This is a genomic window from Arthrobacter sp. R4-81, from assembly GCF_054792365.1.
Map to the genome: position 1 here is coordinate 3,150,718 of NZ_CP096445.1, position 54,792 is coordinate 3,205,509.

At 63.0% G+C, this 54,792-nt stretch carries 57 protein-coding genes, 3 tRNA genes and 1 riboswitch (2 of these 61 cut by a window edge); of the genes, 18 read left to right on the top strand and 42 right to left on the bottom strand.

Annotated elements, in window-relative coordinates; all coding sequences use genetic code 11:
* Positions 1-358, top strand: the end of a protein-coding gene (locus M1E05_RS14655) for a D-2-hydroxyacid dehydrogenase family protein (protein WP_461163356.1). It extends 602 nt beyond the left edge of the window; the window shows 358 of its 960 coding nt (coding positions 603-960); its start codon lies off the left edge, out of view; it ends in the stop codon at positions 356-358.
* 2 nt (positions 359-360) lie between these two features.
* Here M1E05_RS14655 and M1E05_RS14660 read toward each other — a convergent pair whose 3' ends face one another.
* Genes M1E05_RS14660 through M1E05_RS14700 form a run of 9 tightly spaced genes read right to left on the bottom strand, consistent with a single transcriptional unit; the run spans position 361 to position 9,016 of the window.
* Positions 361-726: a hypothetical protein gene (locus M1E05_RS14660; RefSeq protein ID WP_461163357.1), complete on the bottom strand. Its 366-nt coding sequence runs from the start codon at positions 724-726 to the stop codon at positions 361-363.
* A complete protein-coding gene (locus tag M1E05_RS14665; protein WP_461163358.1) occupies positions 699-959 on the bottom strand; it encodes a hypothetical protein in 261 nt (86 codons plus the stop codon). Before M1E05_RS14665 ends, M1E05_RS14660 begins: the two co-directional genes overlap by 28 nt.
* Positions 960-1,006: 47 nt before the next feature.
* Positions 1,007-1,858 carry an HpcH/HpaI aldolase/citrate lyase family protein gene (locus M1E05_RS14670; RefSeq protein ID WP_458113795.1) on the bottom strand — a complete coding sequence of 284 codons (852 nt, stop codon included), beginning with the start codon at positions 1,856-1,858 and terminating at the stop codon, positions 1,007-1,009.
* Between the two features lie 4 nt (positions 1,859-1,862).
* Positions 1,863-2,411, bottom strand: coding sequence for a MaoC family dehydratase (locus M1E05_RS14675; RefSeq protein ID WP_458113794.1), 549 nt, complete (start codon positions 2,409-2,411; stop codon positions 1,863-1,865).
* Positions 2,408-3,142, bottom strand: a complete 735-nt coding sequence (locus tag M1E05_RS14680) for a CoA transferase subunit B (protein WP_458113793.1) — start codon at positions 3,140-3,142, stop codon at positions 2,408-2,410. The genes M1E05_RS14675 and M1E05_RS14680 overlap by 4 nt, the downstream gene beginning before the upstream one ends.
* A gap of 2 nt (positions 3,143-3,144) precedes the next feature.
* A complete protein-coding gene (locus M1E05_RS14685) occupies positions 3,145-3,930 on the bottom strand; it encodes a CoA transferase subunit A (protein WP_461163359.1) in 786 nt (261 codons plus the stop codon).
* 11 nt (positions 3,931-3,941) lie between these two features.
* Entirely contained in the window at positions 3,942-5,114 is a 1,173-nt protein-coding gene (locus M1E05_RS14690) for an acyl-CoA dehydrogenase family protein (protein WP_458113791.1), read from the bottom strand.
* Positions 5,115-5,131: 17 nt separating this feature from the next.
* Positions 5,132-7,405 (bottom strand): ATP-binding protein, encoded by a 2,274-nt coding sequence (locus M1E05_RS14695; protein ID WP_461163360.1) that lies wholly within the window; start codon positions 7,403-7,405, stop codon positions 5,132-5,134.
* 3 nt (positions 7,406-7,408) lie between these two features.
* A complete protein-coding gene (locus M1E05_RS14700; protein WP_458113789.1) occupies positions 7,409-9,016 on the bottom strand; it encodes a carboxyl transferase domain-containing protein in 1,608 nt (535 codons plus the stop codon).
* A 174-nt stretch (positions 9,017-9,190) separates the two neighbouring features.
* Here M1E05_RS14700 and M1E05_RS14705 point away from each other — a divergent pair, with 174 nt between their 5' ends.
* Positions 9,191-9,895: an SACE_7040 family transcriptional regulator gene (locus tag M1E05_RS14705; RefSeq protein WP_461165256.1), complete on the top strand. Its 705-nt coding sequence runs from the start codon at positions 9,191-9,193 to the stop codon at positions 9,893-9,895.
* Here M1E05_RS14705 and M1E05_RS14710 read toward each other — a convergent pair.
* From M1E05_RS14710 to pdhA, 3 genes are read right to left on the bottom strand one after another with little or no spacing between them, the layout of a single operon-like run.
* Positions 9,885-11,324, bottom strand: a complete 1,440-nt coding sequence (locus M1E05_RS14710; protein WP_461163361.1) for a dihydrolipoamide acetyltransferase family protein — start codon at positions 11,322-11,324, stop codon at positions 9,885-9,887. The two genes, M1E05_RS14705 and M1E05_RS14710, sit on opposite strands and share 11 nt — an antisense overlap.
* Before the next feature lie 8 nt (positions 11,325-11,332).
* The gene (locus M1E05_RS14715) at positions 11,333-12,343 is read right to left on the bottom strand and encodes an alpha-ketoacid dehydrogenase subunit beta (protein WP_461163362.1); all 1,011 of its coding nucleotides are present in this window, start codon (positions 12,341-12,343) and stop codon (positions 11,333-11,335) included.
* The gene (pdhA, locus tag M1E05_RS14720; RefSeq protein ID WP_461165257.1) at positions 12,343-13,521 is read right to left on the bottom strand and encodes a pyruvate dehydrogenase (acetyl-transferring) E1 component subunit alpha; all 1,179 of its coding nucleotides are present in this window, start codon (positions 13,519-13,521) and stop codon (positions 12,343-12,345) included. The genes M1E05_RS14715 and pdhA overlap by 1 nt, the downstream gene beginning before the upstream one ends.
* A 196-nt stretch (positions 13,522-13,717) precedes the next feature.
* On the opposite strand from pdhA, the gene M1E05_RS14725 reads away from it, so the two are divergent.
* Together M1E05_RS14725 and M1E05_RS14730 are read left to right on the top strand one after the other, a co-directional pair.
* Positions 13,718-14,194 carry an Lrp/AsnC family transcriptional regulator gene (locus M1E05_RS14725; protein WP_461163363.1) on the top strand — a complete coding sequence of 159 codons (477 nt, stop codon included), beginning with the start codon at positions 13,718-13,720 and terminating at the stop codon, positions 14,192-14,194.
* A 497-nt stretch (positions 14,195-14,691) separates the two neighbouring features.
* Positions 14,692-15,072: a hypothetical protein gene (locus M1E05_RS14730; protein ID WP_461163364.1), complete on the top strand. Its 381-nt coding sequence runs from the start codon at positions 14,692-14,694 to the stop codon at positions 15,070-15,072.
* Between the two features lie 106 nt (positions 15,073-15,178).
* Here the strand turns inward: M1E05_RS14730 and M1E05_RS14735 are convergent, their stop codons facing one another.
* Positions 15,179-16,795 carry a solute symporter family protein gene (locus M1E05_RS14735; protein ID WP_461163365.1) on the bottom strand — a complete coding sequence of 539 codons (1,617 nt, stop codon included), beginning with the start codon at positions 16,793-16,795 and terminating at the stop codon, positions 15,179-15,181.
* Positions 16,792-17,172, bottom strand: a complete 381-nt coding sequence (locus M1E05_RS14740) for a DUF485 domain-containing protein (RefSeq protein WP_461165258.1) — start codon at positions 17,170-17,172, stop codon at positions 16,792-16,794. The genes M1E05_RS14735 and M1E05_RS14740 overlap by 4 nt, the downstream gene beginning before the upstream one ends.
* 165 nt (positions 17,173-17,337) lie before the next feature.
* Here M1E05_RS14740 and M1E05_RS14745 point away from each other — a divergent pair, with 165 nt between their 5' ends.
* From M1E05_RS14745 to M1E05_RS14760, 4 genes are all read left to right on the top strand, one after another.
* Positions 17,338-18,588: a sensor histidine kinase gene (locus M1E05_RS14745; protein WP_461163366.1), complete on the top strand. Its 1,251-nt coding sequence runs from the start codon at positions 17,338-17,340 to the stop codon at positions 18,586-18,588.
* Between the two features lie 90 nt (positions 18,589-18,678).
* Positions 18,679-19,398, top strand: coding sequence for a LytR/AlgR family response regulator transcription factor (locus tag M1E05_RS14750; RefSeq protein WP_458113783.1), 720 nt, complete (start codon positions 18,679-18,681; stop codon positions 19,396-19,398).
* Positions 19,395-19,748: a DUF485 domain-containing protein gene (locus M1E05_RS14755; RefSeq protein ID WP_458113782.1), complete on the top strand. Its 354-nt coding sequence runs from the start codon at positions 19,395-19,397 to the stop codon at positions 19,746-19,748. Before M1E05_RS14750 ends, M1E05_RS14755 begins: the two co-directional genes overlap by 4 nt.
* Before the next feature lie 4 nt (positions 19,749-19,752).
* Positions 19,753-21,264 (top strand): sodium/solute symporter, encoded by a 1,512-nt coding sequence (locus tag M1E05_RS14760; protein ID WP_461163367.1) that lies wholly within the window; start codon positions 19,753-19,755, stop codon positions 21,262-21,264.
* Here the strand turns inward: M1E05_RS14760 and M1E05_RS14765 are convergent.
* The 6 genes from M1E05_RS14765 to rpsB form a co-directional block, all read right to left on the bottom strand.
* On the bottom strand, positions 21,261-21,833 hold the full coding sequence (locus tag M1E05_RS14765; RefSeq protein WP_461165259.1) for a DivIVA domain-containing protein: 573 nt from the start codon (positions 21,831-21,833) through the stop codon (positions 21,261-21,263). The genes M1E05_RS14760 and M1E05_RS14765 overlap by 4 nt on opposite strands.
* Positions 21,834-21,924: 91 nt before the next feature.
* On the bottom strand, positions 21,925-22,845 hold the full coding sequence (locus M1E05_RS14770; protein ID WP_461163368.1) for a phosphatidate cytidylyltransferase: 921 nt from the start codon (positions 22,843-22,845) through the stop codon (positions 21,925-21,927).
* Positions 22,845-23,402 carry a ribosome recycling factor gene (gene frr, locus M1E05_RS14775; protein WP_247044156.1) on the bottom strand — a complete coding sequence of 186 codons (558 nt, stop codon included), beginning with the start codon at positions 23,400-23,402 and terminating at the stop codon, positions 22,845-22,847. Before frr ends, M1E05_RS14770 begins: the two co-directional genes overlap by 1 nt.
* 115 nt (positions 23,403-23,517) lie before the next feature.
* A complete protein-coding gene (gene pyrH, locus M1E05_RS14780) occupies positions 23,518-24,255 on the bottom strand; it encodes a UMP kinase (RefSeq protein WP_458113779.1) in 738 nt (245 codons plus the stop codon).
* A 149-nt stretch (positions 24,256-24,404) separates the two neighbouring features.
* Complete coding sequence (gene tsf, locus M1E05_RS14785; protein ID WP_461163369.1) at positions 24,405-25,241, bottom strand: translation elongation factor Ts; 837 nt, start codon at positions 25,239-25,241, stop codon at positions 24,405-24,407.
* A gap of 133 nt (positions 25,242-25,374) precedes the next feature.
* Positions 25,375-26,250: a 30S ribosomal protein S2 gene (gene rpsB, locus M1E05_RS14790; protein ID WP_458113777.1), complete on the bottom strand. Its 876-nt coding sequence runs from the start codon at positions 26,248-26,250 to the stop codon at positions 25,375-25,377.
* A 465-nt stretch (positions 26,251-26,715) separates the two neighbouring features.
* On the opposite strand from rpsB, the gene M1E05_RS14795 reads away from it, so the two are divergent.
* Positions 26,716-27,222: a murein hydrolase activator EnvC family protein gene (locus tag M1E05_RS14795; protein WP_461163370.1), complete on the top strand. Its 507-nt coding sequence runs from the start codon at positions 26,716-26,718 to the stop codon at positions 27,220-27,222.
* Positions 27,223-27,234: 12 nt separating this feature from the next.
* Here M1E05_RS14795 and M1E05_RS14800 read toward each other — a convergent pair whose 3' ends face one another.
* From M1E05_RS14800 to M1E05_RS14825, 6 genes are all read right to left on the bottom strand, one after another.
* Positions 27,235-28,425: an acyl-CoA dehydrogenase family protein gene (locus M1E05_RS14800; protein ID WP_461163371.1), complete on the bottom strand. Its 1,191-nt coding sequence runs from the start codon at positions 28,423-28,425 to the stop codon at positions 27,235-27,237.
* 185 nt (positions 28,426-28,610) lie between these two features.
* Positions 28,611-28,684, bottom strand: a tRNA-Ile gene (locus tag M1E05_RS14805).
* Between the two features lie 109 nt (positions 28,685-28,793).
* Complete coding sequence (locus M1E05_RS14810; RefSeq protein WP_458114453.1) at positions 28,794-30,002, bottom strand: glycosyltransferase; 1,209 nt, start codon at positions 30,000-30,002, stop codon at positions 28,794-28,796.
* 114 nt (positions 30,003-30,116) lie between these two features.
* Positions 30,117-31,022: a DMT family transporter gene (locus M1E05_RS14815; protein ID WP_458113774.1), complete on the bottom strand. Its 906-nt coding sequence runs from the start codon at positions 31,020-31,022 to the stop codon at positions 30,117-30,119.
* Positions 31,022-31,645: a CDP-alcohol phosphatidyltransferase family protein gene (locus M1E05_RS14820; protein ID WP_458113773.1), complete on the bottom strand. Its 624-nt coding sequence runs from the start codon at positions 31,643-31,645 to the stop codon at positions 31,022-31,024. The genes M1E05_RS14815 and M1E05_RS14820 overlap by 1 nt, the downstream gene beginning before the upstream one ends.
* Before the next feature lie 54 nt (positions 31,646-31,699).
* Positions 31,700-32,557, bottom strand: a complete 858-nt coding sequence (locus M1E05_RS14825; RefSeq protein ID WP_461163372.1) for a phage holin family protein — start codon at positions 32,555-32,557, stop codon at positions 31,700-31,702.
* 179 nt (positions 32,558-32,736) lie between these two features.
* Between M1E05_RS14825 and M1E05_RS14830 the strand changes: the two genes are divergently transcribed.
* Genes M1E05_RS14830 through M1E05_RS14840 form a run of 3 tightly spaced genes read left to right on the top strand, consistent with a single transcriptional unit; the run spans position 32,737 to position 34,608 of the window.
* Positions 32,737-33,963, top strand: a complete 1,227-nt coding sequence (locus M1E05_RS14830; RefSeq protein ID WP_461163373.1) for a multidrug effflux MFS transporter — start codon at positions 32,737-32,739, stop codon at positions 33,961-33,963.
* A 9-nt stretch (positions 33,964-33,972) separates the two neighbouring features.
* Positions 33,973-34,152, top strand: coding sequence for a hypothetical protein (locus tag M1E05_RS14835; protein WP_461163374.1), 180 nt, complete (start codon positions 33,973-33,975; stop codon positions 34,150-34,152).
* Between the two features lie 48 nt (positions 34,153-34,200).
* Positions 34,201-34,608, top strand: a complete 408-nt coding sequence (locus tag M1E05_RS14840; protein ID WP_247044175.1) for a hypothetical protein — start codon at positions 34,201-34,203, stop codon at positions 34,606-34,608.
* A 107-nt stretch (positions 34,609-34,715) separates the two neighbouring features.
* On the opposite strand, the gene M1E05_RS14845 is transcribed toward M1E05_RS14840, so the two are convergent.
* The 9 genes from M1E05_RS14845 to M1E05_RS14885 all read right to left on the bottom strand — a co-directional run bounded on the left by M1E05_RS14845 (position 34,716) and on the right by M1E05_RS14885 (position 44,775).
* Positions 34,716-34,788, bottom strand: a tRNA-Asn gene (locus M1E05_RS14845).
* A gap of 124 nt (positions 34,789-34,912) precedes the next feature.
* Positions 34,913-34,985: transfer RNA gene (locus tag M1E05_RS14850), tRNA-Asn, on the bottom strand.
* Between the two features lie 56 nt (positions 34,986-35,041).
* On the bottom strand, positions 35,042-36,913 hold the full coding sequence (gene dnaG / locus M1E05_RS14855) for a DNA primase (RefSeq protein WP_458113769.1): 1,872 nt from the start codon (positions 36,911-36,913) through the stop codon (positions 35,042-35,044).
* Between the two features lie 79 nt (positions 36,914-36,992).
* Entirely contained in the window at positions 36,993-38,282 is a 1,290-nt protein-coding gene (locus M1E05_RS14860) for a deoxyguanosinetriphosphate triphosphohydrolase (RefSeq protein WP_458113768.1), read from the bottom strand.
* Positions 38,275-39,453, bottom strand: coding sequence for a tRNA dihydrouridine synthase DusB (gene dusB, locus M1E05_RS14865; protein WP_461163375.1), 1,179 nt, complete (start codon positions 39,451-39,453; stop codon positions 38,275-38,277). Before dusB ends, M1E05_RS14860 begins: the two co-directional genes overlap by 8 nt.
* A gap of 86 nt (positions 39,454-39,539) precedes the next feature.
* Positions 39,540-41,093, bottom strand: a complete 1,554-nt coding sequence (locus M1E05_RS14870) for a YibE/F family protein (RefSeq protein ID WP_458113766.1) — start codon at positions 41,091-41,093, stop codon at positions 39,540-39,542.
* Positions 41,094-41,152: 59 nt separating this feature from the next.
* Positions 41,153-42,130, bottom strand: a complete 978-nt coding sequence (locus tag M1E05_RS14875; protein ID WP_461163376.1) for a GNAT family N-acetyltransferase — start codon at positions 42,128-42,130, stop codon at positions 41,153-41,155.
* 2 nt (positions 42,131-42,132) lie between these two features.
* Positions 42,133-43,518 carry a glycine--tRNA ligase gene (locus tag M1E05_RS14880; RefSeq protein WP_461163377.1) on the bottom strand — a complete coding sequence of 462 codons (1,386 nt, stop codon included), beginning with the start codon at positions 43,516-43,518 and terminating at the stop codon, positions 42,133-42,135.
* 243 nt (positions 43,519-43,761) lie between these two features.
* Positions 43,762-44,775, bottom strand: a complete 1,014-nt coding sequence (locus tag M1E05_RS14885; RefSeq protein ID WP_461163378.1) for a DMT family transporter — start codon at positions 44,773-44,775, stop codon at positions 43,762-43,764.
* A 33-nt stretch (positions 44,776-44,808) separates the two neighbouring features.
* Here M1E05_RS14885 and M1E05_RS14890 point away from each other — a divergent pair, with 33 nt between their 5' ends.
* Positions 44,809-45,045 (top strand): RNA-binding S4 domain-containing protein, encoded by a 237-nt coding sequence (locus M1E05_RS14890; protein WP_247044191.1) that lies wholly within the window; start codon positions 44,809-44,811, stop codon positions 45,043-45,045.
* Between the two features lie 68 nt (positions 45,046-45,113).
* Entirely contained in the window at positions 45,114-45,452 is a 339-nt protein-coding gene (locus tag M1E05_RS14895) for a YciI family protein (RefSeq protein ID WP_461163379.1), read from the top strand.
* Positions 45,453-45,459: 7 nt separating this feature from the next.
* Here M1E05_RS14895 and M1E05_RS14900 read toward each other — a convergent pair whose 3' ends face one another.
* Positions 45,460-46,110, bottom strand: a complete 651-nt coding sequence (locus tag M1E05_RS14900) for an alpha/beta hydrolase (protein WP_461163380.1) — start codon at positions 46,108-46,110, stop codon at positions 45,460-45,462.
* A 70-nt stretch (positions 46,111-46,180) separates the two neighbouring features.
* Between M1E05_RS14900 and M1E05_RS14905 the strand changes: the two genes are divergently transcribed.
* Positions 46,181-47,056, top strand: coding sequence for an SGNH/GDSL hydrolase family protein (locus M1E05_RS14905; protein WP_461163381.1), 876 nt, complete (start codon positions 46,181-46,183; stop codon positions 47,054-47,056).
* A 50-nt stretch (positions 47,057-47,106) separates the two neighbouring features.
* Positions 47,107-47,664 (top strand): hypothetical protein, encoded by a 558-nt coding sequence (locus M1E05_RS14910; RefSeq protein WP_461163382.1) that lies wholly within the window; start codon positions 47,107-47,109, stop codon positions 47,662-47,664.
* A 1-nt stretch (position 47,665) separates the two neighbouring features.
* On the opposite strand, the gene M1E05_RS14915 is transcribed toward M1E05_RS14910, so the two are convergent.
* The 4 genes from M1E05_RS14915 to metX form a co-directional block, all read right to left on the bottom strand.
* Positions 47,666-47,929, bottom strand: a complete 264-nt coding sequence (locus M1E05_RS14915; protein WP_461163383.1) for a DUF3072 domain-containing protein — start codon at positions 47,927-47,929, stop codon at positions 47,666-47,668.
* Positions 47,930-48,030: 101 nt separating this feature from the next.
* Entirely contained in the window at positions 48,031-49,149 is a 1,119-nt protein-coding gene (locus M1E05_RS14920) for a zinc-dependent alcohol dehydrogenase family protein (RefSeq protein ID WP_461163384.1), read from the bottom strand.
* 6 nt (positions 49,150-49,155) lie between these two features.
* Positions 49,156-50,538 carry an MFS transporter gene (locus tag M1E05_RS14925; RefSeq protein WP_461163385.1) on the bottom strand — a complete coding sequence of 461 codons (1,383 nt, stop codon included), beginning with the start codon at positions 50,536-50,538 and terminating at the stop codon, positions 49,156-49,158.
* A gap of 180 nt (positions 50,539-50,718) precedes the next feature.
* The gene (gene metX, locus M1E05_RS14930) at positions 50,719-51,897 is read right to left on the bottom strand and encodes a homoserine O-acetyltransferase MetX (RefSeq protein WP_461163386.1); all 1,179 of its coding nucleotides are present in this window, start codon (positions 51,895-51,897) and stop codon (positions 50,719-50,721) included.
* 12 nt (positions 51,898-51,909) lie between these two features.
* A riboswitch (SAM riboswitch) is annotated at positions 51,910-52,025 on the bottom strand.
* Between the two features lie 152 nt (positions 52,026-52,177).
* Here metX and M1E05_RS14935 point away from each other — a divergent pair.
* The gene (locus tag M1E05_RS14935; protein WP_458113754.1) at positions 52,178-52,816 is read left to right on the top strand and encodes a VOC family protein; all 639 of its coding nucleotides are present in this window, start codon (positions 52,178-52,180) and stop codon (positions 52,814-52,816) included.
* A 143-nt stretch (positions 52,817-52,959) separates the two neighbouring features.
* Here the strand turns inward: M1E05_RS14935 and M1E05_RS14940 are convergent, their stop codons facing one another.
* Complete coding sequence (locus tag M1E05_RS14940; protein ID WP_461163387.1) at positions 52,960-53,727, bottom strand: CPBP family intramembrane glutamic endopeptidase; 768 nt, start codon at positions 53,725-53,727, stop codon at positions 52,960-52,962.
* Between the two features lie 80 nt (positions 53,728-53,807).
* Here M1E05_RS14940 and M1E05_RS14945 point away from each other — a divergent pair, with 80 nt between their 5' ends.
* Positions 53,808-54,488 carry a histidine phosphatase family protein gene (locus M1E05_RS14945; RefSeq protein ID WP_309106976.1) on the top strand — a complete coding sequence of 227 codons (681 nt, stop codon included), beginning with the start codon at positions 53,808-53,810 and terminating at the stop codon, positions 54,486-54,488.
* A gap of 31 nt (positions 54,489-54,519) precedes the next feature.
* On the opposite strand, the gene hutI is transcribed toward M1E05_RS14945, so the two are convergent.
* Positions 54,520-54,792 carry the end of an imidazolonepropionase gene (gene hutI / locus M1E05_RS14950; protein WP_461163388.1) on the bottom strand. The gene runs 930 nt beyond the window's last position, so 273 of the gene's 1,203 nt are visible here — the last part of the coding sequence; the start codon falls outside the window, past its right edge; the stop codon is at positions 54,520-54,522.

Genomic DNA, 54,792 nt, shown 5'->3' on the forward strand with positions numbered 1-54,792 from the left:
GTCCGACGTCGTGAGCCTCCACCTGCGCCTCTCCGAACGGAGCGAGGGCATCGTGGGCGAACGGGAACTGCGTCTCCTCGGACCCGACGGCGTTCTCGTGAACACTTCGCGAGGCCCGCTGGTGGACCAGCAGGCCCTCCTCGATGCCCTTCACGCTGGGCACATCCGCGGAGCCGCGCTCGACGTCTATGATCAGGAGCCGCTTCTGCTTGGGCACCCGCTCCTCGATGCCCCGAGGACAGTTCTGACTCCCCATCTGGGCTACGTTACCCATGAGAGCTACAGGGCTTTCCTCGGTGGGGCGTTCGAGGATGTCAGGGCCTGGCTCGACGGCTCCCCGCTCCGGAGACTGGCTTAGGATCAGCGTCCACTAAGTGCCAGGTGGGCGAGTTCTGTTAGGCGCCAGTCGCGTGACTCTTCGTGCGCCGTGATGGTGATGACTGCGTTTTGGGCGTCATCGATGACCACATACTGCCCATATTTACCGTCGAGCCGCCAACAGTTGCCCGGCCCGTTCCATGCAGCGAGGCCGTAGCCTTCGGAAGGCGGGCTACCGCCGGTTTCGACCCACGAGCTGTGCATCCGGTCCACCCATCCTGGGTCGACGAGCTGCTTGCCTTCCCAGCGGCCGCGGTCGCGAAGCAGGCGGCCGATCCTTGAGAGCTCTTCTGTGCGCAGTTCCAGTCCGCTCCCGCCGACTATCCAACCCAGGGGCACCGGTGCCATTGCGGGTTGTGGATGCCCAGCGGGTCGAACAGGCGGGGCATGAGCCAGTCCCGTACATCGCCGGCTACGGCGCCGAGCATGCGCATTGCTACGTACGTGCTCGCATCGGTGTACTGGAATTTTGAACCAGGGCCGGAAGTTGGTCTTCTGAGCATCTCCTGGGCCAGGTCTGGCCAGGACACCGGTTGGTCGCCGAACCAGGGGAGCTCGTCTGGAACGTGCTCGACCTTCACTGACGCTCGTAAGCGGGCGTGAGTGTTGGCTTCCCGTCTTCCGCTCCTTAGCGGCCTGAGACGGGCCTGGTACCGGACCGGCGCACCATGGCTTCGGCATGCTTGAGAATGGGACCGTCGATCATCTTGCCCTTGAACTGAAAAACTCCCGACCCTGCGCTGGAGGCTGCTTCCAGCAGCTCGTTGGCCTCGGCGACCTCGGACTCGGAAGGCGCGTACGCATCCCGGACAACAGCCACCTGGTTGGGATGGATGCACGCTTTAGAACTGAAGCCGGACGCCACAGCATCGCGGCTTTCGGCAGCCAGGCCGTCGAGGTCGGGGATGTTCACGTACACGGAATCAATGGCTTCCTTGCCGTAGGCCCGGGCCGCCAGCAGCACAGCCGAACGGGAGTGCAGGGCCACGGCCCGGTAGCCGCCGTCGTCGTTCCTGCTTGAGGTTCCGCCCAGGGAGGCGAGCAGGTCCTCGGCACCCCACATGAGGCCCACCACGTTGGGTTCGGCAGCTATGGCGGGAGCGCTGATGATTCCGGCTGCGGTTTCGCAAAGCGCAATGACACTGAACCCTTCAAGTGCCCGGACCTGGGCCGCATTCTCGGTTTTCGCCAGCATGACTGTCCGGTAGGGCGTGTGGGCGAGGCAGTGCAGGTCCTTCTCAAACTCGTCCGTGCCCGCCGGGTTGAGGCGGACAATGGTCCGGGTGGGCTCGAGTTCCGGCACATCTCCCTTGGCGCCCAGCTGGGCGAGGATGGCGCCCCGGGCACGTTGTTTGTCTGCCGGCGCCACAGCATCCTCCAGGTCAAGGATGACGGCGTCGGCGCGTTCGGCCGCTTTCAGGTAGCGTTCCGGCCGGTCGGCAGGGCAGAACAGCAGGGCAGGACCCATCACAAACGTCATGAATTTATTGTCCCTCCACTTCGGTTCGCAGGCCTTCCTGGGCCTTGAGATGGGCGTCCCGTGTCCACATCAGGCAACTGCGCGTGGCCAGGGCAACCACCGTCCCGTCCTGGTTCCTGCCGGTGTGCTTCATTGTCACGATCCCCTGGCCGGGCCGGGAATCCGAAAGCCGCTTTCCGGTGATTAGAGTCTCCGTGTACAGGGTGTCGCCGTGATACAGGGGGTGCGGAAAGGAGACATCCGTCAGGCCCAGCTGGGCAATGATGGTGCCCTGGGTCAGCTGCGGTACCGATTGCCCCACCACCGTGGCGAGGGTGAACATCGAATTCATTAGCCGCTGCCCGAAGGGCTGCCCCGCGCTCCAGGCCGCGTCAAGGTGAAGCGCTTGCGTGTTCATCGTCATGGTGGTGAAGAGGACATTGTCAGTTTCGGTCACCGTGCGTCCCGGGCGGTGTGCATAGAGCACTCCGGTCTCCAGTTCGTCGTAGTACAGCCCGCGCTGTTCGATGATCCGCTGCCCGGGCAGTTCGGATTCCCTAAGGTCCTCCGTCATACCGTCAGTTCCCGGTCCTCTTCAAGGAGTTCGACGCCGGTGGCAGCGGCAACGTCCTCAACTGACACGTTGGGTGCCAGCTCGCGCAGGACCAGGCCGTCGGAGGTAACGTCAATGACGGCGAGGTCGGTGATGATCCTGTCCACGCACCCCTTGCCTGTCAGCGGCAGCGTGCATTGCTGGACAATTTTCGGCCGGCCGTTGCGGTCCACATGCTCCATCATCACGATCAGTCTTTTGGCGCCAAACACCAGGTCCATTGCCCCGCCCATGCCTTTGACCATCTTGCCGGGGATCATCCAGTTCGCCAGGTCGCCGTTGGCGGCCACCTCCATCGCGCCGAGCACGGCAACGTCCACGTGCCCTCCCCGGATCATTCCGAACGAGGTGGCCGAATCAAAGAATGCGGCGCCCGGATTTACGGTGACTGTTTCCTTGCCGGCGTTGATGAGGTCCGGGTCCACCTCGTCCTCGGCCGGATAGGGCCCCACGCCGAGGATTCCGTTTTCCGAATGGAGGACAACCTCCATTCCGGCAGGAATGTAGTTGGGAATCAGGGTGGGCATTCCGATGCCGAGGTTCACGTACTGCCCGTTGCGGAGTTCCTTTGCCACCCTTGCGGCCATTTCGTAGCGCGTCCAGCCCTTGCCGTCGGGGCTGGAGGCAGCAGCCCGGCGGTATTCGGGACGGACACCTTCCGGACGTGGCGCCTGGGAGCTGTTCGGATCCATGGCTATGCTCCTGCCTGGTTTGAAGTGGAAGACGCCGACGCTGCTGAGACGGTCTTCTTTTCGATCCGCTTCTCGACGGCGGGAGCCAGCACCACCCGCTGGACGAAGATGCCCGGGGTGTGGATGTTTTCGGGATTCAATTCGCCCGGTTCCACGAGTTCCTCAACCTCGGCGATGGTGATCCTCCCGGCCATGGCACACAGCGGATTGAAGTTCATCGCCGTTGCGTGGTACATGAGATTTCCATGCCGGTCCCCCTTCCAGGCGTGCACCAGCCCAAAGTCGGGAGTGAGGGACTCCTCCAGGACGTAGTCGGCACCGTTGAAGGTGCGCACTTCCTTCGGTTGAGACGCGATGGCTATGCTTCCATCGGCATCGTACTTCTGCGGCAGCCCGCCTTCGGACACCTGAGTGCCGACGCCCGCGCTCGTGAAGAAGGCGGGAATCCCAGCACCGCCCGCACGGAGCTTTTCCGCCAGGGTGCCCTGCGGGGTGAGGACCACCTCCAGTTCGCCTGAGAGGTACTGGCGGGCAAATTCCTTGTTCTCGCCGACGTAGGAGCTGACGGTCCGCCGGATCCTGCCGTCCTTCAGGAGAATGCCGAGGCCCCAGTCGTCAACCCCGCAGTTGTTGCTGACCGTTTCCAGGTCCCGGGTGCCGCGTTGGTGGAGGGCATCGATCAACGCCACCGGGATACCGCACAAGCCGAAACCTCCGACGGCGAGGGAGGCGCCGTCGGGGATATCGGCTACGGCCTCCTCTGCACTGGTAACAACCTTGTCAATCATCGTTGATCCTCTCAGGCCGGCTTCAATCCCAGTTCGCGGGCGATGAGCATCAGCTGAACCTCCGTGGTGCCCTCCCCGACTTCCAGGATCTTGGAGTCGCGGTAGTGGCGTGCCACGGTGAATTCGTTGATGAAGCCATAGCCGCCGAACACCTGGGTGGCATCCCGCGCGTTGTCCATGGCTGCCTCGCCTGCGACCATCTTAGCGATGGCGGCTTCGGTCTTGAACGGCTTCCCCGCCAGCATCCTCGCCGCAGCATCGTAGTAGGCCAACCGGGCAGTGTGCGCCCGTGCCTGCATGCGGGCGATCTTGAAGGCGATGGCCTGGTACTTGCCAATGTGGTGTCCAAAGGCACTGCGTTCCTTCGCGTATTTGACGGAGAGGTCCACACAGCCTTGGGCCGCTCCGGTGGCGAGGGCGGCGATGGCGATCCGGCCTTCGTCGAGAATGGACAGGAAGTTCGCGTAGCCCCGGCCCTGTTCTCCGAGGAGGTTTTCTTCCGGAACGTGGACGTCCTTAAGCGTTAAAGGGTGAGTGTCGGAGGCGTTCCAGCCCACCTTGTTGTACGCTTTCTCGGCCTTGAATCCGGGCGTACTGGTGGGCACCAGGATGGTGGAGATTTCCTTCTTGATGCTCCCGTCCTTGCGCTCGTGCCTGCCCGTGACGGCGGTGACGGTGACCAGCCGGGTGATGTCCGTGCCGGAGTTGGTGATGAATTCCTTGTTCCCGTTGATGATCCATTCGCCGCCCTCCAGCCTGGCGGTGGTCTTGGTTCCGCCGGCATCCGAGCCTGCTTCAGGCTCCGTGAGGCCGAATCCTGCGAGCGCCGTACCGGAAGCCAGCGCAGGGAGCCATTCCTTCTTCTGGGCATCGGTGCCGAACCTGTAGACAGGCATTGCGCCGAGTGAAACTCCTGCTTCGAGGGTGATGGCCACAGACTGATCTACCCGGCCCAGCTGTTCGAGGGCGATGGCAAGGGCAAAGTAGTCTCCGCCCATGCCACCGTATTCCTCCGGGAACGGCAGGCCGAAGAGTCCCATGTCGGCCATTTGGGACACCACTTCGTACGGGAAGCTGTGCTCTTCATCGTGTTTGGCCGAGACCGGGGCAACCACTTCGTCCGCAAATTCCCGGACAGTGTCGCTGAGGTCCTGGTATTCCTCACTGAGTTCAAAATCAGCCATGATGTGACTTCCTTGTCCTAACTCTGCTCTGTATCTGCGGCGCCCATGGCGATGGCAGCTTGTGTGGTTGATTCGGTGTCCGATACCTCTCCGGCGACTTCAGCGACCGGAGGATGGATGGTGGCCAGGACCTGCTCCGCTTTCACGAGATCGCCAGGGCTGACGCCGATATGCACTGTCCCCGCGGTGCTGGCGGTCAGCTGGTGTTCCATTTTCATGGCCTCAACAGCCAGCAGGACCTGTCCGGCGGCTACGGCTTCCCCGTCCTGGACAGAGACCGAGACCACTGTCCCGGGCATCGGCGAGCGGATTTCGGGATCGGCAACGCCGTCCACCCGCTGGATCGCAGCCAGGACCCTGGCCAGCCGGGATTCCCTCGTAAGGATTTCGAGCCGGCAAGACCAACCGTCGTGTCCCAGGAACAGGTCCCCGCTCGGCGACTTGGCCACGGAGTACTGCCTGCTCTCGCCGTCGAGGGTTATCGCGAGCTTCCCATCAGCGACGCCGTCCAGGGATGCCTCGTGTTCGGAGCCGTTCCCTGCCCGGACCGTCACGGAACCTCCGCTTGCAGAACCGAGGCGGAAAGTCACTACCTCCCCTGCTCCCCGTCCCAGGCTGACAACCCACGGAGCATGCCCGCCCAGCCGCCAGCCGCTGCGGGTGTTCCAGGGGCTGCCCGCCTTCCTTGCAGAAGCGGTTCGTTCCCGGGCCGTGCCGTCCGAAATCAGGTCTGGGACTGCGCCCTCCGAAACTAAGCTGCCCCGGCTCCCCTGCTCCAGAGCCTGCACGTAGAGTGCTGCGGCGATGAGTTCGGTGTCCCCGATCTGGCGGAAGGTGAGGTCCGGCATTTTCCGTTCGATCAGGGTGGTGTCCAGGCGTCCGGCCCGGACGTCGTGGTCATTGATCAGCAGTCGCAGATACTCAACGTTGGTCGCCACACCCAGGGCGGTATACCCGGACAAGGCCGCATCCAAGGCGTCCAGCGCTGCTTTCCGGTCGGTCCCCCACGCGATGACCTTGGAGATCATGGGGTCGTAATTTGAGCCAATCTCTAGCCCCTCGATCAGCGCGGAATCCACCCGAAGCTTCTGGCCGCTTCCCTGAATTGGTGCCGCCGACGGAAGCTCATCCAGCAGGAGCACCGTCCCGGTGGACGGCAGAAAGTTCCGTTGCGGGTCTTCGGCGTAAACCCGCGCTTCGACGGCGTGCCCGTTGAGGACGACGTCGTCCTGCGCCACGGTTAGCACCTCACCGGCGGCGATCCGCACCTGCCATTCCACCAGGTCGATACCCGTGACCATCTCGGTGACGGGGTGTTCCACCTGGAGCCTCGTGTTCATTTCCATAAAGAAGAACTCGTCAGGAGCGTCATCGGAAACCAGGAATTCAACCGTGCCTGCCCCGCTGTAGTTGACGCTGCGGGCAGCCTGGCACGCTGCCTCCCCTATCCGGGCCCGAACCATGGCGCCGGCGCCGAGTGATTCCAACAGCGGCGACGGCGCTTCCTCGATGACTTTCTGGTGCCGGCGCTGGAGCGAGCATTCGCGTTCACCAAGGTGGATCACGTTGCCATGGTTGTCAGCGAGCACCTGGACTTCGATGTGCCGCGGGTTCAGCACCAGCCGCTCCAGGAAGAGGGTGTCGTCGCCGAAAGCGCTGGCAGCCACCCGCCTTGCCGTAGCCAGGGTAGCGGCGAGTTCGTCCGGGCGCTCCACTGTGTGCATCCCCTTGCCGCCGCCCCCTGCCGACGGCTTGATCAGCAGCGGGAAGCCAACACCGGCCGCGGCTTCGATCAGGTCCTGGTTGGTGAGTCCGGGTTGGGCAATACCGGGGACCACCGGGACACCGTAGCCGGCCACATGGTTCTTCGAGCGGATCTTGTCGCCCATAATGTTCAGCGACTCGACGCCAGGACCGATGAACGTGATGCCCTCGGCCTCCAGGGCGCGGGCAAAGTCGGCGTTCTCACTCAGGAACCCGTAGCCGGGATGCACTGCCCGGGCGCCTGTTTCACGGCAGGCCCGGACAATGGCATCGATCTTCAGGTAACTCTCCGAGGCAGCGGCGGGGCCGATCCGGACGGCGGTGTCGGCTTCGCGCACGTGCCGGGCGCCGGCGTCGGCATCGCTGTACACGGCAACGGAGCGGATGCCCATGCTGCGGAGCGTCCGGATTACCCTGCAGGCGATCTCGCCGCGGTTTGCCACGAGGACTGTCGGGAACAGGGCATCCTTACCGAACAGGCCTTCGCTGTGGTCGTTGGCTCGCGTTCGGTCATCAATGGTGGTCATGGCTCACATCCGGAAGAGGCCGAAGGAGGTCTCCGGCAGCGGGGTGCGGGAGACGACGTCGAGCGCCAGCCCCAGAACGGTACGGGTATCGGCGGGGTCAATGACGCCGTCGTCCCACAGCCGGGCGGTGGAATAGTAGGGGCTCCCCTGGTCCTCATACTGCTGCCGGATAGGAGCCTTGAAGGCTTCCTCGTCCTCGGCGGACCATTCCTCGCCCAGCCCCTCGTACTGCTCACGCTTGACGGTGGCCAGGACGCTGGAGGCCTGGTTGCCGCCCATGACAGAAATGCGGCTGGCCGGCCACATCCACAGGAACCGGGGCGAATACGCACGGCCGCACATTGAGTAATTGCCGGCTCCGAAGGAACCGCCAATGACGACTGTCAGTTTAGGTACCCGGGCGGTGGCGACGGCGGTGACCATCTTTGCGCCGTTCTTTGCGATGCCGCCCTGTTCGGAATCCTTGCCGACCATAAAGCCGGAGATGTTCTGCAGGAAGATCAGTGGAATGCCCCGCTGATCACACAGTTCGATGAAATGCGCCCCCTTGAGCGAGGATTCGCTGAACAGCACACCGTTGTTGGCCACGATTCCCACCGGATGCCCGTGAAGGCGGGCGAACCCGGTCACCAGGGTGGCGCCGTAGTTTTTCTTGAACTCGTGGAAACGGCTGCCGTCCACCAGCCGGGCAATTACCTCGCGTACGTCGTACTGGGCGTTCACATCTGTGGGCACAGCACCGTAGATCTCTTCCGAATCCTCCACGGGTTCGACGGCGGCCAGCACCTCCCACGCGGGATCGGCAGGAGGCGGCAGGGTGGCAACGATGTCGCGGACAATCTGCAGCGCGTGCTCGTCATTCTCAGCCAGGTGGTCGGTGACCCCCGAGATTTTCGAGTGGATGTCTCCCCCGCCCAGTTCCTCTGCCGTGACGATTTCACCGATGGCAGCCTTCACCAGCGGCGGACCGCCCAGGAAGATGGTGCCCTGGTTGCGGACGATCACCGTTTCATCGCTCATGGCAGGAACATAGGCGCCGCCTGCCGTGCAGGAACCCATCACCGAAGCGATTTGCGGGATACCGGCTGCAGACATCCTGGCCTGATTGAAGAAGATCCGGCCAAAGTGTTCCTTGTCCGGGAACACCTCATCCTGCTTGGGGAGGAAGGCTCCGCCCGAGTCCACGAGGTAGATGCAGGGCAACCGGTTTTCCAAGGCAATCTCCTGGGCGCGGAGGTGCTTTTTCACTGTCATCGGATAGTAGGTTCCGCCCTTGACCGTGGCGTCATTGGAAATCACCAGGACGTGCCGGCCGTGGACCAGCCCGATGCCGGCAATGACGCCGGCCCCGGGGGAATCGTCCTGATACATTCCGTTGGCTGCCAACGGGGCGATTTCAAGAAATGGGCTGCCGTTATCCAGCAGCTGATCGATGCGCTCCCGCGGCAACAGCTTTCCCCGTGAAACATGGCGTTGGCGGGATTTCTCTGGGCCACCAAGCGCTGCAACGGCCAACCGTTTCCTGAGTTCACGGGCCAAGGCAAGCTGAGCCTCCCGATTGGCCGAGAAGGCGGCGCTTGCTGCGTCCACCTGGCTGGCGAGTGTCTCCATCGACTGCTTCCGTTCCCGGATGGCCTACGGGCATCCTGGCTATTTCGGTTAGTACCGCGTAACTCAAATTTAGGTTAGTCTCTATTAACTGTGATGTCCAACACGCTGAAGGTTGGCGAGGTGGGAACATCGCATGATTCAGGAGGTATCAGCCCGATGGCCCAGCGCAGCCCCATGACCGGCTCCAACTCATTGGCGGCCGCCCAGCGGTCAGCCGGCAAGGCCGGTACGGGGACCCAGCGCAGCCAGGCCAAGGAGAGCCGCCGTAAGGCTCTTTTGTCAGCGGCCGCCGCTTTGTTTGCCAGGGACGGCTTCAATAGTGTTTCGCTTGAGGACCTGGGGGCTGCTGCCGGTGTCAGCGGGCCTGCCGTCTACCGTCACTTCTCGGGCAAACAGGCTGTCTTGGGAGCGCTGTTGCTGACGGTCAGCGAGGACCTGCTGGAAGGCGGCCGGCGGGTTGTTGCGGATGCCTCCGACCCCCACGGTGCCCTCGCGGGACTGGTGGCATTCCAGGTGGATTTTGCCCTCAGCAACCCGGACGTCATTCGGGTCCAGGACCGGGATTTCAGCAACCTGGCGGAATCCGACCAGGCAAATGTACGCACCCTGCAGCGCAGCTATGTCGAATTGTGGGTGGATGTCCTCCTGCGGCTCCATGCAGGCGCCGAAGCCAGCGACCTTCGGATGCGCGCCCACGCCACGTTCGGGCTTATTAACTCCACACCACACTCAGTGCGCCACCATGGCCGCCGGATGGCTGCCGCGTCCGCCCGGCCTCTCCTGGAAAGCATGGCTATGGCCGCCTTGATGGTGCCGCCTGCCCCGGATCCGGAAGCTGAGCTAACCGGATCCGCCGGGCAGGAGGCACCTAGACCATAGCGAGCACGATGCCGGGATCCGACAGGATGGACCCGACGTCGGCCAGGAACCTGGAGCCCTGTTCCCCGTCCACGAGCCGGTGGTCAAACGACAGGCTTAAGGTCATCATCTGGCGAAGTGCCACCTCGCCCTGATATTCCCAAGGCATCCTCCGCACTGCCCCCATGGCAAGAATGGCCGCTTCGCCCGGGTTCAGGATCGGAGTTCCGGCGTCGATGCCGAACACTCCAATGTTGGTAATGGAGATGGTTCCACCGGAGAGGTCCGCTGGGCGGGTCTTTCCTTCCCGGGCCATATCCGTCAGCTCCGTCAGGGCTGCTGACAGCTCGGCCAGGGTCAGTGAATGCGCGTCCTTGATATTGGGCACGGTCAGGCCGCGGGGGGTTGCAGCGGCTATGCCAAGGTTGACGTAGTTGAATTGAACGATCTCCTGGGCATCCTCATCCCAGTGGGTGTTCAGGGACGGATTCCGTTTCAGGGCGATCAGGAGTGCCTTGGCCACAAGGGTCAGTGGAGTGAGCTTGTAGCCGGCAAAGGCACGGCTTTCCTTGAGCCTGGAGAGCAGCTCCATGGAGGGAGTGACGTCCACCGTAAGGAATTCCGTGGCATGCGGCGCGGTGAAGGCACTTGAAACCATGGCGGCGGCAGTGAATTTCCGGGCCCCCTTGATGGGGGTGCGTACCTCCCGTTCGCCGCCCTGCTCAGCGGCGCTTTCCCTGGCGTAGGACGCCGCGGACAAAGCATGGGCAGCAGCGGGCAGGTCTCCGCCGCCCACGAAGTTCCGGACGTCGTCTCTGGTGATCAGCCCTCCCGGGCCTGTCCCGGTGACCGATTCCAGCTCCACGCCCAGATCCTTCGCCAGCTTCCGTACAGGTGGAGTGGAGCGTGGCCGCTCTGTTGTGCTTTCAGCAGCCGCGGCGGGTGCGGGTTCAGCGGGAGCTGGCTCGTGGGCAGCCGGTCGCTGTGCAGGCGGCATCGGCGAGTCCACGAAAGGAGCCGCGTCCTTTACGGCGGCAAGATGGCCCCGCACCCGCCGAACAGGGCGTCCGGAACTTTCGACGACGGCGCCGTACCCCACCAGGTTCGGCTCCCGTTTAGCCGGAGCCGGCTGGGCAGACTCACTTGGTTGGCCGGATTCACCAGACGCTGAACTGCCTGAATCAACGGGGGCCGGCGTGCCGCCGACGTCGTTCGCGATTTCAAAGGAAACGATCGGCTTGCCGACTTCCACGACGGTCCCCGGCTGCTCATGCAGCGCGGTAACCACGCCGGCGAACGGTGAGGGAAGTTCGACGACGGCCTTGGCCGTTTCCACCTCGGCGATGACCTGGTTGAGCGTTACGGTATCGCCCACGTTCACTTTCCAGCTGAGGATTTCCGATTCCGTCAAACCTTCACCGAGATCGGGCAGCCTGAATTCCTTGATCATGGCGGCCGTCATCCTTCCAGCCCGCTGAGCGAATTCGGACGGCCCAGCGCACGGTCCACGCCGTCAAGGATTCGGTCCAGGTCTGGAAGATGATGCATTTCGAGTTTGGAATAGGGGTAGGGGATGTCGAATCCGGTGACGCGTACAGGGGCGGCTTCGAGGTGGTAGAAGCAGCGCTCAGTGATGCTGGCCGCAATTTCTCCGCCGATACCGCCGAATTGTCCGGCTTCGTGGGTCACCACCAGCCTGCCTGTCTTCCGCACAGAGGCTTCCACAGTGGAGAAGTCCACGGGCGACAGCGAGCGCAGGTCGATGACTTCCACGGAAATCCCGTCGTCGGCAGCTGCAAGTGCGGCATCGCGGGCGGTTTTCACCAGGGGTCCGTAGGCCACAAGGGTGACGTCCTTGCCTTCGGCGACAACGCTCGCCTTCTCCATGGAAAGCGCGGAGGCCGGATCCACGGACTCATCCACTTCGCCTTTGTCGTGATACCGGCGTTTCGGCTCAAAGTAGACCACCGGATCATTGGAGGCGATGGCCTGCTGGATCATGATGTAGGCATCCTGCGGGTTGGAGACACTCACTACCCGCAGTCCGGAGGTATGGGTGAAGTAGGCTTCTGGCGATTCGGAATGGTGCTCCGGGGAACCGATGCCGCCGCCGAAAGGAACGCGGATGGTGATGGGCATCTTTACCGCCCCCTGCGTGCGGTAGTGCAGTTTGGCCACCTGGCAGACGATCTGGTCGAACGCCGGATACACGAAGCCGTCAAACTGGATTTCCACCACAGGCCGGTACCCGCGGTAGGCAAGCCCGACGGCGGTCCCCATGATCCCGGACTCGGCCAGCGGCGTGTCAATAACGCGGTGCTTGCCGAAGTCCTTCTGAAGGCCGTCGGTAATGCGGAACACGCCGCCCAACATACCGATGTCCTCCCCCATCAGAACTACTTTGGGGTCGTTTTCCAGGGATTTGCGCAGGCCGGAGTTGATGGCACGGGCAAAGGTCATCTGGGTCATCAGCGTGCACCTTCTTCAGAAGCGGCCTGTGCGGGGTCTCCGAACGAGGCCAGGTAACGGGAATAGTGGTCCTGTTGGCGTTCCAGCCAGGAATGCGGCGTGCTGTAAACATGCTTGAACACGTCGAGTGGCTGGGGGTCGGGCATATTGACGCAGCCACTGCGCATCTCCTGGGCCACGGCATCAGCCTTGGCCGCGACGCGGGCTTCCAGCTCTTCGCTCCAGGATTCCCTTCGTTCCAGAAGTGACCTGACGCGGACCATCGGATCCTTCGCGGCCCAATCCTCAAGTTCGTTGGCGTCACGGTAGCGGGTGGGATCGTCGGCTGTGGTGTGGGGGCCCATGCGGTAGGTAACTGCCTCAATGAACGAGGGCCCTCCGCCGTGCCGTGCTCTTTCAAGTGCTTCCCGGGTTGCAGCCATCACGGCGAGCACATCATTTCCATCCACTCGGACGGAGGGAATTCCGAACCCTGTTGCACGGTCAGCGAGTTGAATGTGGGACTGCAGGCCCACCGGCTCGGAAATGGCCCAGTGGTTGTTCTGGCAGAAGAAAACGACAGGTGCCGTGAAGCTGGCAGCGAAGACCATGGCTTCGTTGACGTCGCCCTCACTCGTTGCGCCGTCCCCGAAGTAGGCGATTGCAACGCTGTCCGCGCCGTCGTGCTGGATCCCCAGGGCGTAACCCGTGGCATGGAGTGTTTGTGCACCGATGATGATCTGGGGTGTGGCCATGTTGATGGAGTAGGGATCCCAGCCTGAGGAGGCGTTGCCTCGCCACACTCGGACGATATCGGTCAGGTCCACTCCCCGGCAGTATGCCACTCCATTTTCCCGATAGCTGGAGAAGACGAAATCGTCGTCGCGAAGTGCCCTGGCCGAGCCGATCTGGGAGGCTTCCTGCCCGGCAAGCGGCGGCCACAGGGCCAATTCACCTTGCCTCTGCAATGCTGTGGCCTCGGTGTCGATGCGGCGGATGACAACCATGTCCTCGTAGAGCGAGGCAAGCTGTTCGTCGGTGACGTCCTTTACCCAGACATCGTATTCAGGATGGCTGACGCGTTCACCGCCGGGGGTTATCAGCTGGACCAGGTTCCCACCGGTCCGATAGTGATGGTTTGCCCAGTTGTCCAGGCCAGCTGCGGTGGTGCCGCCCTGGCTCAAATCGTCTGCGTTCATAGTTGCACGCAACCTTCTGACGTCGTGTGACCGGCGGTCCAGGAACTCGTGATCCCTGTGCGCGCCAGCCCGCCGGGCCCCGTTGCCCCGGATAATTGTGACCATACTCACAATGTTCATGGGGTACAACCACTTCAATTTGAACTGAGCATTGTGCACTGTCTGGAGCGCTGGCACCGTGCTAACGTTGCGCATTATGCAAGCTTTGGATGGCACTGATGCCCGCCTGCTTTCTGCCTTGGCACGCGATCCACGGCGGACTGTAGTGGCGCTCGCGCAAAAACTTGGCCTCTCCCGGAACACCGTGCAGGCCCGCATGGCTCAACTGGAGAAAAAGCACGTCTTCCTCTCCTTCGAACGGCGCATCAATCCTGTATCGCTTGGTTATCCGTTGATGGCCTTTATCTCCGTCCACGTGCAGCAGCAGAAGCTGAAACAGCTTGCGGTTGACTTGTCCGCGATCCCCGAAATCCTTGAAGGGTATGGGCTCACGGGTTCGGCCGACCTGTTCCTTCGGGTTGTAGCGGTTGACGCCGAGGACCTGTTCAGGATCAACGGCAAGATCCTGTCCTGCGAGGGGGTGGACCGGACCGACACCGCCTTGGCAATGGGCGAGCTGATTGCTTTCCGGATCCAGCCCCTGCTCGAACGGAATTCGGCGGAATCCGCTTAGCTGTATCGCAGAGTCGAAAGTTACAAAGACGCGGGCACTGCCGCTTGAAACAGCCGCGTGTGCGGGTGCCCGGGATATAGGCTGATTTTCATCGCACCCATGGACCGCCCCCGGCTCCTTGAACACCAGGCAGTGGCGCAAAAGGCTGCCGGAAAGGCACCCTCTTGAGCAATCCCCCGGACTCTGAACAGCCCGGCCCGTATGCCCGCCAATCGCCGAAGCAGTATCCGGGACAGTCTCCCCCTGAACCGCATCCGGAACAGGGCGGGCGTCAGGGTTGGCAGCAAGCGCCCGTCCCCGGATCCTCGGGACAAACCCCATACGCCCAGCACGGCTGGCAACAACCATCCCCGCAGCCTCCATACTCCCAACAGGACTGGCCGCAACCCCAATTCCCAGGGCAGCCCTATTACCCGCAGTCCCAAACCCAGTGGCCGCCACCCCCGGCCAGCAGCAAAAAGGCGCTGTGGATTGTGCTGGGGAGTGTGGGAGGCGTTGTGCTTCTGGTAGCAGCGGGGGTGGTGCTGCTGGTCAACGTTCTGGGCGCAACCAGTGACCAGGCCAAAAACGTGGCCGACGATTTTACGCGGCTGATGGTTTCCGGTGAGACCGATAACGCCTATGACAACTACCTTGATTCCTCATTCCAGCAGGAAGTCTCCAAGGAGGACTTCATCGCCGGCCATCAGGAGCTTCAACTGGGCGCTTCGTGCGAGCCTTCGTATGACTTCGTGGATTCGTACAAAGTGGACGGAACAAAGTATGCCGAAGTCTGGGGTGTGCTGGCCTGCGATGATCAGGACCTCGAGTTTGAGTACTTTCTGGAGGGAAAGAACGAGCTCAAGTTGACCGATGTCTGGATAGGGCCAGTGGAATGAGGCCAGCCGCCGGCTATGACCAGAGTCAAGAGGCTAAAGAACCGGCAGGAGCTCCCGCCAATGTGCACGGGAGCTCCTGTCGCTTCGGGCCGTCAGCAGCTGGGGGCTAGTGGTTGGTCGCCTTCTCTGCGCCGACCCCCGTCAGGGAGCGGACCTCCATTTCGGCCTGCTTTGCGGTGTCTTCCTGCTGTTTGTCGAGAACTGTTCCAAGCCAGCCCAGGAAGAAGGCCAGCGGGATGGAAACAATGCCGGGGTTACTTAAGGGGAAGATCGCAAAGTTCGCGTCCTTGATCATCGAGGTCGCTCCGCCGGAAACCACCGGCGAAAAAATGATCAGGACGATTGCCGAGCCGAGCCCGCCATACATGCTCCACACGGCACCCTGGGTGGTGAACTTGCGCCAGAACAGGGAGTAAATGATGGTGGGCAGGTTTGCGGAGGCGGCCACTGCGAAGGCGAGCGCTACAAGGAACGCCACGTTCTGGCCGTTGGCGAAGATGCCGCCCACGATTGCCATCACCCCGATGACCACTACGGTGCGCCTGGCAACCTTCACCTCAGTGTCGGCGTCCGCCTTGCCCTTGGAGATGACGCTCGCGTAGATGTCATGGGCGAACGAAGCCGCCGCAGTGATGGTCAGGCCGGCAACCACCGCGAGGATGGTGGCGAACGCTACTGCGGAGATGAAGCCCAGCAGCAGCGGACCGCCAAGGTGGAAGGCCAACAACGGAGCCGCGGAGTTGACGCCGCCGGGTGCGGACTTGATGGTTTCTGCGCCGACGAGGGCGGCCGCGCCATAGCCCAGGACCAGGGTGAACAGGTAGAAAAGGCCAATGAGCCAGATGGACCAGACCACTGATTTGCGGGCCTCTTTGGCCGTGGGGACGGTGTAGAAGCGCATGAGGACGTGGGGAAGCGCAGCCGTGCCCAGCACAAGGGCAAGTCCAAGGGACATGAAGTCGAGCTTGGAGGTCTCCGACTTGCCGTACTGAAGGCCGGGGTTCAACACGTTGGGGTTGTTGGCGGTCTCCACTGCAGCGCCAAGCAGGCTGGAGAGGTTGAAACCGTAAATGGACAGAACCCACAAGGTCATGACGCCGGCCCCGGCGATCAGCAGGATCGCTTTGATGATCTGGACCCAGGTGGTGCCCTTCATTCCGCCGATCAGGACGTACATGATCATGAGGGCGCCGACGACGATGATCACCAGAGCTTGTCCGCCCCAATCGCTGATGCCCAGCAGGAGGGAAATCAGGCTTCCGGCTCCTGCCATCTGCGCGAGCAGGTAGAAGAAGCACACGGCGAGGGTGGAAATGGCGGCTGCGATGCGGACCGGACGCTGCTTGAGGCGGAATGACAGGACGTCGGCCATGGTGTACTTGCCGGTGTTGCGGAGCAGCTCGGCCACGAGAAGCAGCGCCACGAGCCAGGCAACGAGGAAGCCGATGGAGTACATGAAGCCGTCGTAGCCGTTGATGGCGATGGCCCCGGTAATGCCAAGGAAGGAAGCGGCGGACAAGTAGTCGCCCGCAATGGCTGTGCCGTTCTGGGATCCGCTGAATGAACGCCCGGCAGCGTAGTAGTCCGCGGCCGTCTTGTTGTTGCGGCTGGCCCGGAAAACAATGACCATGGTGACCGCTACGAACAGGCCGAAGATCGCCATGTTCAGCAGGGTGGTGTCCTTGAGGGCGGCGACATTCACCGCGGACGGAATTCCGATCATTTCACTGCTCCGCTCACAGGGTTGCCTGCCTTATCGAATTCGTGGCCTTCAATTCCCTGGCGGATTTCCGCGGCAATCGGATCCAGCTTCCGGTTGGAGTAGCTGACGTACCAGCCCGTGATAGCAAAGGTGGACACAAACTGCAGCAGGCCCAGGATAAGCCCGATGTTGATGTTGCCCCAGACCTTCGTGGACATAAAGCCCACTGCATAGTCGGCCAGCAGCACGTAGGCGAAATACCACAGCAGAAACGCAATGGCCATGGGGAAAACAAAGCTGCGGTGACGTTTGCGCAGTTCCTGGAACCGCTCCGTCGACTGGACTTCCTTGAAGTCCACGGACTCCGCTGCATCCGTGGTTTGGGCGTCGTTACCCATCATTCCTCCTCGTTGAGACTTGCTCATCCACACCGGTTCCAGAGTCCCCCGGCCAATGTGACTGCAATCACTGTGACCCGTGACCATGCCGGCCTTCCAGAGCCAGTACCGCATCTGTCGCCCAACGGTTGCGATGCTGCGACAAACGGCAGCTACGCTGGCACCATGCCGGACTCTCCCCTCTATACCGCCGCCGCAGTTGCCGTGATCGCCCTGGCCATCGCCGTCGTCGTGGGCGTTGGCCTGAAGGTGTTGCGCTCCTTCCGCGAGTTGGGCAGCGATGCTGAACGGGCAACCTACAAAACACTCCACGCGGCCTCCCGCGCCGGACAGCATCTGAGGACCGGGCTGACCCCATCCGGAGCGGCCAAGGCAAGCCGTCAGCTGCGGAGCCTGCTGGGCTGTGAGGCGCTGGCCATCACCGACACGTCAGGAGTTCTGGCCTGGGATGGCGGAGCCGAGGAACTGAAGCCCCACCTGATGGCCCGGGCCGCTGACGTCCTGTCCGGAGGGCGCACCGCCGTCGTCCCGGCTGGAGAACTCCTGACTGTGGAGGCGGCAGTTCAGGCGGGAGCCACCAGGAACGGCCGGAGCGGGGTCAAAAACAAGGACATCGATGCAATAGAGCTTGCCGCCGTCATAGCGCCCATCAAGGCCGGCGGCAGGGTGGTGGGAGCGGTTGCTGCGTTCGCTCCCTCCGCCGGGTCAGGTCTTGTCCGGGCAACCGGCGAGGTGGCGGAATGGGTGGCCACGCAGGTGGAACTGGCAGAGCTCGATGCCTCCCGCACCCTCCTCATGGAAGCCGAAGTGCGGGCCCTTCGTGCCCAGATCAGCCCCCACTTCATCTACAACTCCCTCAACGCCATCGCCTCCTTCATCAACACCGACCCCGTCCGGGCCAGGGAGCTGGTGGTGGAGTTTGCGGACTTCACCCGGTATTCCTTCCGCCGCCACGGGGATTTCACCACCCTCGCGGAAGAGCTGCGGTGCATTGACCGATACCTGCTCCTGGAACGGGCCAGGTTCGGCGACCGGGTCCAGGTAAGCCTGCAGATCGCACCGGAAGTCCTGAGCACGGTGATTCCGTTCCTGAGCCTGCAGCCGCTCGTTGAGAACGCCGTCCGGCACGGGCTTGAAGCCAAGGAAGGGCCCGGCCACATATCGCTGACTGCCCATGACTCCGGCGCTTTCGCCGAAGTGACAATTGAGGACGACGGCGTCGGCATGGATCCGGACGAGCTGCGGTCAATGCTCGCGGGCCACACCGACGGCGACCATGTAGGGCTGCGCAACGTGGATGCGCGGCTTCGCCAGGTCTACGGCGAGGACAACGGACTCGTGATCGAGACTGCTCCCGGGGAAGGAACCCTGATCACCATGCGGATTCCAAAATCACAACCCCACCACGACGCCTGACTCCGTTCCCGAACCTGCCGCCAGCCCGCCCATTTCCGCCGTTCCCGTTGCGCTGTCGCTGGGGCCACCGGCGCCCACTACCCTAGAACCATGATTAACGTTCTCGTCGCTGACGACGAGCTGCCGGCCGTGGAGGAGCTTGCCTTTTTGCTGGGCAAGGACGACCGAATCGGCCAGATCCACCGTGCTTCCTCAGGGGCCGCCGCTTTGCGTGCGCTCGAGGCGGAAAATGTTGACGCCGTTTTCCTCGACATCCACATGCCTGCCGTGTCCGGCCTGGACATCGCCCGTGTGATTTCCCGAAGCTCCCGTCCCCCCGCCGTCGTGTTTGTCACTGCCGATGAGGACTGTGCATTGGAAGCGTTCGAACTTGCCGCCGTCGACTATCTGCTCAAGCCCGTCAGGGCCGAACGTCTGGCCCGTTCCGTGGGACGCATCTGTGAGCTGCTCAAGGACGGCGCGGAGCCCCCGGAGCTGATCACCGTGGATCTGGGCGGCACCACAAAGATGATCCGGCGCGACGACGTTACCTACGTACAGGCGCAGGGTGATTATGCACGGCTCCACACTGCCGAGGCGAGCTACCTCATCAGGGTCCCCCTTGCCGATCTGGAGCAACAGTGGGCCCAGGCCGGGTTTATCCGCACCCACCGCTCCTACTTGGTTTCGCTGAAGCATGTCACGCATATGAAGCTGGCGGCTGCGCGGCCCAGCGTCACGGTGGTCGGTGCCGAGCTTTCCATCAGCCGCCGGCACCTGCCTTCTGTCAGGGAAAAGCTGGAGACCACAAGGATCCGGCCACAGACATGACCCGCGTACGCGTTACAGCACCCCGCTCGCCGGCCAGGCCGGCCGCAGACAGCCGCGAGGCGGCCCAGGAATCAGAGGTGGGCCAGGTTTTTGTGAGGTCACTGATCCGATCGCAGTTGCGGTTGGGAATCGTGGTGGCCGCGGGCTTCCTGCTGATCCTCGTTGCTTTCCCTGTGCTCCTGGGTCTGGTCCCGGGGCTCGCCGCCCTGAGGATCGCCGGGATCCCCTTTGACTGGTTCTTGCTGGGGGCCGGGATCTACCCGGTGATGGGGATAAGCGCCTGGCTCTACATCCGGAGCGCTGCGCGGAACGAATCCCGGTACCGGGACCTTACGGAGGATAAGGGATGAGTCGATGAACCCGGTGGTGGGCATCGCGGCTTTCGTTGCTGTAACGCTGGCGACGGCGGCAATCGGCTTCTACGGGCTGCGGATCTCCCGGACCACCGGCGACTTCTACGTCGCCTCCCGTACGGTGCCGCCCTGGTGGAATGCTTCCGCGATCGGTGGGGAGTACTTGTCGGCGGCAAGCTTCCTGGGCGTGGCCGGACTCATTCTGCTGTCGGGAACAGATGCCCTGTGGTTTCCGGTAGGCTACACCGCCGGCTACCTCATGCTGCTCCTTTTTGTGGCGGCACCGCTTCGGCGTTCGGGCGCGTACACCATTCCTGATTTCACCGAGTCGCGGCTGGACTCCAAGGCTGTCCGGCGGGTCACGAGCCTCATTGTTGTCATGGTCGGCTGGCTGTACATCGTTCCGCAGCTCCATGGGGCCGCCCTGACCATCCGTATCACCACGGGGCTTCCCTCCTGGGTGGGCTCGGTGGCGGTGGTTGTGGTGGTGTGTCTGACGGTGGTGGCGGGGGGCATGCGGTCCATCACGTTTGTCCAGGCCTTCCAATACTGGCTGAAGCTCACGGCTTTGGCCGTCCCGGTAATTTTTATGCTTCTCGTCCTGGCTGGAACCGGCGCCACTCCCCTCGCCGAGCCGGTCACCAACCCCACCGGGCTGCCGTCAGCCGGGCTGTATCAGAACATGTCCCTGCTGGTGGCGCTGCTCTTCGGCACCCTCGGGCTGCCGCACGTGCTGGTGCGCTTCTACACCAACCCCGACGGACAGTCAGCCCGCCGCACAACGTTGATCGTTCTTGGATTGCTGTCCGTCTTCTACCTGTTTCCCACCGCCTATGGACTGGCCGGACGGATGTTCGCTCCCGATCTGGCGCAAAGCGGCCAGGCGGATGCCCTGGTGCTGCTGCTTCCCGGCAGGTTAATAGGCGGCACAGCAGGTGATCTGCTCTCGGCTTTGGTGGTGGCGGGTGCGTTCGCAGCCTTTTTGTCCACCACATCCGGCCTGGTGGTGTCGCTCGCTGGTGTCATCAGCCAGGATGTCCTTGGCGGCAGCGTCCGCGGGTTCCGGGTAGCGGCGCTGATCTCCGCGGCGGTGCCTCTGGCTTTCGCGTTCTCCACGGATTCCCTGGCCCTGGCGGGCAGTGTTGGCCTGGTCTTCGCCTTCACGGCCTCCACGTTGTGCCCGGTTCTGTTGCTGGGCATCTGGTGGCGTGGCCTGACAGATGCAGGCGCCATAGCCGGCATGGTGACCGGAGCAGTCCTGTGTGGCGGTGCGATGGTTGCCGGAGCTATCTTCGGCTCAGCGGCCACACCTTTCTGGCTGGCGCAGCCGGCAGCATGGTCGGTACCAGCCGCTTTCGCCGTCATGGTCCTGGCCTCCCGGGCAACCCGCAGCAGGGTGCCAGCAACCATCTCGCGCGTTATGACCCGCCTGCACACCCCGGAGCGCCCGCTCGAGACGGTACGCCAAACGGCCGAACGCCAAGCTGTGCAGGGCCAGTCATCCGAGCGTTAGTCGATAGCCGCCATGAGTTCCACGACGCGGTCGAGGAAGGCATCCACTTGGGTTTCCTCATAGCCATCCGGACCTGATGCCTGACGAAAGACGGCCTTGCGGACATTGTCAACGCTGAGGGGCCGGTCTTCCTCGAGGTAACCGATCAGGTCATGGCAGAGATTGTCGACGTCGATCCTGTTGTAGCTCCGCGTCCGGGACTTGGTTGGCCGGCGGAAGCGCTCACCATCTGGCCGGTGCAGGCGTCCCCTCAGGAGCCCCGAGAGCTTTCCGATTTCCCTGAGCCAGGCTTCCTCACCCCTCTGGGCAATGAGTTCATCACGTTCCCTGCGTGCGAAAGCGTCCTCCAGCCGGTCCAGGGCAGCGTCCACGCCGTCCGCGGCATAGCCTCCCTTGACCGGGTCAAAGGACACTGCACGGACGTCGGAGCTTTTGATGACGGAGGCTGCAGCCTGCGGGTTTTCGAACGAGACCCTTGCGCGCTGCAGGAACTCGTCCACCTGCTTGGCGTTATAACCGTATTTATTCCGCTCTACACGGTCGAAGGTTGCGGGTATCTGCCGTTGCATGTCCACTCTCACGTTCTGTCCTTCAAGGCGGTCCAGCCTGGGTTGCTCCGCTCCATTCTAGGGTGCCGGATACAACGGGTGCGAAGACGCGTCATGTTTGCGCGAAGGCCGCGAACAGGATGAAAGCGGCAGGGGAAGCGAACACGATCGAGTCCAGCCTGTCCATAATGCCGCCGTGTCCTGGCAGGACGCTGCTCATGTCCTTGATCCCCAACTCGCGTTTGACCATCGACTCGGCAAGGTCCCCTGCTGTAGCCGCCGCTACCATACCGACGGCAAGGGCCACACCCACCCACCAGGGTTTGCCCAGCAGGAAAATGCTGGCCAGGATCCCGATAACCATGGCGCCCGCCACAGAGCCCGCGAATCCTTCCCAGGACTTCTTCGGGCTGATTTTCGGGGCCATCGGGTGCTTCCCCAAGGACGCACCAACAAGGTAGCCGAAGGTGTCGTTCGAGACCACCAGCAGCAGCAGCGTAACGATCTGCCAGGCACCTTGCGGCACCACGCCGTCGTCATACAGCCCCACCGGAGTGGCCCCGCCGGTCGCATGCAGCGGAAGTACGGCAAAGCTGATCAGGAAGGGTACCCAGGCGAGCGTGAAGACACCGCCGAAGATGCTCCGGGCGGACCCTTCGGCGCTTTCAATGGATCGCCAGAGCAGAACAGCCACGCTGCTGAGCAGCATCGCGAACAGCAGGCTTTCCAGTCCGCCGAAATAGGCCGAGATGGGCATGGCCACGGTACCGGTCATCACGGGGACGATGGGGATCCTGGTTCCCGACACTTCGAGGGCCCGGAAAATCTCCCAGGCTCCCATCGCGGCAAATGTGGTGGTGACCACCACAAAGCCAAGCGGCAGGAACAGCAGCCCGCCGAGTACCGCAAAAAGCATGGCAAGCCCGACGGCGATGGCGGCCGGAAGGTTGCGTCCCGCCTTGGGGGTCGGGTTGGGCCGCTGCATCCGACGCACCCGGGGCTGAGCCCCCGGGCCCTGCTGTGCCTGACTCATCAGACCTCGAGCAGCTCGGCTTCCTTGCGCTTGAGCAGCTCGTCGATGCTGTCCACGTGTGCCTTGGTCATGGAATCGAGTTCCTTCTCGCCGCGGCTTCCTTCGTCTTCGCCAGCTTCGCCGTCCTTGACCAGCTTGTCCAGAGTCTCCTTGGCCTTACGGCGGATGTTGCGGATGGACACCTTGGCGTCCTCACCCTTGCCCTTGACGATCTTGACGTATTCCTTGCGCCGTTCCTGTGTCAGTTCCGGAATGGTGATGCGGATGACGTTGCCGTCGTTGGAGGGGTTGGCGCCAACTTCGGAATCGCTCAGGGCGCGCTCGATGTCCCGCAGCGCAGTTTTGTCATAGGGCGTGACCAGAATGGTCCGGGCGTCCGGAACGGCGAAGGAGGCGAGCTGCTGCAGCGGCGTGGGCGTGCCGTAGTACTCAACGATGACTTTGTTGTAGAGGCCCGGAGTGGCGCGGCCCGTGCGGATCGAGGCGAAATCTTCCTTGGCTACTTCGACTGCCTTGTCCATCTTGTCCCCGGCTTCGAGCAAGGTTTCTTCGATCACGATCTCTCCTCAGAAAATTAGTGCACTCCGGCTTGACTGCGAGTTGCACGGTTGTGGTTCCGTCTGCCTGTTCGTCCCGCCTGCGGGACCCGGCCTAAAAACATCCTAGCCGTTGCTAGGGCGTGACCAGGGTGCCCAGTTCCTCGCCACGGATGGCACGGGTCACGTTGCCCTCGCCCTCCATGCCGAAGACCACCATGGACAGGTCATTGTCCTTGCACATGGTCATGGCTGTCTGGTCCATTACGCGTATATCCCGGCGGAGGGCGTCGTCGTAGCTGAGCCGGTCCAGCTTTTGGGCTTTGGGATCCTTTTTGGGGTCAGCCGTGTAGACGCCGTCCACTCCGCTCTTGGCCATCAGCACGACGTCGGCATGGACCTCAAGTGCCCGCTGGGCAGCGACGGTGTCCGTGGAAAAGTACGGCAATCCTGCCCCGGCGCCAAAGATGACAACCCGGTTCTTTTCCATGTGGCGGATGGCGCGGCGCGGTATATATGCCTCGGCGACCTGGCCCATGGTGATGGCGCTCTGGACGCGGGTTTCGACGCCGGCCTGCTCCAGGAAGTCCTGCAGGGCGAGGCAGTTCATTACCGTGCCCAGCATGCCCATGTAGTCGGCTCGGGAGCGGTCCATCCCGCTCTGGGAAAGTTCTGCGCCGCGGAAGAAATTGCCGCCGCCGACGACGATAGCCACCTCAACATCCGGTACCGCGGCCGCGATCTGCTTGGCTACACCGCGTACAGTGTCGGGGTCGACGCCGAGCTTGCCGCCGCCGAAGACCTCACCTGATAGCTTGAGGAGGACGCGCCGTCGGTTCTTCTCCGATTGGGGCGAAGTGTTTACGGTTTCCATGGTGCCTTCCCGTTGGTGAACTCTGAGCTAGGTTATCGTGCGGCGCGGCAAAAGTGTCATTGCCGGCGCCTTTGGCCAGGCAATGGCCGCTGCCATCCGTGCATGCAAAAGGGGCGGTCACCGCAGTGACCACCCCTTGGCATGTATGACTAGGAACCTACGCGGAAACGCGTGAAGGCGACGGGCTTGACGCCGGCCTCTTCGAGAACCTGTGCCACGGACTTCTTGGCGTCCTTGGCGAATGCCTGATCAACCAGGACCTCACCCTTGTAGAAGCCCGTTACGCGGCCTTCCACAATCTTGGTCATGGCTGCCTCGGGCTTGCCTTCAGCCTTGGCAGTCTCTTCGGCGATGCGGCGCTCGGACTCAACCAGTTCGGCCGGAACGTCGGCGCGCGACAGGTAGTTCGGTGCCATGGCAGCGATGTGGACGGCGACGTCATGGGCTGCCGTAGCGGCAGCTTCGCCTTCGCCTTCAACGGCAAAGAGCACGCCAACCTGGGCCGGAAGGTCCTTGGAGGTCTTGTGCAGGTAGGCGTCAACCGTTCCACCCTCCACGCGGGAGATGCGGCGGACAACAACCTTCTCGCCGAGGACAGCGCCTTCTTCGACGACGACCTCGGACAGCGGCTTGCCGTCAACGTCGGTGGCCAGGAGGGTATCGAGATCGGCAGCACCGGACTCAACAGCAACAGCCAGAACCTTGTCGGCAAGCTGGATGAACTTGTCGGCCTTGGCCACGAAGTCGGTCTCGCAGTTGACCTCGACCATAACGCCGACGGTGCCCTCGACCTTGGCGGCAACCAGGCCTTCAGCAGTGGAGCGGCCTTCACGCTTGGTAGCGCCCTTCAGGCCCTTGATGCGAATGATCTCGATGGCCTTCTCGGCGTCACCGTTGGCTTCGTCAAGAGCCTTCTTGACATCCATCATGCCGGCGCCGGTGCGCTCGCGCAGAGCCTTGATATCAGCGGCAGTGTAGTTGGCCATGTGAACCCCTCTGTCTAGAAAATTATGTGTTTGTGGTCACCGACAAGATGGCTGCTCAGCGAGTGAGCAGCCATCCGGTCGGTAATCCCGGAGCTGCGGGCAGCCCAGGGATGGTCAAGCTTTGAATGCCTGCTTACTTGGCAGCGTCAGCTTCGGGTGCTTCGTCGGCAGCCGGGGCTTCCTCGGCAGCAGCCGGAGCAGCTTCGGCGGGGGCGGCCTCAGCGGCAGGTGCTTCTTCAGCCTTGCTGCCCTCAAGAAGCTCGCGCTCCCACTCAGCCAGCGGCTCTTCGGGGGTCTCGGCTGTGCCGGTTGCGCGCTGGTTGCGGGCGATCAGGCCCTCAGCAACGGCGTCGGCGACTACGCGGGTGAGCAGGTTCACGGAGCGGATGGCGTCGTCGTTACCCGGAATCGGGAAGTCGACCTCATCTGGATCGCAGTTGGTGTCCAGGATGGCAACAACCGGGATGTTCAGCTTCTTGGCTTCGTCAACAGCAAGGTGTTCCTTCTTGGTGTCCACGATCCAAAGCACCGAGGGCGCCTTGGTCAGGTTGCGGATACCGCCAAGGTTGGTTTCAAGCTTGGTGAGTTCGCGCTTGAGGAGCAGCAGCTCCTTCTTGGTGTACGTGGAACCGGCGACGTCGTCGAAGTCGATCTCTTCGAGTTCCTTCATGCGCTGGATACGCTTGGCAACCGTCTGGAAGTTGGTCAGCATACCGCCGAGCCAACGCTGGTTGACGTAGGGCTGGCCTACTCGCATTGCCTGCTCGGCAATGGCTTCCTGGGCCTGCTTCTTGGTACCGACGAAGAGAACGGTGCCGCCGTGTGCAACGGTGGCCTTCACGAACTCGTAGGCGCGGTCGATGTAGGACAGCGACTGCTGAAGGTCGATGATGTAGATGCCGTTGCGCTCCGTGAAGATGAAGCGCTTCATCTTCGGGTTCCAACGACGGGTCTGGTGTCCAAAGTGGACGCCGCTGTCAAGCAGCTGGCGCATAGTTACGACGGGCATGCCGACGCTCCTTCCGGCAGGTCATTCATGAGAGAGCCCATGGCTCTCTTACCCTGCCAATAGTTGACGGTTGATTTAGCTTTGCCCAGGCGGGCTTTTGCTCCTGGCATCCCTTGTTCCTCTCATCAGGACCGTCGCCGGCACTGACCGCAAGAGGCGCAATCCTCCACAGCCGAAAGTCCGGACTAACCCGGACTTCAGAAAACGGAGGGCTGGATGCGCGTAGTCAGCTACTGCTCCCCCACACCTCTGAATGAGACGTGCCGACGAATGACAGCCTGCAGAACACGGACGCGGACGTGGCGTGGACTGAAGGCAGGCACCGTTGAGGGCACAGCAAACTGCTCCGTCAAGTGTACTACAGTGCGTTCGTTGCCAGAGACCAACTCCGGGGTCATCAGGACGTTCTCCACATAGCAGGATCGGCGCCTTACAACGCCGCCCGAGGGCGGACAGGCTGGAGTCATGAAAGCACTAATCCTCGCAGCGCTCATACTGCTCACCGCGCCCCTGGCAAGTCAAGGCGCCGCTCCAGCGGCCATCGAGGAACCCCGGGGCAGCTGGAGTTGGCCACTGTCTCCCGAGCCCGCGGTGCTGCGGGGATTCGACCCGCCGGACAAGCCATGGTTGAGCGGGCATCGAGGAGTGGACCTGAAAGCCGCAGATCCGGCGCAGGTCACGTCCCCTGAGTCAGGCGCTGTCACCTTTGTAGGCGTTGTGGTGGACAGGCCGGTCATCACCATCGACCATGGCGGCATCAAGAGCAGCTTCGAACCGGTGGAAAGCACCCTGACGGTCGGAACAGCGGTGTCCAAGGGCGATGTGATCGGCACGGTGCTTGCGGGTCATTGCGGGGACGCGCCGTGCCTCCACTGGGGAGTCCGCCGCGGCGAGGAGTACCTCAACCCGTTGTCGTTCGTCAGGGACATGCGTCCCTCCGTCCTGCTCCCGCTGACAGCCCGAGGGCCTTAGATTATTGCCGGCTTAGACGATTGCCGAGATTCCGGTGATGGCGCGCCCTGTCACCAGGGTGTTGATTTCGTGAGTGCCCTCGTACGAGTAAATGGCCTCGGCGTCAGCGAAGACTTTAGCCATTTCGTAGTCCGTGACGATCCCGTTGCCGCCCAGGACGCTGCGGCCCAGGGCAACACTCTCCCGCATGCGGGCGGTAGTGAAGGCCTTGGCAAGCGCCGATTGTTCGTCCTTGGCTACGCCTGCATCCTCCAACTGGGAGAGCCGGACCATCATGCCCATTGAGCTCACGGCGTTCCCAAGGATCTGAACCAGCTGGTTCTGGACCAGCTGGAAGGAGGCGAGCGGCCGTCCGAACTGGGTCCGCTCAACTGCGTAGCGGCGGGCGACATCGAAGGCGGCAAGCTGCTGACCGACCGCCTGCCAGGCGACGCCCAGGCGGGTGACCTTGAGGACCTTGTTGGTATCCCTGAAGCTGTTGGCGTTCGCGAGTTTGAAGAACTCTGGAACCACCACGTTGTCGAGCACAATGTCCGCGTTCTGTACGGTGCGAAGGGAGATCTTGTTCTCGATCTTGGTGGCGGTGTAACCGGCGGACCGGGTGTCCAGCATGAAGCCCTTGACCTGGTTATCGGCCTCGTCCCTGGCGTAAATCACCACCCAGTCTGAGAAAGTGGCGTTTCCGATCCAGCGCTTGGCACCGTTAAGGATCCACTGACCCCCGTCATATCGCGCCGTGGTGCGGGTACCGCCCGCTACGTCGGAACCACCCAGGGGTTCGGTGAGGCCGAACGCTCCGATCTTCTTCATGGAGTAGATATCGGGCAGCCAGGCCTCCTGCTGTTCCTGGGAGGCGAGGGCCTCAATGGAGCCGGTGAACAGCCCGTCGTGGACTCCCATAAAAGTGGAGATGGATGTATCAGCGCGTGTGACTTCGGCGTGGATGATGCCGGCGAAGAGGTTTGAGTGACCTTGGCGCCTCACCGGGCTGACGAGGTCAATCTCTGCAAGCTTGGGGATCAGGTCCATGGGGAACTCTCCCCGGTTCCAGCAGTCCACAGCAATCGGCTTTACTTCCCGCGCGAGGAACCCGCGGATTTCGGCAAGGCGGTCCTGCTCTTTGGTGGTGAGCATCTGCTCGAATCCAAAGAAGTCACCGTCAGCGTAGGGGAGGTTGTCAATGTCATTAGCAGCCTTGGACATGGTGTTCCTTCACATGTGGTCAGCAACGGCCGGAGGGGGCCAGGAGTCCGCGATCGGTAAGTTACCCGTGAGTAACATACTGATCAGTAACATACCGTATGCTGAGCCGAAAACAAAGGAGCCGCGGCTGATGGTCTCACCATCAGCCACGGCTCCCGTGTGTTTTTCACATCCTGTTCAAACAGTAGGGCTACTCGGACTTGAACCGAGGACCTTAGGATTATGAGTCCCGCGCTCTAACCAGCTGAGCTATAGCCCCGTGCGCCCGGCGGCACCGTCCAGGCAGGACCGCGCCCCGGGGCAAAAACACTCTAACAATAGTAGTCGAGCATGCGTGGTGCCCACGCCACGCTGAACCCGCGGTGTCGTCAGACCTGGATGTCGTCGTAGCTTGCGCCCCTGTACAAATCTTCAAATTTCTGCAGGACGCCATCGATGCTGTGCGGTTCCACCATGGCGCGGCTCGCCTTGCCCATCATGGCCCGGTCTTCGGCCGGGAGGCTGAGCACCTGGGATATCTTCGCCGCGAGGTCATTGATGTCGTTGGGCCGGAAGAGGTAGCCGTTCTCGCCGTCGTTGACCAGGTGTGGCAAGGCCATTGCATCTGCCAGCACAACGGGAGTGGAAGCCGACATCGCCTCGAGAGTGACCAGGGACTGAAGTTCGGCTGTACCGGGCATGCAGAAGAGGTCTGCCTTAATGTAGGCCTCCCTGAGCTCTGCGTCACTCGCCAGGCCCAGGAAGGTCACCCTGTCCTTCAGCCCAAGGCGCTCCACCTGCGCCTCAAGCGCCGGCCTGACCTCGCCCCCGCCCACAATCTGGAGATGCACGTTCAGCTCTGCCGGAGTCTTTGCCACAGCATCGATCAGCACATCCACATGCTTCTCTTCCGCCAGCCGCCCGGCGAACAACACGGTGGGCGCTGAGTTTGGCTCCAGGGCTTCCCCCGGCTGGAGCTCGTAGGCTGCCGAATCTATGCCGTTGGAGAGGGGAAGGACCTTCCCCAGGAAGGCATGCTGGTGCATGGCCTTGGCCGCGAGCGGTGTAGGGGTGGTAACCACGTCCGCCTTACCCATGACCTTGCCCATGTCCTTCCAGGAGATGCGCCCGATAATGTCCTTGAACCACTGCGGGAAAGGCATGAACGGGTTGAGGTTCTCCGGCATGAAGTGATTGGTGGCCACCACCCTGATGCCCCTCTTCACGGCTTCGTAGAGTACGTGCTCGCCGATCATGTAGTGGCTCTGGATGTGGACAACGTCCGGCTGCACTTTGTCGAACAGGAGGCTGATTTCCTTCTTGATCTCCCATGGAAAGCAGATCCGGAAGTATTCGTGGGTGGGCACCTTATGGGAGCGCAGCCGATGGACCGTCGCCTCGTCCCGAAACTCGGTGTAGCTCGAGCCCTTGTCCTGCCGGCAGGCCAGCACATGCACGTTATGCCCGCGTCCGGTCATGCCTTTGGCCAGGCGGTAGCCGAACTGTGCTGCTCCATTGATGTGGGGCGGATAAGTATCCGCGGCGATCAGGATGGTGAACGGTTCCTGGCTGTCGGGCTCTTCTTGGCTATCGGGCATTGTCACGTGGAAAGCTCCTGGTGTTCACGTTGAGGACAGCGGCAGCCGCTGTTCCGTGCAGGGTGCCGGTGCCTGGGGCACCGGTTGCCGGCTGAGTCTTGTCGGCTGAGTGCCCTACTGGACCCGCCCCGCGGCCTTCCGCGCGTCCTTCTTGCGCTTTGTGACCTCGGGATGGTGCCTGGAAAGGGCTATCACTCCCACGATAGCAAGGGTTGCCGCCGTACCCATCGAAATGGCCATCACGGCGTGGACATCAGGCCTCAGTTCGCCGAGGATGGCAATGCCGATCGCGATCCCGACAATCGGGTCCACCACAGTGAGTCCGGCAATCACCAGGTCCGGTGGCCCGCCGGAATAGGCGCTCTGGACGAACCAGGAGCCCAGCCCTCCGGCGGCGGCGATTGCCACAACCGAGTACCACGGCACGTTGAGCAGTCCCAGCCCGTTCGGATCGAGAAGGTGCTTGCCGATGATGCGCGTCAGAACGGCCACGAAGCCGAACAGGACGCCTGCTCCGATGATGTACACAAAAGCGCTCATCCGGTGCCTGAACATAACTGCCAGTGACCCGAAGAGGCCCACAGCGAGAGCGAGGAGGAGCACGATGGTGAGTTCGTCGTCGGAACTCACATGATGGTTTTCCTGGGTCACGTTGACGGCCAGCAGGACGAACAGTGCGGACCCCGTCACACACGCCGAAATGGCCACCACCGTGGCCCGGTTGATGCTGATGCCCTGGTCTCGGGCGTTGACCACCGTGGTGATCACGAGGGCGATGGCCCCGATGGGCTGGACCACGGTGAGCGGTGCAGTGACGAGGGCAATGGAGTTCATCGCCATTCCGGCCACCAGCAGGAGCAGCCCGAATACCCAGCGGGGGTTACGGAGCAGTCGCAGGAACCCGTTCGAGCTCAAGGCGAGCCCGCCCGTGTCGGCTTTGACCGCGCTCCCCTGCCGCTGCGCACCGAAAGCCAGGAAAAAGGCACCCAATACCGCAAGGAAAACCGCCAGCCATACCATCAGCGACGTCCGCCGTCGTCGGCGCTTTGCATTTTGCCTTTCCTGACGATGGCCCGGAAGTAGTTGAAGGCGGCCACCCAATGCCCTAGAAGTCCAAATCCCAAAAATACCCAGGCAATGACGAAATACACCTCAGTCAGGGGGATGGGCAGTTTGGACAGTACCAGCAAAGGCGTGCCCACCAACAACAGGGCTGTACGGATCTTGCCGATGCGGCTGACGGGAAGATCGGGGTGGTTCCGGAAATAGAACAGGGAAGCTGACAGCAGGACGGCGTCCGGGACCAGCAACGCGGTGAGGTACCACCACTCCACCACTCCGGCTATGACCAGGGTGACGGCAACTGAGATCAGGGCCAGACGGTCGGCCATCGGATCCAGGATTCGCCCGAGCCTGGACGTCTGGTTGAAGCGACGGGCGATATACCCGTCGATCCAGTCGGTGCTGCCCATGATCGCCAGGACAAGCACGGCAAAGCCGTATTCCTTTCGGGCAAGCACGAGCCAGACAAAGAGAGGCACACCCATAAAGCGCAGGACGGTAAGGATATTGGGGACGGTGAAGATCAGGTCGTGATCGACCTGCGGCTGTCCCGGCCGGGCACCAGCGCCGATAAACTTCATCCGTTCACCCTTTCGATGCCGGCAACGGCGTTATGGCTGAGCTCAGCTCAGGTCCTAACTCTTGAACAGTTTCCGCAGCAGAACCAGAAAAACGGCGGCGGAGGCGGCAAAGGCGGCGAGAGGCTTCCATCGCAGCTCCGGCTTGCCTGAACTCCCCTTGGGGATGGAGGCGGACGCCGCTTCTGTGAGGGCTGCGATCCGGCCTCCAACTGTTGCCTGCCCGTCCTTCAGCATCGCTTGGGCTCCGGTAAGCAGTGCCTGGCCCTGCACCCTGACGTCGAGTTCTTCGCCGAGATCGTCCCGGATCCCGGTGAGATGGTGACGGCGCTGCGTCAGGCGGCGGCGCAGCTCGGCTTCGGTGGGGGCGGGAGCAAGATCGGGTTCGGCAGCAGCCTTTGCTTCCTTCTCCGCCTTGGCCATGGCGGCCTTCGCGTCCTTTTCGGCTTTGGCGGCCTTGACCTGTTCCGGCGAAGGATCCAGGATGCTGGCATCAAAGTCTGAGCCCTCCTTGACCACTCCGAGATCGTGCTTGAATCCACGAATGGTGTCTTCCGGCAGCAAGGGCATGGCCTTCTTGAACTTGCGCAGGCCCACCAGGGCTCCTATGAGGGTGATCAGGAGGAAGACCGCGCAGACGATCAGGGCTGCGAGCCAGGCGGGCATGATGGTGGCCAGGCCCATAATGGCGGCAACAATAAGTCCCGTCAGCAGGAACGCGGCGAAAACCAATGCCACGGCGAAGAAAGCAGCCGCCGTGCCAAGTTGAATGCCTTTACGCTTGATCTCCACCTTGGCGAGGGCGATCTCGTCGTTGATCTGGCGTGGCAAGAGCCTGATAACAAGCCTCAGGGTTTTGGGCAGCGCGGTGAGGCGCAGTCCGTTGCTTGTCCGGCCGCTGTGACGTCCGCTCATCGGTACCGCCTAACTGGTTCCATCTTCGTTCCGCTATCGCTGGGTGCCGGGCCGACGCCACTATCCGCATCCCCCGTTGTCAAAACTATCATTCAGGGTGTTGACGGGCCTGGGGCGGCAGCGCGCCGCGCGTCCTCCAACGCTGTAGAAGTTTTCTCAGGGCCCTAGGATTGACTTCCGTGACTATTCCCCCCACTCCCGGCGATTTCCTGAGCCGCCGCCGGAAGATCCTGTACATTCTTCTGCTCGGTGCCCTCACAGCCCTGGGTCCCTTCACCGTGGACCTGTACCTCCCGGCTTTCCCTGCTTTGGAGGCCAGCCTGGGAGTTTCCGAGGCGGCTGTTCAGCTGACGCTTACGGGCACGACTGTGGGGTTTGCCCTCGGCCAGCTGGTGGTTGGTCCCTTCAGCGACAAGTTCGGCCGCAGGCTTCCGCTGATCATTGCCACGACACTGCACATTGCCGCATCGGTGGGCGCTGCGCTCTCTACGGACATCACCAGCCTGGGGATCTTCCGTGTCCTCATGGGAGTAGGTGCGGCCGGAGGCGGAGTAGTGGCGATGGCCATGGTCCGGGACCTCTTCAGCGGGTATGCCATGGTGCGGATGTTTTCACGGATGGCCCTGGTCAATGGTCTGGCACCGATCCTGGCTCCGGTTATCGGTTCGCAGCTGCTGCTGGTGATGCCGTGGCCCGGCATCTTTGTCTTCCTGGCAGGCTACGGCACGGTGGTGGTTGTGGCTGCGATCTTCCTGGTGCGCGAGACCTTGCCCTCCGAGGCCCGCGGACGATCCGGGTTGACGGCAGGACAGCGATACAAGCTGTTGTTCTCCGACAGGATCTTCGTCGGGCTGCTGATGGTGGGAGGCCTGAACTTCGCCGGACTCTTCGCCTACCTTTCCGGTTCACCCTTCCTATTCCAGGACGTGTACGACTTCAGTCCCCAGGAGTATGGCCTGCTCTTCGGCATCAACTCGCTGGCAATTGTGGCAGGAGTGCAGACAAGCTCACGCCTCATAAAAAGCGTCCCGCCGCAGTGGATCCTCGCCTGTTCCACAGCCTGGATGTTCTTTATGGCCCTGCTGATTGTTCTCTTCGACCAGTTGGGATTCGGCCTGTGGGGCGTCCTGGTACCACTGTGGTTCTACATCCTGGGCACCGGCTTCACGTTTCCGTCCGTTCAAGTCCTTGCCTTGGCCAATCATGGCGCGCAGGCAGGGACGGCCGCCTCTTTGCTCGGTGCCGCCACCTTCATGCTGGCCGGCATCATCTCTCCCGTAGTGGGTGCCCTCGGCGTTGATTCCGCCACGCCCATGGGAGCAGTCCAGGCTGGCTGCATCCTGCTTGCCGCTGCTGCCCTCTGGCTGGTGGTACGGCCCCGGACTGTCCCTTCCATCCACGGGTAGGCTGAAATCATGGCTCAAAAACTCCACCGCAACGGGCGCGGGCTCTTTCTCGGAGCGCTGCTGGGCGGCGTCGCCGGCTTCTTTGCGGGGCGGATGATGGGGAACATCGCCCTCGGAATCATCCTGGGCGCATTGGTGGGAGCGGCCTTGCTCTACCGGGTGAATCCCGGCCCCTGGAACCGCGAGTAGTCCGCTCCACCAGTAGTCCCTGCGCCCGGATGCGCGATAAAGTTGTATATGCCCAACTGGCGGGATCGTCCTTCTCTTCCGGCCACGTGGCAGCGGTGCGACACCGGGATCCTGCCTCTGTGGTGGGAACGGCTGTGCAGCCAAACCAGCCCCCAATCAGCCGCCCTCTATGCGGCGGGCCTTTTCACAGAGGACCGTCGCCGTCCTATCGCCCAATGGTTCAATCCAGCCTTCAACGCCGCGCTCCTGGTGGCACCTGAAACGTCCCCGGAGTGGCCCGTGCAGCGCTTCGGGATCTTCTACGCTCCGCCCAACGCCGGCTTCACCCGCGTCCACTCAGCGCCTCATGAATGGCACCCGCGGAAACCCCGGGAATCCCCTACCGAAGACGAAGCCTTCCAGGCGGCTGTCGCGGAGGCTGAACGGTTTTTGCAGGTAGAGATGGATTTTGTCTGAATGGCCTCGATGGCGGCCGCCAATCCCCGCAATCTCCGCGAAGCCGGCTGACAGAAGCTCACAAAAAAGGTCCCGCAGCGGGTTTCACCTGCTGCGGGACCTGTGTGCTCCTCCTGCTGGACTTGAACCAGCAACCCTTCGATTAACAGTCGAATGCTCTGCCAATTGAGCTAAGGAGGAATGAAGCAGGTACGACATTAGCAAAGCTTTTGCCCCTATGGGAAATCGAGAGCCCTGGAGGGATAAATACCCCGCCGGGGTACGAAAAAGCCTCCGTCCGAAGAGTCCGGACGGAGGCTGTGCGCTCCTCCTGCTGGACTTGAACCAGCAACCCTTCGATTAACAGTCGAATGCTCTGCCAATTGAGCTAAGGAGGAATGAAGCGGCTATAAGCCTAGCAAACACTGGCCGTGGAAACGAAATTGGAACAGTTTCAGGCCTCAGCCCGCAGCGCCCGGCGCTCCATCTCCAGCTGCATGAGTTCCCGGTTCAGCCGCTGGAACTCTTCCGGGTCAGCCGAAGGGTCCAGCCGTTGCAACTGGCCCATCTTCTGGGCCTTGACCTTGGTGATCTGCAGCTCGAAGAGGCGCGCCAGGATGTCCTTGCAGTACTTCTGCACGCCATCTGCCGTGCTGGCAGGCAGAGGGACGACGGCGAGCTCGGACACCAGCGGGCGCAGCGGCTCGGGAACCTCCTGGCGCAGCTGCTCCACCCACCGGACGGGGTCAGCCGCGAACCCCAGTCCGGTGGCACGGATTGCTTCGTGAACAGCGAGGTAGGCGGGGGTTGAGAACCGGGCATCGCTGAAACGCTGCCATGTTTCGCCCTCGAGCATCCCGGGTTCCTGGACGGCGACCTCCAGGGCCTGCCGTTCCATGGACGCGACGGGATCCCTGGGATCAGGACGGTTGAAGGAGGGCAGGACTCCGGCCGGGGTGGCCGGAGCCACGCCTGGCCCCTGCGACGGCTGCAGTCCTTGTTTGGCGGCTGCATTGACCACCCGGAGAACTTCATTGGGGTCGGGCATTCCCAGCCAGCCTGTGAGAGCCTGGCAGTAACCCGTGCGCGTTGAGGCATCCCGGATGGCCGCCACCACCGGGGCCGAGGCCCGGAGTCCCTGCACCCGCCCCTCCACGGTGTCCAGGTCAAATTGCTTAAGGGTGCTTCGGATGGCGAATTCGAACAGGGGTCGCCGCGACTGAACCAGTGCGTGGACTGCGGCATCACCCTTTGTCTGGCGGAGGTCACAAGGGTCCGCGCCCGTTGGCTCCACAGCCACGAAGGTCTGGGCAACGAACCGCTGGTCCTCCTCGAAGGCGCGCAGCGCCGCCTTCTGCCCCGCGGCGTCGCCGTCGAACGTGAAAATTACTTCCCCGCCGCTGCCGTCGTCGGAAAGCAGCCTGCGGGCAATCTTGATGTGGTCAGTGCCGAAAGCCGTTCCGCAGGTGGCCACGGCGGTCACGATGCCCGCGAGGTGGCAGGCCATCACATCCGTGTAGCCCTCCACCACCACAAGCCGGCGCTCTTTGGCGATATTGCGCTTGGCGAGGTCGATCCCGTAAAGAACCTGGGACTTCTTGTAGAGGGTGGTCTCAGGTGTATTGAGGTACTTGGGGCCTTGGTCGTCCTCGTACAGCTTGCGGGCGCCAAAGCCGATGGTGTCGCCGGCGATGTCCCTGATGGGCCAGATGAGGCGTCCCCGGAAGCGGTCGTAGATTCCCCTGTTGCCCTCGGAAAACATACCCGTAAGCCTGAGCTCGGGCTCGGTGAAGCCCCGCCCGCGCAAATGCTTCAGCAGGGCATCCCAGCCCTGCGGGGCATAGCCGACACCGAAGTGCTCAGCAGCCGCACGGTCGAACCCCCGGGTCTGGAGGAACTTGCGCCCCTCGGCCGCGCCCGTGGTCAGGAGCTGCCCCCGAAAGAATTCGTCCGCTATCTTGTGGGCGTCCAGGAGCCGTTGCCGTTTGCCCACCTCTTCGCGGTTCGGCCCCGTTCCGCCGTCCTCATACCGGAGTTCGAAGCCGATACGCGCTGCCAGCTTTTCCACGGCCTCGTGGAACGTTGAATGGTCCAGCTTCTGCACGAACGCGATAACGTCCCCATCTTCACCGCAGCCGAAGCAGTGGTACCTGCCCACCTGCGGCCGCACCGTGAAGGACGGCGAACGCTCATCGTGGAAAGGGCAGAGGCCTTTGAAGGTGCCCATGCCAGCGCCCTTGAGGGTCACGTAGCCGTCCACGACTTCCTTGATGTCCGTGCGCTGCCGGACCTCGTCAATGTCTTCGCGTTTGATCAGGCCGGCCACAGAGTCATCCTAGTACGACGGTCCGACAGCCACTTGCCGGAAAAGGCGTTCGACGCCGGAACAGCCTTTAGCGGGCGGGTCACCAAAGCGAGGGCAGGCTGCCCACGAGCCGTTCATACATCGCGAGCGCGGAGCCGTCCGTCAGGGAAGCCACCTGGTCGATGACCACGCGTAGCCGGGCGCCGTCGTCGTCCGCGGCCCGCCAATCGGCAGCGAACATGGGCTCGAGGTGCCGGTCACCGCTGGCGTTCAGTTCCGTGACGAGGGCATGGAGCACTTCGCGCTGGCGCTCATAGATGGGCTGGCGGTGCTCAGTGGTCATCACAAAGGTGGTGGCCAGTCCCTTCATCACAGCGATTTCCATCACGGTCTCATCCGGCACGATCAGCTCGGCGTTGTACCGGGTCAGGTCCTCGGGGCCGTAGACGGCACGGGTGGTCTCCAGTGCACTCTGGCAGAAGCGCCCGATCAGCTGGCTGGTCATGTCCTTCAGCGCGGCCATGGCCTTGCGGCTGCCGTCTGCCTCCCGGACCCACACTGACGTTGCCTCAAGCCGGGCCAGGGCGGCGTCGATGGCTTCGGGATCGTTGTGGGGCAGGTACCACTGCTTGGCGTAACCCACCACGCGGGCCCGGTGGTCGGGGTTGTCCATCCAGCCCAGCTGGAAGTGACCGGCGACGATGGCGTCCTCGACGTCATGGACGGAGTAGGAGATGTCGTCGGCCAGATCCATGACCTGCGCTTCAAGGCACGAGCGCCGTTCCGGGGCCTCGTCACGGATCCAGTTGAAGATGGGGAGGTCGTCCTCGTACGCGCCGAACTTGCTGGTGCGCTGCCCATGGATCACCGGTGCCTCAAGGGCGGACCAGGGGTATTTGGCGGCGGCATCAAGGCTGGCGCGCGTCAGGTTCAGGCCCGCGGGGCTTCCCTCCGCATCCAGCACTTTGGGCTCCAGGCGGGTCAGGAGCCGCAGGGTCTGCGCGTTTCCTTCAAATCCGCCGATGGAATGCGCCATCTCGTTGAGCGCGGATTCGCCATTGTGGCCGAACGGGGGATGGCCCAGATCGTGGCTGAGGCAGGCGGTGTCCACGACGTCGGGATCGCAGCCAAGGGCGCGGCCAAGCTCGCGTCCCACCTGTGCCACCTCCAAGGAATGGGTGAGCCGGGTCCGGACGAAGTCGTCGGTGTCCGGGGCGACCACCTGGGTCTTGGCGCCGAGCCTGCGCAACGCCGAGGAGTGCAGGACGCGTGCCCGGTCGCGTTCGAAATCCGAGCGGTAGGTGTTTTTGGGCGGTTCCTCTACCCAGCGGGCAAAGTCGTGGGCTTCATAGCCGGGAAGGACAGGAGCTGTGGTCCTGGTTTCAGCCACCAGAGACGTCCAGTTCCGCAGCGGTGATGTCCCGCGACTGGTCGGCGTCCATGCAGCGGTCCTGCAGCCAGTCCTTGGGCAGGGCGGGCTGTTTGGGTGAGCCTGCACGGCCGCGGGGGCCCTCAGCGTCGACGCCGGGGTACGGGGAATCGAGGTCCAGCTGGTCCAGTATCCCGCGCAACACCTCAAGGGTGGGCACGGTTGCCAGCTTGGTGCGGAGTTCGCTGCCCACGACGTAGCCCTTGAAGTACCAGGCCATGTGCTTGCGGATTTCCCGGAGCGCCTTGTATTCGTCGTCGAACGTCTCGATCATCAGTTCCGCGTGCCGGTAGACACCTTCGGCCACCTGACGCAGGCCTGGCTTATGCCGTTCGTCGCTGCCCTCGAAAGCAGCCATGAGGTCCCCGAAGAGCCACGGCCGGCCCTGGCAGCCCCGGCCGATCACCACACCGTCCACTCCGGTCTCGCGGACCATGCGCACCGCATCTTCGGCTGACCAGATATCGCCGTTACCCAGGACAGGAATGTCCGGCAGCGCCTCGCGCAGGCGGGCAATTGCCGACCAGTCGGCCTGACCCGAATAGAACTGGGCCGCGGTGCGGCCGTGAAGAGCGACGGCGGCAACACCTGAATCGCGGGCAATCCGGCCGGCGTCGAGGTAGGTCAGGTGGTCCTCGTCTATGCCTTTGCGCATCTTGATGGTCAAGGGAACATTGCCCTTGGAGGCTTCGCGCACAGCGGTCTGGACGATCGAGGTGAACAGGTCGATTTTCCAGGGCAGGGCTGCTCCCCCGCCGCGGCGGGTTACCTTGGGCACAGGGCAGCCGAAGTTCAGGTCGATGTGATCAGCGCGGTCTTCTTCAACGAGCATCCGCACTGCCTGCGCCACGGTTACGGGGTCCACACCGTAGAGCTGAACGGAGCGGACTTTCTCGTCGTCGTCGTGGGAGATGATCCGCAGCGATTCCGGGGTGCGCTCCACCAGTGCCCGGGAAGTGACCATCTCCGCTACGTACAGCCCGCCGCCGTATTCACGGCAGAGCCGGCGGAACGCGGTGTTGGTGATTCCGGCCATGGGGGCCAGCACCACGGGGGTGTCCACCGTGATGGGGCCCAGTTTCAGCGGAGGGAGTTCCAGCTTGGGGGCGGGAGGCGTTGCTACAACAGTCACCCGTCCATTGTCTCAAAGCGGGGCAAATCGGGCTGCAGCGTGTGCACCTGGCAGATGAAAACTTTGGGGAGCGGACTGCTGCCCGGTCAGGGCCGTTCGGCCGCCCGCCTTCCCCTCCGGGTTCCTTCTGTTGCTCCGGCGTCCCGTGTTCTGCCAGGTGATGCACTGCCAGGTGCTGAAGTCTCTCCAGAGTCTCGCGTCGCATCGCCGCGGGCCACCGCTGCGGCCGCTGCCAGCGCGCCGGTGTCCTCGACGTCGTCGGGTTCTATGGCAGGCGAACCCGCCCGTGAGGCTGGCAGGCTGCTTGCGTCCCTGACGCCCGCTGCCCTTATCCCGGTGGCTTTGACAACGAGGACGGCGATAAGCGTCGTGACAGGGATGGCCAGCACCAGGCCGACGGAGCCAACGAGGGTCCTGATGACTTCCTCGGAGAGTTCGGCGCTGGTGAGCGCTTCGCCCAGAGGCCTGTTGTAGAGCATCACGATGATGAGGGTTGGCAGGGCCGCGCCCGCATAGGCGAAGGCGATGGTGTACACGGTGGAGGCGATGTGGTCCCGGCCGATCCGCATCGCCGAGGAGAAGAGTTTGCGGGCACTGGTCTCGGGCGCCAGTTCGTAGAGCTCCCAGACAGCCGATGACTGGGTGATGGTGACGTCGTTAAGGACGCCCAGCCCGGAAATAATGAGCCCGCAAAGGATGATCCCGGAGATGGAGATGTTGGCCGAAACATTACTCAGGGTGGCGGCGTCGTGACTGCCCACTCCGGCAAGGTTGGCTGCATCAGTGGCCCACGCTGCCAACAGCGCGGTGATCACCAGGCCGAAGATGGTGCCCAGCAATGCCGTTGAAGTCCTGGCAGAGAAACCATGGGCAAAGTACAGCACCCCGATCATGATCACCGTGGAACCTACCAGCGCCAAAAGAAGAGGCGGCTTGCCCTCGACCAGGCCAGGGAGCATAAAGGCGACAAGAACGGCATAGGCGCCAATGAGTCCGACCAGTGCCCGTAGCCCCCGCCAGCGTGCCACCGCCACAACTACTACCGCATAAAGGACAGCAAGCAGGATGATGGGCAGAGTCCGGACGAAGTCAACGAAGATGTAGGCAGGCGTTCCCTGGGCTGAGGAGGCACCCTGGGCGTTTGAAAGGTTGAGGTAACGGATGTTGTCACCCACTTTGACGCCGTGGGACTTCACGACATCGGGGTTGATGACCACCTTGACAGGGTTCCCGCCCTTATCCGGCTCGGTGTAGGCAAAGGTGCAGTCCGAACCCTGTTGGGACGGCTGAGCGCCGCTCTGCTCCCCTGTGTCCTGCTGTCCGCCAGGCGGTTCTCCTGCGTTCTGCTGCCCGCTGTTCTCTTGTCCGCTGCTGGCGGGGGCCTGGGTGCAGGATTCCACCACCACCCGCTGGATTTTGCCGGTATCAAACGTGACTCCTGGCGCGGCCGTGTAGGGGCTGGCGAGGGTAAGCCCTTCCTTGCTGCCGGAGGGCCACATCATGACCATGGCCGCCAAAGTGAGCAGGGTCAGCGGAACCAGGACTGCCGCGAGGAGCCAGTTGGCCCGTCTCCTGGAGGCGATGGCTTCCGGCGTTGGCTCCGAATGCTCAGTGTGGCCGTGCGAGTGTCCGGATCCCATCAGCAGTTCGACCTCATATCTTCAACTCTACGCGTGGTGCAGTGGCCCCCCGGAAGCGGTTAGTCCGAGACGACGAAAGTCTCGGCGCCCTGCCGGCGGGCCTTGCCCGATTCCAGCAGGGGTTCGACGACGGCGCGCAAGGCAGTCATCGAGTCATCCAGTTCCAGCAGCACCGGGTACTGGTAGGCGATGAGGGCCAACAAGTCACGTACGGCCGCCTGCGCCTCATCCGGAGCAAGCTTCGGATCATGGCCCAGAAAGACGTCCGACGGCTGGACAGGCTGCCCCGGTTCTGAGGTGCCCTGCGCATAACTGATGGCGAAGGCCTGCAGTTTGCCTTTTCTGCTGGCAGGCACGCCGGCCCCGAAGGCGCTCGCTTTGGGAGCCCTCAGCACGATGGCACCGTGCGCTCCGCTGAGATCATCGAGAAAAAGCCGCTGAACTGTGGAAACAGCGAGGTCCCCCGGGCTGTCCCAGTCGTGGACGGCCGTGTAATACCGCCCAACCGCGTCGCTGAGCTCCACGGAACCGGTGGCCAGGTCCTCCACCCGCTCGGACGCTGCTTCCTCTGAACCGTCCCCAAAGACCGGGAGCTTCAGGGCTGCCGGCTCCACCACTATCAGCTGCGAGCGCTGGATGGGAGTGAGCCCTGCCTGCGCGGCAAAAGCGGCAGCCGGTGTACCCGGCTCCACCTTGCATCGCAGTTTGGAAACGCCCGACGGCGCCGCCTTCGCTTCGTGCCGCAGCATGGTCAGCAGCGTGGAGCCTACGCCCTCCCGCCGGTGGTCGCGGGCAACCTCAATGTAGGCCCAGAGCCTTTCAGGGTGGAGGGACGCTTCGTGAACCACGCCTGCAGCGACCGGAATCGCGACGCCGTCAACAACGTCTTCGGCCACGATGCACCGGCGCCAGGGAGCATTTCCTGAAGGTGCGAGCGTTCCTCGGAACTGCCCCGCCTGGACAGTTTCGGGGTCTCCCCACATTTCCAGCAGCGCGAGGTCATCGCCGTCGCGCCATTCCCTGTACTCAATGGCCATACTCAGGCACCCACCAGCCGGGCGGCGAGGTAGGCCTCCACCTTGTCGAGCGAAACACGGTCCTGGCTCATGGTGTCGCGCTCACGGATGGTGACCGCCTGGTCCTCGAGGGTATCGAAGTCCACGGTGATGCAGAACGGCGTACCGATCTCGTCCTGGCGGCGGTAGCGGCGGCCGATGGCACCGGCGTCGTCGAACTCGATGTTCCAGTTCCGGCGCAGCTGGGCGGCAAGGTCCTTGGCCTTCGGGGACAGGTCCTCGTTGCGGCTCAGCGGAAGAACGGCAGCCTTGACCGGAGCGAGGCGGGGATCGAGCCTGAGCACTGTACGGACATCGACACCGCCCTTGGCGTTGGGGGCCTCATCCTCGGTGTAGGCATCCACCAGGAAGGCCATGAAGGAGCGGGTCAGGCCTGCGGCCGGCTCGATCACGTATGGGGTGTAGCGCTCATTCGTAGCCTGGTTGAAGTAGCTCAGGTCCTGGCCGGACGCCTTCGCATGAGTGGAGAGATCGAAGTCGGTGCGGTTGGCGATGCCCTCCAGCTCGCCCCACTCCGAGCCCTGGAACCCGAAGCGGTATTCGATGTCTGTGGTTCCCTTGGAGTAGTGGCTGAGCTTGTCCAGCGGGTGCTCAAAGAAGCGGAGGTTTTCCTCGCGGATGCCAAGGCCGGTGTACCAGGCCATGCGCTCCTTCATCCAGTACTGGTGCCATTCCTCATCTGTGCCGGGCTCGACGAAGAATTCCATCTCCATCTGCTCGAACTCGCGGGTACGGAAGATGAAGTTTCCGGGCGTGATCTCGTTGCGGAAGGACTTGCCGATCTGGCCAATACCGAACGGCGGCTTCTTCCGGGAAGTAGTGAGCACGTTGCTGAAGTTCACAAAGATGCCCTGGGCGGTTTCCGGACGGAGGTAGTGAAGGCCTTCCTCGTTTGCCACGGGACCCAGGTAGGTCTTGAGGAGGCCGGAGAACTCCTGCGGCTCGGTCCACTGGCCGCGTGTTCCGCAGTTGGCGCAGGCGATGTCCTTCAAGCCGTTCTCGGCCGGGCGGCCCTTCTTTTCCTCATACTCTTCTTCGAGGTGGTCCGCGCGGTAGCGCTTGTGGCAGGAGAGGCACTCCACAAGGGGATCGGAAAATACGTCGACGTGGCCGGACGCTTCCCATACCTGGCGGGGCAGGATCACTGAGGAATCAAGGCCGACGACGTCCTCACGGCCGCGGACCACTGATTGCCACCACTGGCGCTTGATGTTTTCCTTCAACTCGGCACCCAAGGGCCCGTAGTCCCACGCTGAACGGGAGCCACCATAGATTTCACCGGCCTGGAAAACGAATCCCCGGCGCTTGGCGAGGGAAATGATCTGGTCGAGGACGGATTTTGCTGCCATGGTAACTCCAATTTCTACAGGCCGCTGGGTGCGGTCCGCGCGGTCTGGCCCCGGATCCCCGGCTGGTTGCCGGGCGGGGCGATGCAAGGTTCGCAGTCCCCCAACCAGCAGTAGATGCGGTTCTGAGCCCTCAAAACGACATGCTACTTACTTGGGCGTGCGGGAAAGCTGTGCAGAAAAGCTGCGGTTCCTAGACTACCGGCCTCCCGGCGCGTTGGCTCGCCGGGTGGCCATCCGGCGACGCTACCTTCTGAGGATCCCCCGCGGCCAGGGCAAGGTGGCAAGGACGATTGCGCCGAGGGTCAACAGAGTGCCCAGCACCGTAGGGAGGGCTATCACTGTTCCAGGGGTGGGGAAGACCACGTCCAGGCCAAGGGATCCCAGGAGTTGGCCCGCGATCATACCCAGCCCCGTCACCAGCACTCCGAGGCTGCGGACCAACAGGGCCCCAAGCCCGATGAAGACGCACCCCATCGGACCGCCAAGGTAGTACCACCATTCGGCGGGCAACGCATTGCCTGCACCCAGGACCGCAAGCTTCACCAGCCACGCCAGCCACAGCACCACGGTGCCGGAAACGAAGTTGACCAGCGTGGCGGCCAGGGGTGTGCCGTAGTGGGCGGTGGCGGTGCCGTTCATAGCCTGCTGGAAACTTATGAAGAAGCCTGCCAGTACAGGGAGCAGCAGGGGAAGGAGCAGCTGGCTTGGTTCACTCAATCCCGCGTCTGCACCCGGCCCTGCCGGGCCTGTGGCCGTAGCCGCCGGCGCCCCGAACCGTGGCGATACCGCCCAGGCCACGGCGGCAATCGTGAGCAGCGAGCCCAGGATCCGGATACCGGTGACGGACCGCTTTCCTGCCGGCCCGATCCCCAGCCTGTCCACAAGGAGCCCGCTGAGGGTCTGCCCCGTTACGGTCGCCACGGTAAACAGGGCAACGCCAAGCAGCCCAATGGTCAATGACTGGGCGAAAACAAACAGGGCACCAATACTTCCGGCCATGACATAGACGGGCGGAAAGCGGCGTTCCTTCACGGCCGGAAGGATCTGTGCGAGGCCGGCCCGTCCCTTGGGCAGGATCAGGCAAATGACCAGCATCAGGATCAGTCCTGTAGTGAAACTCACCGTCGCTGCTGCGATGCCGTCGTCCAGCTTCGTGCCCAGGGCTCCGTTGATCCGGCCCTGGAAGGGAATGGCCAGTCCGGCGGCAACAGCCAATGGCAGTCCTGCAACAAGGGGAAGGCGGGGAACGGAAGTCACCGGATCCACCCTACGTCAGGCATTATTGCTTGTATGAGCAACCCGGAGATTGAAGAGATTCCCATCCGTGACCAGATGATCCGCCTTGGCCAGCTGCTGAAGCTCGCCAACCTGGTGGAGGACGGCGTGCAGGCTACGGAGCTGATCAAGAACGGCCTCGTGCAGGTCAACGGGGAAATCGACGACCGGCGAGGCCGCCAGCTCCACGACGGGGACACTGTCACCGTCAACGGGCACACTGTCCAGATCATCGCGCCTTCCGACATTTAGCTGCGTTCGCTAGTGCATTTGCATCGGACGTTGGTGACGATGCGCTAACCAGGGGGCACCATCGAGTCATGACCAAATACCTCATCTCCTTCCCGAGCGAAGCCATGGTGCTCACCGACGAGGAGTTCCCGATTGTCTTCGCCGAATCCCACGCTGTGATCGCGGAGGCGAAGGCCGCCGGCGTCTACGTATTCGGCGGCGGGATCAATGAGGAAGTCGATCCTTTGCTGGTCTCCCCCGACGGGTCTGTGGGCACCGATGTCTATCCGGGCTCCGAGCTCAAGGGTGGGTTTACCGTGCTGGAGCTGACCACGCGCGAGGACGCTGTCGAGTGGGCGAGGAAGATCGCAGTGGCCTGCCGTTGCCCACAGGAGCTCCGCGAGTTCGGGTACGACCCCGAGAGCTAGTTGGGGGCTACTTGTTCAGGACCTCGTGGGTGAGGAACTCGGACACGTGGCCGATCTCTTGCTGGTTGATCCCGTGCCACATTCCTGTGTAAAGCACCTTGGTGAGTTTTACGTGCTTGCGCACCCAGCCCATGGTGAACTCGATCTTGTCCGGCGTGATGACCGGATCCTGCTGGTCCCGGCCCCAGAACATCGGCACACCGCCGTCGAGCTCGTGATCAAAGAAGTCCGGATCGTCGCCGGAATCCACCACAAAACCTGAAAGCCCGACGACGGCGGCAAAGTCCGTGGGGCGCTGCCTGAGCATCGTGGTGGCCATGGCCATGCCCATTGAGAACCCCAGCAGGGTCACGGACGGGTGGTTGCCTTTGATGCCGTCGAGCCAGTCCAGGACGTAGGAGGAGGCGATCTTGACGGCGTCGACCGAGTATTCGACGGATCCGGTCAAGGGGAACCACGTGAAACCCGGTCCCATGGCTATCGGAGCCCTGACGGATGCAACAACAAATTCCTCCGGCAGCATGTCCGCCAGGCTCAACAGGTCCTGCTCGTTGGCACCGTAACCGTGCAACAGGACAAGGAGCGGCTTGCCGGCCCGGGCCTCTTCGGGCTTGGACCAGAGAACAACAGGGGCAGGGAAGCTATCGGCTGAAGTCATGGGTCCATTCTTACAGTTACCCATTAGTAACAACCTACGGTGGCGTAGCTTTGGACCTGGAGGGCAGGATATGAAGGTGAGCCAAATCGAAGCCGCCTCCAGCCAGCCAGAGCCCATCCAGCCGCATCCCTGGAGCCGTTATGTAGCCATGGGCGACTCTTTCACCGAAGGCATCGGCGATCCCGAACCCGGCAATCCCGGTGGGCATCGAGGTTGGGCGGACCGCATGGCGGAGGAGCTCAGCCGCGGACACGAGGACTTCGCTTACGCCAATCTGGCCGTCAGGGGGCGCCTCCTCCAACAGATCGTGGATCAGCAGCTTGCCCCGTGCCTGGCCCTGAAGCCGGACCTGGTGACGCTCTCGGCCGGTGGAAATGATCTCATCCGCCCCGGGGGCGATCCGGATGCCCTGGCGGAGAAGCTGGACTCAGTGGTCCAGATCCTCAGCATGGACGGCGCCACGGTGGTGCTCTTCAACGGCCCGGACACAGGATCGTCGGTGTTGGGCCGGATCCGCAGCAAGGTGGCCATCTACAACGAGAATCTCCGCACGGTGGCTGCGAGGCACGATGCCATCATCGCCGACATGTGGTCACTGCGGCAGCTGCATGACCCGCAGATGTGGGACGCCGACCGGCTGCACTTCTCGCCGCTCGGTCACCACACCATTGCGGCGATGGTCCTTGATTCGCTCAACGTCAAGCACACGCTGGAACCGCTCGCGCCGAAACCATTGCCTCCACGCAGCTGGCGCGAGGCACGGACCGGCGATCTTGTCTGGGCCAGGGAGTACTTTGTCCCCTGGGTGGTGCGGCGATTACGTAACCGCTCATCCGGTGATGGAATCACTGCCAAACGGCCCACTCCCGGCCCGGTGTTCGGACCCGGCATGCCACTGGGATCGGGTGAAGGCCCCCTTGCAACCGAGGACTCACGGCACTCGTAGCTTTCCCCGGCCGTTAAGCTGGAAGGAATACATCTGAGAGGCGTGACGTCGTGGACGCATTTTTCCTGCTTATCATCCTGGGGGTTCTGGTTCCCGTGGCAATCCGCCTGTTCCGCAGGTCCGGCGGCCGGAACCAGAATCAGGGCATTAACGGTCAGTACCCTGGCCCGCTGAACAACCAGAACAACCAGTACAGGGACGGTTACACCCAGCGGGACTATTACGGAGCTTTCGGCGCCTTCGACCAACCAGGCAACCAGCCCGGCAACCAGGGTCAATATGGACCGCCTCAGGTCCCGCCGTTCCAAGGACCAAACGGCTATCAGGATCCGAATGGCTACCAGGCTCCCGGCGGCTACCAGGCTCCCGGCCAGCCCGGTCAGCCCGCGCAGCCCGGCCAGGTGCCTTTCGAGGACAGCCCGGAGTATCGGGAGTGGCTGGCCCGCCAACAGCCCCAGCAGCCTTCCGCCCCGGAAACCCCGCCGCCGCCGTCGGCCCCGCAGGGATACCGGGCACGAAAACTGGCTGAACTGGATCAGCAGTACAGCAATGGTGAGATCGCCATGGAGGAGTACATGGCCCGCCGGGCAGAGATCATGAAGGGCTAAGCTAGTTTGGCCGCTTGCCCCCGGCAACGTCGCCACCCGAAACCCGGCCGCTCTTGTTCTGCAGCCTGTCGATGTGCTTCGAGGCCGCTGCCTTGCTGATATTGGCCGGGATCTCTTCGCCGGCCTCCCTCGCCAAGGTGTCCAGATAGCTGCGCTGAGCCGCTGTCATTGGTTCATCACCCGTGACCCAGTCCTCTGGATCGCGGTCCATTCCTGCTCCGGGTTCCGGAACCGGGCTGCCCAGAGTCTCGTCGTCCTTGTCCATAAAAACACTTTAGGACAAGCAACAATCCCGGTGTAGAGGCCTCGTTGCCATGCTCTGAAGACGGTCCGGCAGCGCTTCTCTGCAACGCGTCTGGAGCGCACCTAAGCCCGGAACAGCCTCCTGATGACGGTGCCTGCAGAGAGGGCGTCCAGTCCCTCGTTGATCTCCTCGAGCGGTTTGGTGTCTGTGTGGAGCAGCTCGACCGGGAGCTTCCCTTCCCGCCAGAAACCGAGGTAGCGGGGGATGTCACGTTCCGGGACGGAATCTCCCATATAGGAGCCGAGCAGTCGTTTCCCTGCCCCCGCAAACTGCAACGCCGGGACAGCCAGCTCTGCCGACGGATGCGGCAATCCAACCGACACGACTGCCCCTCCCCTGGTCAGCAGGTCAAGGCACGCACCCATCACCGCTGCCGAACCGACGGCCTCAACGGCCACGTCCACTCCATCCCCCGTGGCCTCCTCGACGAGCCGTGCCGCCTCTTCAGGGGTGCCGGCCGCCGTCGCCCCGCAGTCCCTGGCGATCTGGTGCTTTCCCGGGTTCGGGTCTATGGCGATGATGTGCGCGGCGTCGGCCAGCCGGGCAGCCATTACGGCTGACAGGCCAACTGCACCAAGCCCAACGACGGCGACCGACTGTCCCGGCGTCGCTTCCGCTGTGTTGAGCACCGCCCCCATTCCCGTCAGTACAGCGCATCCGAACATGGCTGCAACGGTGTCCGGAACGTCCTCGGGGATGACCACCGCGGACTCCCGTGCAACCACCGCATAATCGGCGAAGGCCGAAACCCCGAGGTGATGGTTGATCCGTTCTCCGGAGGCGGTCCTCAGCAAGGCACCGCCGTGGAGGAGGTCCCCGGAGCCATTGACTTCCGCCGCGCGGTGACACAGTGCCGGCCGGCCTGCCAGGCAGGCGCGGCAGGAACCGCAACTGGGAACGAATACGAGCACCACGTGGTCCCCGACACTGACATCTGCTATACCCGGCCCGAGGGCCACCACCCGCCCTACCGCCTCATGGCCGAGAGCCATAGGTAAAGGCCTGACGCGCGACCCGTCCACCACTGAAAGGTCAGAGTGGCAAAGGCTCGAGCACGTAATGGCCACACCGATCTCACCGGCCCTGGGTTCCGGTTGGTCCAGCTCCTCAATTCTCAGGGTGTTTGCCTCGGTGTGAGCGGTGCCGGGCGGAACTGTTGCATGGAGGACGGCCGCGCGCATCAGGTCCTACTTTCGTCCGGCTGCCAGCAGATCCGCTGTTCCCCTGGCATCGGCGGCATCAACGTCCAGCAGGGAGATCCCGCGGGTCTCTTTCAGGACGAGTACGGCAACGGCCGTCACCAGGCATGCACCCATGAGGTACAGGGCTACCGGAGTGGAGGAGCCGAAGGCGTTCAGCAGGGACGTGGCGATAATCGGGGCGAGCGAGCCGGCCACAATCGAGGTTACCTGGTAGCCAAGGGACACTCCGGAGTAGCGCATCCGCGTGGGGAACATCTCCGCCATGATGGCAGGTTGTCCGGCGTACATGAGGGCGTGGAAGAGCAGGCCGATGGTGATCGCGGAAAGGATGATGAGGTCGTTCGCCGTATCCATCATCGGGAAGGCAAAGAATCCCCAGGTGCCGCCCAGGATCGCTCCGGCCAGGTAGACGGGACGGCGGCCGAAGGCGTCCGACAGCTTCCCGACGAGCGGCACGGCGCAGAAGTGTACGAAGTGGGCAACCAGGAGAAGGAGCAGGATCCGTGACGTGTCTGTCTGGACAACCACCTTCAGGTACGTGATGGAGAACGTCACCACGAGGTAGTACAGGATGTTCTCCGCGAAGCGCAGGCCCATGGCGGTAAAGACACCACGGGGATAGCGGCGGAACACCTCGGCCACGCCGTAGCCCTTTTTCTCGACGGCTACTTCTTTACGGGCCTCGAGGAAGATGGGAGCGTCGCTGACTTTGGTTCGGATGTAGTAGCCGACGACGACGATCACCGCGGACAACCAGAACGCTACGCGCCATCCCCAGCCCAAGAAGTCAACGGACGACAGCACTGCCGAGAGCGTGAAAAGCACACCGGTGGCGAGCAGGTTGCCCACCGGCACGGCAGCTTGGGGCCAGCTGGACCAGAAGCCACGGGACGCGCTGGGGCTGTGCTCTGCGACGAGAAGCACGGCCCCTCCCCATTCCCCGCCTACAGCGAAACCTTGGACGAAGCGAAGGAAGACGAGCAGCGCCGGCGCCCAGTAGCCGATCTCGCCGAAAGTGGGAAGGCAGCCCATCAGGAAGGTGGATACGCCCACCAGGATGATGCTCAGCTGCAGGAGCTGCTTCCGGCCGAACTTGTCGCCGAAGTGGCCAAACACAATTCCGCCGATGGGGCGTGCAATGAAGCCGACAGCGTAGGTGACGAAGGCTGCGATGATGCCGTCCAGTTCCGTGCCCGAGTTCGGGAAGAACATCTTGCCGAAGACGAGGGTGGCGGCTGAGGCGTAGAGGAAGAACTCATACCACTCCACCACAGTCCCGGCCATGGAGGCGGTGACAACTTTTTTGAGCCCTGAAGCTTTGATATCAGTTTCTTCTAAACGCCTTGCGGCGGAGTTTTCCGTACTCATGATGCGAACTCCTTCAGCGTCTACATCGACGCCACGTGGAACCATTCGAAGGCGGACGCTGGTGACCTGCACCACGAACCGCCGGATTCATCGAGTATGGCCTCACATCAGTGCAGGCTCAACGGCGAAAAGTGCAGACATGCTCTGCAAAAATGCAGAAACTCTGCGCTCGAGGCCTGCCTAGGGAAAGAAGCTCCTGCGCAGCTCTTCGCTGAGCTGCCCGATCTCCGTGAGGAAACCGTCATGGCCAATCGGTGCCTCAATGACGTGGACGGGAACGTCGCCCGGCAGCGCCTGGGCAAGCTCGTGGGACTGTGCAGGAAAGTACAGCCGGTCCGTGTCAACCGCCGCCACAAAGAACTGGGCGGTCGCGGCAGACAACGCGTCCTTGAGTGGGCCGCGCCCCCGGCAGACGTCGTGGCTCATGAGCGCCTCGGTGATGGCAATGTAGCTGTTGGCGTCAAAACGCTTTACCAGCTTGCTGCCCTGGTGGTCCAGATAACTTTCCACCTGGTACCGGCCACGCTCCCCCAACGACACTGCCTGCAGCGGGCTTTCGCCACGCTGGGCATCCCGGCTGAATCTCGTGTCCAGTTCAGCAGCTGAACGGTAGGTGATGTGGGCGATGCGTCGGGCAAGGGCGAGCCCTGCTTCGGGCTCGGGCCCACCGTAGTAGTCCCCGCCGTTGAAATTCACGTCCTGTCGGATGGCAAGAGTCTGAGCCTGGGCAAAAGCGATCTGCTCTGCGGTGCTGCGCGCGCCGATGGAGATCACTCCACAGCGCTGCACCCGACCCGGATGGCTGACAGCCCACTCAAGGGCACGGGCACCGCCGAGGGAGCCGCCCAGCACGGCATACCAGCTGCCGATGCCCAAGGCGTCAGCAAGGCGCGCTTCCGCCGCCGTCGTATCCCGCAGCGTCACCAGCGGGAAGCGTGAGCCCCAAGGACGGCCATCGGGTGCCACCGTCGAGGGTCCCGTGGACCCGTAACAGCCACCGAGGATATTGATGGAGACGACGAAGAACTTGTCGGTGTCAACGGGGGCTCCCGGACCCGCCAGCTGTTCCCACCAGCCTTCCTCCTCGCTCTCACCGCGGGTAACATGCGTGCTCCCGGTAAGGGCATGCTGGATCAGGACAGCGTTGGAGCCATCACTGTTGAGGGTTCCCCAGGTTTCGTAGGCCAACGTGACGTCGGGAAGGTGGCCCCCGGCTTCGAGTTTGAGGCCGCCGATGGTGAGAAACCGGACAGTCCCGTCCGGAACGCTCTTCGGATGCGCAACGGGTTCCGTTGCAGGCAGTTCGGTTCCGGGCAGTTGGATTCCGGGTACGCCGGTGCGGTTGACGGCAATCGTCATAAGAGGACCTTTTCTACGCGCTTGCCTGCCATCAGCTGACTGACAGGCCAGGTCTTCACCCGGGGCACCCCACCGCGGAAGGAGGGTTGCCGGCCAGCAAGCCGGGGCTGTCGCTGGCACTCATGACCTTTTCAAAGTCTACGGAGAACGGTGCCGTAATAGCGAAGATTGTGACAGCAATATGACTCAGGAGGACAAAGGGCGACGACGACGCGCGATAGTAGCGCAGTTAGGTGACCCTAAGCTGAGAGGCCCATCACAAAGTGCCAAGATGAAGGCTATGCGCATGGATCACGTCTCTTACGCCTGTGAAAACGATGGCCTCGCGGCCACTACCGAACGAATTTCGTCCGCCTTGGGCGTCGAAGCTGTGAAAGGCGGGGTACATCCCCGCTTTGGAACCCGGAACATGATCATCCCGCTCGCCGGGCACAAATACCTTGAAGTCGTGGAGGTCCTTGACCACCCGGCATCAGATAAAGCACCCTTCGGACAGGCCGTCCGGGCCCGCTCGGCGGCTGGCGGGGGCTGGATGGGCTGGTGCGTCGAAGTAGACGACCTGGCGCCGTTCGAGGAGCGGCTTGGCCGTGCGGCCGTCAATGGAAACCGTAAATTCCCGGACGGACGCGAACTCGTTTGGAAGCAAATAGGCATCCTGGGACTCATCGCCGATCCCCAGGTTCCCTACATGCTCAAGTGGGAAGGTGACCCGTCACTGCACCCGTCCAACGCGTACCCAAGCAGCGTCAAGATGTCCAGCCTCACCATTGCCGGATCAGCCGAGCGGGTCACCGAATGGCTGGGTGAGCCCGTGGAGAGGCCTCTTGAAGACGTCGCCGTAAACTGGCTCGCACCGCACGGAACGCCGGGGATTCTGTCCGTCACGTTCGAAACCCCCATCGGAGCAGTCACCATCTGATCCAGCCACTGTGGGGAGGCTACCTCGTTCTTTGGAGAGAGCTCCCCCATATCCACGGGCAAAGTCTGCCCACAATACTTCGGCCGCCAACAGCGGGTGCCAATGACGTCACTTGCTGATGGTGGCCGAATTCCTTTAAGCCCTTACCCCAGCCCGATTGCCTTGCCAAAGAGACTGAAGCCCACGAAGGCCACTATGTCCAGCAGGGCGTGGGCAATGACGAGGGGCATTACCCTGCGCGTCCGGGTGTACAGCCATGCGAACACAGCTCCCATCACCGCGTTGCCGATGAAGGGGCCAAAGCCCTGGTACAGGTGGTAGCTTCCACGGAGCACGGCGCTGGTGAAGATGGCCAGCGGCACGCTCCAGCCGAACTTCCCGAGCCGGTTGAGCAGATACCCCACCACGATGACTTCCTCGACGATCCCGTGCCGGATGGCAGAGAGGATCAGAACCGGGACGGTCCACCAGTAGTCGTCAAGGGCGCTCGGGATGATGGCGGTGGTGATGCCCAGTTGCCTGCCGACGGCATAGAGCGCCAGCGAGGGGATGCCGATCAAGGCGGCGAGTCCCACCCCTTGCAGCAGGTCCTTCCCCGGCCGGGCCAGGTCGAAGCCCAGCTTGCCGAACGCGGACTGTCCCCGAAGGCCTGCGGGCCGTTGTTCTGTGAGGAAGTAGAAGACCAGGAGCACCGGCACCAGGGCAAAGGCAATGTCCAGCAATTGGTAGGTCAGGTCGAAGTATTCCCGCGTACTTTGGGAACGGTTGAGGGTGGACGTGCCCTGGGCCAGCGGCGCCTGGCTCATCTTGTCCAGCAGCTGCACCACTGAGTAAACGGCGGACTGGCCCAGGGAGAGGCCCAGGACAATCAACACTTCAATCCGCAGACGACGGCGGGATGGCACCAGCATGTTCCTATCTTGCATGCATTTGCTGGTTCTTTCCTGTACCCACCCGGTACAAGCCGGACCTGCCCCTATGCTTGAGGCTTATGAGCGCGCCCGGGAAAATCATCATGATCCGGCATGGCCAGTCGGCTGCCAACGCCGATACCTCGATCTACAACCGTGTGCCCGATTACCGCATCCCCCTCACGCTTGCAGGACTGGAGCAGGCCAGGAAGGCCGGGGACGATGTGCGCCGTCAGCTCGACGGTCAGCAGGTGTGCGTCTATGTCTCTCCTTACCTCCGGGCCTATCAGACCCTCGAGGCGCTGAACCTGGGCAACCTCGTTGAGCGCGTCATTGAGGAGCCCCGGCTAAGGGAGCAGGACTGGGCCAACTTCCAGATCTCCGGGGAGATCGAGGACCAGAAGGAGCTCCGCAACGCCTACGGACACTTCTTCTACAGGTTCCGTGAGGGCGAGTCAGGTTCCGACGTCTACGACCGCATCTCCTCCTTCATGGAAACCCTGTACCGGCATTGGTCCAAGCCCTCCTACGCGCCGAACGCCCTGCTGGTGACCCACGGGCTGACCATGAGGCTGTTCTGCATGCGTTGGTTCCATTGGTCTGTGGAGTACTTCGAGTCCCTCAACAATCCCGAGAACGCCGAAGTCCGGACCCTGATCCGCACCGAGCTCGGCAAATACGAGTTGGACAAGCCCTTCAGCCAGTGGGTGGAGCGCCGGGTGGACGAGACGGTGCTCGACGCTCCCCCGATGCTCTTCTAGCCGGTCCAGAGGCCTACCCCACGGCCTGGCTTTACTTAGCCCGTGCGCCGGCACGCCAGACAGCGTGCGTCAGCGGGATTCCCGGGCGGTAGGCGAGGTGAGTCGCCGAGGGCGCATTGAGCATGTGAAGGTCTGCCCGGTGGCCGACGGCGAGGGAACCCACCGCCCGTTCCCCGTCGACGTCGTTCCCCGACTCCCGGCCCAGCGCCAGGGCACCGCCGTAGCTCGCCGCGCGGACAGCTTCGTGGACACTGAGGCGCATCTGCAGCACGGCAGTGGTCACGCAGTAGGCCATGGAACTCGT

What these genes read in the sequence shown, in the direction of transcription:
- M1E05_RS14740 (WP_461165258.1), bottom strand. Translation starts at nt 17,172, where the DNA reads ATGGGTAACGACGCCCAAACCACGGATGCAGCGGAGTCCGTGGACTTC.
- M1E05_RS14835 (WP_461163374.1), top strand. Translation starts at nt 33,973, where the DNA reads ATGGCTCAAAAACTCCACCGCAACGGGCGCGGGCTCTTTCTCGGAGCG.
- M1E05_RS14750 (WP_458113783.1), top strand. Translation starts at nt 18,679, where the DNA reads ATGATTAACGTTCTCGTCGCTGACGACGAGCTGCCGGCCGTGGAGGAG.
- M1E05_RS14825 (WP_461163372.1), bottom strand. Translation starts at nt 32,557, where the DNA reads ATGAGCGGACGTCACAGCGGCCGGACAAGCAACGGACTGCGCCTCACC.
- M1E05_RS14715 (WP_461163362.1), bottom strand. Translation starts at nt 12,343, where the DNA reads ATGACCCAGATGACCTTTGCCCGTGCCATCAACTCCGGCCTGCGCAAA.
- M1E05_RS14840 (WP_247044175.1), top strand. Translation starts at nt 34,201, where the DNA reads ATGCCCAACTGGCGGGATCGTCCTTCTCTTCCGGCCACGTGGCAGCGG.
- M1E05_RS14685 (WP_461163359.1), bottom strand. Translation starts at nt 3,930, where the DNA reads ATGATTGACAAGGTTGTTACCAGTGCAGAGGAGGCCGTAGCCGATATC.
- tsf (WP_461163369.1), bottom strand. Translation starts at nt 25,241, where the DNA reads ATGGCCAACTACACTGCCGCTGATATCAAGGCTCTGCGCGAGCGCACC.
- M1E05_RS14770 (WP_461163368.1), bottom strand. Translation starts at nt 22,845, where the DNA reads ATGAGTCAGGCACAGCAGGGCCCGGGGGCTCAGCCCCGGGTGCGTCGG.
- M1E05_RS14705 (WP_461165256.1), top strand. Translation starts at nt 9,191, where the DNA reads ATGACCGGCTCCAACTCATTGGCGGCCGCCCAGCGGTCAGCCGGCAAG.
- M1E05_RS14690 (WP_458113791.1), bottom strand. Translation starts at nt 5,114, where the DNA reads ATGGCTGATTTTGAACTCAGTGAGGAATACCAGGACCTCAGCGACACT.
- M1E05_RS14710 (WP_461163361.1), bottom strand. Translation starts at nt 11,324, where the DNA reads ATGATCAAGGAATTCAGGCTGCCCGATCTCGGTGAAGGTTTGACGGAA.
- M1E05_RS14810 (WP_458114453.1), bottom strand. Translation starts at nt 30,002, where the DNA reads ATGCCCGATAGCCAAGAAGAGCCCGACAGCCAGGAACCGTTCACCATC.
- M1E05_RS14895 (WP_461163379.1), top strand. Translation starts at nt 45,114, where the DNA reads ATGACCAAATACCTCATCTCCTTCCCGAGCGAAGCCATGGTGCTCACC.
- M1E05_RS14765 (WP_461165259.1), bottom strand. Translation starts at nt 21,833, where the DNA reads ATGCAACGGCAGATACCCGCAACCTTCGACCGTGTAGAGCGGAATAAA.
- M1E05_RS14675 (WP_458113794.1), bottom strand. Translation starts at nt 2,411, where the DNA reads ATGACGGAGGACCTTAGGGAATCCGAACTGCCCGGGCAGCGGATCATC.
- rpsB (WP_458113777.1), bottom strand. Translation starts at nt 26,250, where the DNA reads ATGCCCGTCGTAACTATGCGCCAGCTGCTTGACAGCGGCGTCCACTTT.
- M1E05_RS14795 (WP_461163370.1), top strand. Translation starts at nt 26,716, where the DNA reads ATGAAAGCACTAATCCTCGCAGCGCTCATACTGCTCACCGCGCCCCTG.
- M1E05_RS14745 (WP_461163366.1), top strand. Translation starts at nt 17,338, where the DNA reads ATGCCGGACTCTCCCCTCTATACCGCCGCCGCAGTTGCCGTGATCGCC.
- M1E05_RS14935 (WP_458113754.1), top strand. Translation starts at nt 52,178, where the DNA reads ATGCGCATGGATCACGTCTCTTACGCCTGTGAAAACGATGGCCTCGCG.
- M1E05_RS14920 (WP_461163384.1), bottom strand. Translation starts at nt 49,149, where the DNA reads ATGCGCGCGGCCGTCCTCCATGCAACAGTTCCGCCCGGCACCGCTCAC.
- M1E05_RS14945 (WP_309106976.1), top strand. Translation starts at nt 53,808, where the DNA reads ATGAGCGCGCCCGGGAAAATCATCATGATCCGGCATGGCCAGTCGGCT.
- M1E05_RS14940 (WP_461163387.1), bottom strand. Translation starts at nt 53,727, where the DNA reads ATGCTGGTGCCATCCCGCCGTCGTCTGCGGATTGAAGTGTTGATTGTC.
- M1E05_RS14870 (WP_458113766.1), bottom strand. Translation starts at nt 41,093, where the DNA reads ATGGGATCCGGACACTCGCACGGCCACACTGAGCATTCGGAGCCAACG.
- M1E05_RS14890 (WP_247044191.1), top strand. Translation starts at nt 44,809, where the DNA reads ATGAGCAACCCGGAGATTGAAGAGATTCCCATCCGTGACCAGATGATC.
- metX (WP_461163386.1), bottom strand. Translation starts at nt 51,897, where the DNA reads ATGACGATTGCCGTCAACCGCACCGGCGTACCCGGAATCCAACTGCCC.
- M1E05_RS14670 (WP_458113795.1), bottom strand. Translation starts at nt 1,858, where the DNA reads ATGACGTTTGTGATGGGTCCTGCCCTGCTGTTCTGCCCTGCCGACCGG.
- M1E05_RS14725 (WP_461163363.1), top strand. Translation starts at nt 13,718, where the DNA reads ATGCAAGCTTTGGATGGCACTGATGCCCGCCTGCTTTCTGCCTTGGCA.
- M1E05_RS14820 (WP_458113773.1), bottom strand. Translation starts at nt 31,645, where the DNA reads ATGAAGTTTATCGGCGCTGGTGCCCGGCCGGGACAGCCGCAGGTCGAT.
- M1E05_RS14915 (WP_461163383.1), bottom strand. Translation starts at nt 47,929, where the DNA reads ATGGACAAGGACGACGAGACTCTGGGCAGCCCGGTTCCGGAACCCGGA.
- M1E05_RS14880 (WP_461163377.1), bottom strand. Translation starts at nt 43,518, where the DNA reads ATGGCAGCAAAATCCGTCCTCGACCAGATCATTTCCCTCGCCAAGCGC.
- M1E05_RS14755 (WP_458113782.1), top strand. Translation starts at nt 19,395, where the DNA reads ATGACCCGCGTACGCGTTACAGCACCCCGCTCGCCGGCCAGGCCGGCC.
- M1E05_RS14905 (WP_461163381.1), top strand. Translation starts at nt 46,181, where the DNA reads ATGAAGGTGAGCCAAATCGAAGCCGCCTCCAGCCAGCCAGAGCCCATC.
- M1E05_RS14815 (WP_458113774.1), bottom strand. Translation starts at nt 31,022, where the DNA reads ATGGTATGGCTGGCGGTTTTCCTTGCGGTATTGGGTGCCTTTTTCCTG.
- M1E05_RS14680 (WP_458113793.1), bottom strand. Translation starts at nt 3,142, where the DNA reads ATGGATCCGAACAGCTCCCAGGCGCCACGTCCGGAAGGTGTCCGTCCC.
- M1E05_RS14735 (WP_461163365.1), bottom strand. Translation starts at nt 16,795, where the DNA reads ATGATCGGAATTCCGTCCGCGGTGAATGTCGCCGCCCTCAAGGACACC.
- M1E05_RS14660 (WP_461163357.1), bottom strand. Translation starts at nt 726, where the DNA reads ATGGCACCGGTGCCCCTGGGTTGGATAGTCGGCGGGAGCGGACTGGAA.
- M1E05_RS14875 (WP_461163376.1), bottom strand. Translation starts at nt 42,130, where the DNA reads ATGGCCATTGAGTACAGGGAATGGCGCGACGGCGATGACCTCGCGCTG.
- pyrH (WP_458113779.1), bottom strand. Translation starts at nt 24,255, where the DNA reads ATGGAAACCGTAAACACTTCGCCCCAATCGGAGAAGAACCGACGGCGC.
- M1E05_RS14760 (WP_461163367.1), top strand. Translation starts at nt 19,753, where the DNA reads ATGAACCCGGTGGTGGGCATCGCGGCTTTCGTTGCTGTAACGCTGGCG.
- M1E05_RS14925 (WP_461163385.1), bottom strand. Translation starts at nt 50,538, where the DNA reads ATGAGTACGGAAAACTCCGCCGCAAGGCGTTTAGAAGAAACTGATATC.
- M1E05_RS14700 (WP_458113789.1), bottom strand. Translation starts at nt 9,016, where the DNA reads ATGGAGACACTCGCCAGCCAGGTGGACGCAGCAAGCGCCGCCTTCTCG.
- M1E05_RS14695 (WP_461163360.1), bottom strand. Translation starts at nt 7,405, where the DNA reads ATGACCACCATTGATGACCGAACGCGAGCCAACGACCACAGCGAAGGC.
- M1E05_RS14900 (WP_461163380.1), bottom strand. Translation starts at nt 46,110, where the DNA reads ATGACTTCAGCCGATAGCTTCCCTGCCCCTGTTGTTCTCTGGTCCAAG.
- M1E05_RS14800 (WP_461163371.1), bottom strand. Translation starts at nt 28,425, where the DNA reads ATGTCCAAGGCTGCTAATGACATTGACAACCTCCCCTACGCTGACGGT.
- pdhA (WP_461165257.1), bottom strand. Translation starts at nt 13,521, where the DNA reads ATGAACGCAGACGATTTGAGCCAGGGCGGCACCACCGCAGCTGGCCTG.